This window comes from Parabacteroides acidifaciens (assembly GCF_003363715.1).
Classification (GTDB): Bacteria; Bacteroidota; Bacteroidia; order Bacteroidales; family Tannerellaceae; genus Parabacteroides; species Parabacteroides acidifaciens.
This window is the reverse complement of record NZ_QREV01000009.1, coordinates 1-57,671: the sequence shown is the minus strand read 5'-3', so window position 1 is coordinate 57,671 and position 57,671 is coordinate 1. Positions and strand designations below refer to the sequence as shown.

Annotated in this window: 38 protein-coding genes, 2 tRNA genes and 1 pseudogene (1 of these 41 running past the window's edge); 24 read left to right on the top strand and 17 right to left on the bottom strand. The window is 48.4% G+C overall.

All coding sequences use genetic code 11. The features are described 5' to 3' along the window. The 3 genes from DWU89_RS05850 to DWU89_RS05840 form a co-directional block, all read left to right on the top strand. A protein-coding gene (locus DWU89_RS05850; RefSeq protein WP_115498705.1) for a RagB/SusD family nutrient uptake outer membrane protein crosses the window boundary here: on the top strand, window positions 1-1,130 show its 3' portion. 439 nt of this gene lie to the left of the window's left edge; the window shows 1,130 of its 1,569 coding nt (coding positions 440-1,569); the start codon falls outside the window, past its left edge; its stop codon occupies window positions 1,128-1,130. 211 nt (window positions 1,131-1,341) lie between these two features. Next, entirely contained in the window at window positions 1,342-3,651 is a 2,310-nt protein-coding gene (locus DWU89_RS05845; RefSeq protein WP_115498704.1) for a GH92 family glycosyl hydrolase, read from the top strand. Window positions 3,652-3,654: 3 nt separating this feature from the next. Continuing rightward, entirely contained in the window at window positions 3,655-5,955 is a 2,301-nt protein-coding gene (locus DWU89_RS05840; protein WP_115498703.1) for a GH92 family glycosyl hydrolase, read from the top strand. Between the two features lie 695 nt (window positions 5,956-6,650). Here the strand turns inward: DWU89_RS05840 and DWU89_RS05835 are convergent. Then, window positions 6,651-8,747, bottom strand: a complete 2,097-nt coding sequence (locus DWU89_RS05835; protein WP_115498702.1) for a sensor histidine kinase — start codon at window positions 8,745-8,747, stop codon at window positions 6,651-6,653. Window positions 8,748-8,881: 134 nt separating this feature from the next. Between DWU89_RS05835 and DWU89_RS05830 the strand changes: the two genes are divergently transcribed. Next, on the top strand, window positions 8,882-9,376 hold the full coding sequence (locus DWU89_RS05830; protein WP_115498701.1) for a UpxY family transcription antiterminator: 495 nt from the start codon (window positions 8,882-8,884) through the stop codon (window positions 9,374-9,376). On the opposite strand, the gene DWU89_RS05825 is transcribed toward DWU89_RS05830, so the two are convergent. After that, window positions 9,368-10,903 carry a cobyric acid synthase gene (locus tag DWU89_RS05825; protein WP_115498700.1) on the bottom strand — a complete coding sequence of 512 codons (1,536 nt, stop codon included), beginning with the start codon at window positions 10,901-10,903 and terminating at the stop codon, window positions 9,368-9,370. The two genes, DWU89_RS05830 and DWU89_RS05825, sit on opposite strands and share 9 nt — an antisense overlap. A 303-nt stretch (window positions 10,904-11,206) precedes the next feature. Here DWU89_RS05825 and DWU89_RS05820 point away from each other — a divergent pair, with 303 nt between their 5' ends. Further along, complete coding sequence (locus tag DWU89_RS05820) at window positions 11,207-11,812, top strand: recombinase family protein (protein ID WP_115498699.1); 606 nt, start codon at window positions 11,207-11,209, stop codon at window positions 11,810-11,812. Here the strand turns inward: DWU89_RS05820 and corA are convergent. Genes corA through DWU89_RS05805 form a run of 3 tightly spaced genes read right to left on the bottom strand, consistent with a single transcriptional unit; the run spans window position 11,809 to window position 16,816 of the window. After that, window positions 11,809-12,891: a magnesium/cobalt transporter CorA gene (corA, locus tag DWU89_RS05815; protein WP_115498698.1), complete on the bottom strand. Its 1,083-nt coding sequence runs from the start codon at window positions 12,889-12,891 to the stop codon at window positions 11,809-11,811. The genes DWU89_RS05820 and corA overlap by 4 nt on opposite strands. Window positions 12,892-12,904: 13 nt before the next feature. Beyond that, entirely contained in the window at window positions 12,905-15,382 is a 2,478-nt protein-coding gene (locus DWU89_RS05810) for an endonuclease MutS2 (RefSeq protein WP_115498697.1), read from the bottom strand. A gap of 15 nt (window positions 15,383-15,397) precedes the next feature. Beyond that, complete coding sequence (locus DWU89_RS05805) at window positions 15,398-16,816, bottom strand: PDZ domain-containing protein (protein ID WP_115498696.1); 1,419 nt, start codon at window positions 16,814-16,816, stop codon at window positions 15,398-15,400. Between the two features lie 227 nt (window positions 16,817-17,043). Between DWU89_RS05805 and DWU89_RS05800 the strand changes: the two genes are divergently transcribed. From DWU89_RS05800 to rhaM, 3 genes are all read left to right on the top strand, one after another. Then, a complete protein-coding gene (locus DWU89_RS05800) occupies window positions 17,044-17,646 on the top strand; it encodes a nucleotide exchange factor GrpE (protein ID WP_115498695.1) in 603 nt (200 codons plus the stop codon). Window positions 17,647-17,688: 42 nt separating this feature from the next. Next, on the top strand, window positions 17,689-18,846 hold the full coding sequence (dnaJ, locus tag DWU89_RS05795; protein WP_115498694.1) for a molecular chaperone DnaJ: 1,158 nt from the start codon (window positions 17,689-17,691) through the stop codon (window positions 18,844-18,846). A gap of 165 nt (window positions 18,847-19,011) precedes the next feature. Beyond that, window positions 19,012-19,326 carry an L-rhamnose mutarotase gene (rhaM, locus tag DWU89_RS05790; protein ID WP_115498693.1) on the top strand — a complete coding sequence of 105 codons (315 nt, stop codon included), beginning with the start codon at window positions 19,012-19,014 and terminating at the stop codon, window positions 19,324-19,326. Window positions 19,327-19,387: 61 nt separating this feature from the next. Here rhaM and DWU89_RS05785 read toward each other — a convergent pair. The 4 genes and pseudogenes from DWU89_RS05785 to DWU89_RS05770 all read right to left on the bottom strand — a co-directional run bounded on the left by DWU89_RS05785 (window position 19,388) and on the right by DWU89_RS05770 (window position 20,756). Next, window positions 19,388-19,470 (bottom strand) — tRNA-Tyr (locus DWU89_RS05785). Between the two features lie 9 nt (window positions 19,471-19,479). Beyond that, a tRNA-Thr gene (locus DWU89_RS05780) sits at window positions 19,480-19,553 on the bottom strand. Between the two features lie 169 nt (window positions 19,554-19,722). Beyond that, window positions 19,723-20,082 (bottom strand): annotated as a pseudogene (gene trxA / locus DWU89_RS05775) (thioredoxin); the annotation flags it as partial. Between the two features lie 17 nt (window positions 20,083-20,099). After that, on the bottom strand, window positions 20,100-20,756 hold the full coding sequence (locus tag DWU89_RS05770; protein ID WP_115498692.1) for a superoxide dismutase: 657 nt from the start codon (window positions 20,754-20,756) through the stop codon (window positions 20,100-20,102). Between the two features lie 150 nt (window positions 20,757-20,906). On the opposite strand from DWU89_RS05770, the gene DWU89_RS05765 reads away from it, so the two are divergent. The 11 genes from DWU89_RS05765 (at window position 20,907) to DWU89_RS05705 (ending at window position 35,158) form a co-directional block, all read left to right on the top strand. Further along, on the top strand, window positions 20,907-21,257 hold the full coding sequence (locus tag DWU89_RS05765; RefSeq protein ID WP_115498691.1) for a hypothetical protein: 351 nt from the start codon (window positions 20,907-20,909) through the stop codon (window positions 21,255-21,257). A gap of 108 nt (window positions 21,258-21,365) precedes the next feature. After that, entirely contained in the window at window positions 21,366-23,036 is a 1,671-nt protein-coding gene (locus DWU89_RS05760) for an alanine/glycine:cation symporter family protein (protein WP_115498690.1), read from the top strand. 1,784 nt (window positions 23,037-24,820) lie between these two features. Then, window positions 24,821-25,462, top strand: a complete 642-nt coding sequence (locus DWU89_RS05745; RefSeq protein WP_147292096.1) for a DUF6624 domain-containing protein — start codon at window positions 24,821-24,823, stop codon at window positions 25,460-25,462. Between the two features lie 100 nt (window positions 25,463-25,562). Beyond that, a complete protein-coding gene (locus DWU89_RS05740) occupies window positions 25,563-26,924 on the top strand; it encodes a T9SS type B sorting domain-containing protein (RefSeq protein ID WP_115498686.1) in 1,362 nt (453 codons plus the stop codon). Further along, window positions 26,899-27,876: a lytic transglycosylase domain-containing protein gene (locus tag DWU89_RS05735; RefSeq protein WP_115498685.1), complete on the top strand. Its 978-nt coding sequence runs from the start codon at window positions 26,899-26,901 to the stop codon at window positions 27,874-27,876. The genes DWU89_RS05740 and DWU89_RS05735 overlap by 26 nt, the downstream gene beginning before the upstream one ends. Before the next feature lie 21 nt (window positions 27,877-27,897). Beyond that, window positions 27,898-30,741, top strand: coding sequence for an excinuclease ABC subunit UvrA (gene uvrA, locus DWU89_RS05730; RefSeq protein ID WP_115498684.1), 2,844 nt, complete (start codon window positions 27,898-27,900; stop codon window positions 30,739-30,741). A gap of 6 nt (window positions 30,742-30,747) precedes the next feature. Further along, window positions 30,748-30,966 carry a hypothetical protein gene (locus DWU89_RS05725; RefSeq protein ID WP_115498683.1) on the top strand — a complete coding sequence of 73 codons (219 nt, stop codon included), beginning with the start codon at window positions 30,748-30,750 and terminating at the stop codon, window positions 30,964-30,966. A gap of 3 nt (window positions 30,967-30,969) precedes the next feature. Beyond that, the gene (locus DWU89_RS05720) at window positions 30,970-31,569 is read left to right on the top strand and encodes an IMPACT family protein (RefSeq protein WP_115498682.1); all 600 of its coding nucleotides are present in this window, start codon (window positions 30,970-30,972) and stop codon (window positions 31,567-31,569) included. 84 nt (window positions 31,570-31,653) lie between these two features. Then, on the top strand, window positions 31,654-32,847 hold the full coding sequence (locus DWU89_RS05715; protein ID WP_115498681.1) for a cation:proton antiporter: 1,194 nt from the start codon (window positions 31,654-31,656) through the stop codon (window positions 32,845-32,847). Between the two features lie 72 nt (window positions 32,848-32,919). Next, the gene (nhaA, locus tag DWU89_RS05710; protein ID WP_115498680.1) at window positions 32,920-34,269 is read left to right on the top strand and encodes a Na+/H+ antiporter NhaA; all 1,350 of its coding nucleotides are present in this window, start codon (window positions 32,920-32,922) and stop codon (window positions 34,267-34,269) included. Between the two features lies 1 nt (window position 34,270). Further along, window positions 34,271-35,158 (top strand): aldo/keto reductase, encoded by an 888-nt coding sequence (locus DWU89_RS05705; protein WP_115498679.1) that lies wholly within the window; start codon window positions 34,271-34,273, stop codon window positions 35,156-35,158. Between the two features lie 3 nt (window positions 35,159-35,161). On the opposite strand, the gene DWU89_RS05700 is transcribed toward DWU89_RS05705, so the two are convergent. Next, on the bottom strand, window positions 35,162-36,523 hold the full coding sequence (locus DWU89_RS05700; protein WP_115498678.1) for an MATE family efflux transporter: 1,362 nt from the start codon (window positions 36,521-36,523) through the stop codon (window positions 35,162-35,164). Between the two features lie 156 nt (window positions 36,524-36,679). On the opposite strand from DWU89_RS05700, the gene DWU89_RS05695 reads away from it, so the two are divergent. Further along, window positions 36,680-42,214 carry an alpha-2-macroglobulin family protein gene (locus DWU89_RS05695; protein ID WP_115498677.1) on the top strand — a complete coding sequence of 1,845 codons (5,535 nt, stop codon included), beginning with the start codon at window positions 36,680-36,682 and terminating at the stop codon, window positions 42,212-42,214. Between the two features lie 955 nt (window positions 42,215-43,169). Further along, window positions 43,170-43,961, top strand: a complete 792-nt coding sequence (locus DWU89_RS05690; protein WP_115498676.1) for a DUF6261 family protein — start codon at window positions 43,170-43,172, stop codon at window positions 43,959-43,961. A gap of 200 nt (window positions 43,962-44,161) precedes the next feature. Here DWU89_RS05690 and DWU89_RS05685 read toward each other — a convergent pair whose 3' ends face one another. The 3 genes from DWU89_RS05685 to DWU89_RS05675 are packed head-to-tail and all read right to left on the bottom strand — an operon-like array spanning window position 44,162 to window position 49,837. After that, window positions 44,162-45,523 carry a TolC family protein gene (locus DWU89_RS05685; RefSeq protein ID WP_115498675.1) on the bottom strand — a complete coding sequence of 454 codons (1,362 nt, stop codon included), beginning with the start codon at window positions 45,521-45,523 and terminating at the stop codon, window positions 44,162-44,164. Beyond that, window positions 45,520-48,723 carry an efflux RND transporter permease subunit gene (locus tag DWU89_RS05680; protein ID WP_115498674.1) on the bottom strand — a complete coding sequence of 1,068 codons (3,204 nt, stop codon included), beginning with the start codon at window positions 48,721-48,723 and terminating at the stop codon, window positions 45,520-45,522. The genes DWU89_RS05685 and DWU89_RS05680 overlap by 4 nt, the downstream gene beginning before the upstream one ends. Window positions 48,724-48,733: 10 nt before the next feature. Then, window positions 48,734-49,837, bottom strand: coding sequence for an efflux RND transporter periplasmic adaptor subunit (locus tag DWU89_RS05675; protein ID WP_115498673.1), 1,104 nt, complete (start codon window positions 49,835-49,837; stop codon window positions 48,734-48,736). Between the two features lie 213 nt (window positions 49,838-50,050). On the opposite strand from DWU89_RS05675, the gene DWU89_RS05670 reads away from it, so the two are divergent. Beyond that, the gene (locus DWU89_RS05670) at window positions 50,051-50,962 is read left to right on the top strand and encodes a helix-turn-helix domain-containing protein (protein ID WP_115498747.1); all 912 of its coding nucleotides are present in this window, start codon (window positions 50,051-50,053) and stop codon (window positions 50,960-50,962) included. 69 nt (window positions 50,963-51,031) lie between these two features. Here the strand turns inward: DWU89_RS05670 and DWU89_RS05665 are convergent, their stop codons facing one another. The 4 genes from DWU89_RS05665 to DWU89_RS05650 all read right to left on the bottom strand — a co-directional run bounded on the left by DWU89_RS05665 (window position 51,032) and on the right by DWU89_RS05650 (window position 55,524). Then, a complete protein-coding gene (locus DWU89_RS05665; RefSeq protein WP_115498672.1) occupies window positions 51,032-52,726 on the bottom strand; it encodes an alkaline phosphatase in 1,695 nt (564 codons plus the stop codon). A gap of 12 nt (window positions 52,727-52,738) precedes the next feature. Beyond that, window positions 52,739-53,911 (bottom strand): M24 family metallopeptidase, encoded by a 1,173-nt coding sequence (locus tag DWU89_RS05660; protein WP_115498671.1) that lies wholly within the window; start codon window positions 53,909-53,911, stop codon window positions 52,739-52,741. A gap of 87 nt (window positions 53,912-53,998) precedes the next feature. Continuing rightward, window positions 53,999-54,964 carry a M48 family metallopeptidase gene (locus DWU89_RS05655; protein WP_115498670.1) on the bottom strand — a complete coding sequence of 322 codons (966 nt, stop codon included), beginning with the start codon at window positions 54,962-54,964 and terminating at the stop codon, window positions 53,999-54,001. Window positions 54,965-54,966: 2 nt separating this feature from the next. Then, window positions 54,967-55,524 (bottom strand): LemA family protein, encoded by a 558-nt coding sequence (locus DWU89_RS05650; protein WP_115498669.1) that lies wholly within the window; start codon window positions 55,522-55,524, stop codon window positions 54,967-54,969. Window positions 55,525-55,991: 467 nt separating this feature from the next. On the opposite strand from DWU89_RS05650, the gene DWU89_RS05645 reads away from it, so the two are divergent. Together DWU89_RS05645 and DWU89_RS05640 are read left to right on the top strand one after the other, a co-directional pair. After that, window positions 55,992-56,369 (top strand): hypothetical protein, encoded by a 378-nt coding sequence (locus DWU89_RS05645; protein WP_147292095.1) that lies wholly within the window; start codon window positions 55,992-55,994, stop codon window positions 56,367-56,369. Between the two features lie 21 nt (window positions 56,370-56,390). Next, window positions 56,391-57,467 (top strand): MORN repeat-containing protein, encoded by a 1,077-nt coding sequence (locus DWU89_RS05640; RefSeq protein WP_115498667.1) that lies wholly within the window; start codon window positions 56,391-56,393, stop codon window positions 57,465-57,467. Window positions 57,468-57,671 lie beyond the last annotated feature (204 nt).

The window sequence follows — 57,671 nt, the reverse complement described above, 5'->3', positions numbered from 1 at the left end:
CAGAAGCAAAATTCTTCCGCGCATTCAATTATTTTTACCTGGTGAAAATGTTAGGAGCAGTCCCGATGCCGACCGAACCGTATGAGTCGATCGAAAACCTGTATCTCGAACGTACTCCGGTTGAAACTGTTTATACATTGATCGAGGCGGATTTGAAAGAAGCCGTAGAGGTCCTTCCCGCTGCCAAGTTTGCAGATAACGCACATCGTATTACGAAATATGCGGCTGCCATGATGCTGGCCGATGTTTATTTGCAGCAAGGCAAGTATGCGGATGCCGCCACTTATGCCAAAATGGTTGTGGAATCTCCCCACAAACTGACGGCTAACGAGGATCTTGCCATGAATAGCGCCTTTAATAAACTTCGTACGACAGACGATTTGGATGAGGTGATCTATGCTGTCGAATATGATGCTTCTATTCATACCGGCGACTGGTGGCCTACTTATTCCTGCGATGCTTCTGCCGTGGCTACATTCGGAACCTATTCGATCATGGAACGTGTGTACGGTCCTACCAACCGCTTCCTGAATGTATATGACAAGGAAGACTTGCGTATCCAGCCGAATCAGTTCTTCCATTGGAAATACACGAACCCGAATACCGGAGCCGTATGGGAATCGAAATCGGCAGCCGGCTGTTGGTACTGGTTTGATGAAGATGCTTTGTTGACAACAGGACGCGGAACGAAAGACCAGAACTTCTTCCGTTATGCGGAAGCGTTGTTGGTTGCCGCCGAATCCATAGCACAAAGCACAGGTGTTACGGCTGAAGCTGCCAACTGCCTGGCGCAGGTGAAAGCCCGTGCCGACATGAATGGCAAGACCGTCGCACAATATGCAAGCGAGTTGCAGGCCCTGTCGAAAGATTTATTTATAAAAGAATGTTGGTTGGAACGTTTGCGCGAGTTCCCGTTGGAATTTAAGATTTGGGATGACTGTCTGCGTACCGGCAAATTCCCGGTAATCTCCGAGACGGAAGCGGGCAAAGTTGATTTCCAAGAGCTGGTTGGTGCTACAAATGCATCGGGAGCTACATTTAAGAAAACAGACCTGTTATGGCCGATTTCTATCAATGAAATCCAACGCAACCCGAGTCTGACCCAGAATGACGGCTATTCTCTTAAATAAATGACGGCGGTTTATCCGGAGGGATAAACCGGAAATCAAAATATAGACGGATTTATTGGAAGGGGAGACAGTTCTATTTGTCTCCCCTTTTTTTTTCAGCGCTTTTTTATTATTGGAATAATCATTATATTTGTATGAATTAGAGTCGTTTGAATAATAAACGCTATAAGATATTCATGGTTAAATTTTTAATATAAATAGTAACGATATTATGAAGAAAAAAAGTATATGGGCTTTTGCCCTTATTGCTATGCTAACCAGCTTAGGAAGGCCTGCCGTTGCGGCAGATGCGGCTTTCGACCCGGTGGAGTATGTGAATCCTTTGATGGGGACGCAGTCGACTTTTGAATTGTCGACCGGTAATACCTATCCTGCCATTGCGCGTCCCTGGGGGATGAACTTCTGGACACCGCAGACCGGAAAGATGGGCGACGGATGGGCATACGTTTATACGGCCAACAAAATACGCGGTTTCAAGCAAACCCACCAGCCGAGCCCCTGGATCAACGACTACGGACAGTTTGCCATCATGCCGGTTGTTGGCGCTCCGGAGTTCAACGAGGATAAACGCGCCAGTTGGTTTTCACATAAAAGCGAAATCGCCAAACCGTATTATTACGAAGTCTATCTGGCCGAGCACGATGTGAAGACCGAACTGACACCGACCGACCGTGCCGCCATGTTCCGCTTCACTTTCCCCGAAAACGAACATTCTTACATCGTAGTGGACGCACTCGATAAGGGATCTTACATAAAGGTGATCCCGGAAGAAAACAAGATCATCGGCTATACGACCAAGAATAGTGGCGGCGTTCCCGATAACTTCAAGAACTATTTCATCATCGAATTCGACAAACCGTTCACCTACGAAGCAACTTTTGCGGATGCAGCCCTGAAAGAAGGCGCACGCGAGCAGACTTCCGACCATGTCGGAGCGGTAATCGGTTTCAAGACGGCTAAAGGAGAAATCGTGCATGCAAAAGTCGCTTCCTCTTTTATCAGCTTCGACCAGGCAGCCGTCAACATGAAGGAACTGGGCAACGATAACTTCGATACACTGGTTCAGAAAGGCAAGGATGCCTGGAATAAGGAACTGGGCAAGATCGAAGTGGAAGGAGGGACGACGGACCAGTTCCGCACGTTCTATTCCTGTATGTACCGCTCGCTGCTGTTCCCGCGCAAGTTCTATGAAATCGACGCTGCCGGAAAAGTGGTGCACTACAGCCCGTACAACGGCGAGGTGCTGCCGGGTTATATGTTTACCGATACCGGTTTCTGGGATACATTCCGTTGCCTGTTCCCATTCCTGAACCTGATGTATCCGACGATGGCGAAGGAGATGCAGGAAGGCTTGATTAATACCTATAAAGAAAGCGGGTTCTTCCCCGAATGGGCAAGTCCTGGACATCGCGGTTGCATGGTCGGCAACAACTCTGCCTCCGTATTGGTCGATGCCTATATGAAAGGCATAAAGGTGGACGACCTGGAAACGCTCTATAAAGGCCTGATCCACGGAACGGAAAATGTACATCCGACCGTTTCCTCTACCGGCCGTCTCGGATATGAATACTACAACAAGCTGGGCTATGTGCCTTACGATGTAAAAATCAACGAGAATGCAGCCCGCACACTGGAATATGCCTATAACGACTGGTGCATCTACCAGATAGCCAAAGATCTGGGCCGTCCTAAAAAGGAACTGGACCTCTATGCAAAGCGGGCAATGAATTATAAGAACCTGTTCGACAAGGAAACCAAGCTGATGCGCGGTAAGAACCAGGACGGTACCTTTATGGCCCCCTTCTCTCCGCTGAAATGGGGCGATGCATTCACGGAAGGCAACAGCTGGCACTACACCTGGTCTGTCTTCCACGACCCGCAGGGACTGATCGACCTGATGGGCGGAAAAAAGGAGTTTGTGGCCATGCTGGATTCCGTATTTGCCGTGCCGCCTGTATTCGACGACAGTTATTACGGGCAGGTGATCCATGAAATCCGCGAAATGCAGATTATGAACATGGGTAACTATGCACACGGCAACCAGCCGATCCAGCACATGATCTATCTGTATAACTATGCAGGCGAACCCTGGAAAGCCCAATACTGGTTGCGCCAGGTGATGAACCGTATGTACTCGCCGACTCCTGACGGTTATTGCGGTGACGAGGATAACGGGCAGACTTCCGCCTGGTATGTCTTCTCCGCCCTCGGATTCTATCCGGTTGCTCCCGGAACGACACAGTACGTGCTCGGCGCTCCGCTGTTTAAGAAAGCCACACTGCATTTCGAGAACGGAAAGAACCTGGTGATCAATGCTCCCGCCAACAGCGACAAGAACATCTACATTGAATCGATGACATTCAATGGAAAAAACTATACGAAGAACTACCTGGAACACTTCGAACTGTTGAAAGGCGGTGTGCTGGACATCCAGATGGGCGACAAGCCGAATATGCAGAGAGGCGTGAACCCGGAAGATTTCCCGTATTCATTCTCAGTGAACGATAAACAAAAGAGATAAACGATGGAGCGATTACAAAAAATTGGTAAGTTTTTATTCGGCATCCTGGTAGGGGTTGCCTTGGTGTTGGTATTCAACAAGTATTATGTCAAAGGGAAACAAGCTGTGGCAGACGGCATGGAGAAAGGCCCGGTGGAATATGTCAATCCCTATATGGGAAACATCAGCCACTTGCTGGTCCCGACCTATCCGACTGTTCATCTGCCTAACAGCATGATGCGTGTCTATCCCGAACGGGGAGATTTTACGGGTGATAAATTGAGCGGACTGCCGCTTATCGTGACCAGCCACCGCGGAAGTTCGGCTTTCAACCTGAGCCCTTATCAGGGGACGGAGAACGGCTTGAAGCCGGTCATCGAATATAGCTACGACCAGGAAAAGATCGTGCCTTACCGCTATCAGGTCTACCTGGACGATGCTAATATCGATGTGGACTTTGCACCTTCCCACCAGAGTGCGGTTTACAGCCTCACATTCGAGAAAGACGCTCCGGCCTATTTGGTTTTCAATAGCCGCAACGGAGAGTTGAAATGGGAGGGAAATGCCGTCAGCGGTTTCCAGTATGTGGATAAGAAAACAAAGGTTTACCTGTATGCCGAAACAGATAAGACACCTGAGAAATGCGGTGTCCTGGCAGACGGAACAGTGAAGTACGGCGAATCTTCAGCCGAAGGCCGTAACGCAGCCCTGGTTCTGTCTTACGGTAAACAGAAAGAGGTTGGCGTTCGCTATGGCATCTCGTTCATCAGCGCCGAGCAGGCAAAAAAGAACCTGGCACGCGAGATCGCTTCTTATGATGTGAATGCGATTGCCGAGATCGGCCGTAACGACTGGAACGATGCGTTAGGTAAAATCCAGGTGACGGGAGGAACAGAGAACGACAAGACTGTCTTTTATACCTCTTTGTACCGTTGCTATGAACGTCCGGTCAACCTGAGCGAAGACGGAAAGTATTACAGCGCTTTCGACGGAAAGATACACGAAGACGGCGGCCATTCGTTTTATACCGACGACTGGATTTGGGATACTTACCGGGCGACTCATCCGCTCCGTATCCTGATCGACAACGAGCGTGAGACGGATATTATCAACTCATACCTGCTGATGGCCCAGCAGATGGGAACGAACTGGATGCCTACTTTCCCGGAAGTGACAGGCGATTCACGCCGCATGAACTCCAACCATGCCGTGGCAACTGTCATCGACGCCTGGCGGAAAGGCGTGCGCGGTTTCGATCTGGAAAAAGCGTATCAGGCTGCCAAAGCCGGTATCGAAGAAAAGACGCTGATCCCCTGGTCCGGCGCTCCGTCCGGCTGGTTGGACGAGTTCTACCGCGAACATGGTTATATCCCGGCTTTGAAACCCGGAGAAAAGGAAACAGTCGCAAATGTCTCTCCTTGGGAAAAACGTCAGCCGGTAGCCGTTACGTTGGGTACGGCCTACGATCAGTGGTGTCTGTCGCAGATCGCCGCCGAGTTGGGCAAGAAAGATGAGGCAGACTATTACCTCCGCCAGTCCTACAACTACCGGAACCTCTTTAACCCTGCCACCCGTTTCTTCCATCCGAAGGATAAAGACGGCAAGTTTATCGAAGGCGTGGACTATCGTTATTCCGGAGGCCTGGGTGCACGCGATTATTATGACGAAAATAACGGTTATGTCTATCGTTGGGACGTGCAGCATAACATCGGCGACCTGGTTTCGCTTGTCGGTGGCAACGAAGCCTTTACAGCCGATCTCGACTCGATGTTCGACACGCCGTTAGGTATGTCCAAATGGCAATTCTATTCCTTCCTGCCGGATCATACCGGTAATGTCGGCATGTTTTCAATGGCAAACGAGCCGAGCCTTCATATCCCGTATCTGTATAATTATGCCGGACAGCCCTGGAAGACACAGAAACGCATCCGCGTGTTGCTGGATCAATGGTTCCGCAACGACCTGATGGGTGTTCCGGGTGATGAAGACGGTGGCGGAATGTCTGCATTCGTCGTGTTCAGTATGATGGGATTCTATCCGGTTACTCCGGGATCGCCCACCTATAATGTCGGCAGCCCTGTCTTTACGAGCGTGAAGATCGACCTGGGTAACGGCAATGTATTCGAGATCGTAGCAGACGGTGCTTCCGGCAAAAACAAATATATACAGTCTGCCTCCTTGAACGGCGCAACGTTGAACCAGCCGTGGTTCGACCACAGCCAGATTGCATCCGGCGGTATCCTGAATGTGAAAATGGGTCCGAAAGCGAATAAGGAATGGGGCCTCGCAACCCCGCCGCCTTCAGCCGCCCCGATGCCTGAATAATAAGTAAAAAGATTATACAACCTGATAAGAAGCCTGGAGCCGCGCTTTTGCGACTTCAGGCTTTTATTTTATATGATAGGACTGTCCGAGTTATCCTCAAATTTGGCAAGTTTTGAACCTCCTGCGGCATGGGGCTTATTGTAAAAAACGTATTTTTCAGGGTAAAAAAACATCCGAAACAAAACAAACGTCAACCCACTTTTCAGCCGTCAAAAAGGGGCTTTTTCCTATGTTCCGGCACCTTATCGCCATGAAGAGGGACTTTATCGCTCTGACCCGGAACATTGTTGCTCTGAAGGTTGACTTCATATAGCACGAAGTCAACCTTCAGAGCGATGAAGCGTTACTTCAAGGCAATTTTCTGCGCACCTCATCGCAACAAGCCTCCAAAATTTCCTTGGGATATTTGGGACGCCGTCCACCTTCGTCCGCAAATATTCGATTCTCCGGGAGTTAAGGTTTATCACTTTGACGGCATTTATGCTTTCTGTCAATCAAAAAGAATGCTTTTCGAAACAGGCTGCGCACCTCGTTTTTCCTATTGTCAGAAAGGGGAGCTTGAACCGCAAAAAGAGTCAATCCAAAATCGATCAAGATTTCGGACGAAATAGAAAAATAGTCGAAACAGGGGGTTATTGTCTATTTTTAAAATTTGCAGGGCGGTTCGCGAACCGCCCCTACGAGGTCTGTTTGGTTCAAAAAGTAAGTGGCAAGCTGAACCAGAAAGTGGAGCCCGAGCCTTGAACCGAATCTACCCCGATTGTGCCTTGCAGATTTTCGATGATTGTTTTGCTGATTGTGAGGCCTAAGCCGGTTCCCTGTTTGAATTCGTTTATTTTAATGAAACGCTCGAATATGCGGGAGCGGTCTTTTTCGGAAATGCCGATACCTGTATCCTGTACGCTTACGCGCAGGTTGTTCCCCTCTTTTTTATAAGAGATTGTGATGCTTCCTTCTTCGGTGAATTTGATGGCGTTGTTGACGAAGTTCGACACAACCTGCATGATGCGCTGGGGATCGGTTTTCAAACGGATGGAAGGCAGGTCCTTATCGAATACCAACGTTACACCCGGTTTCATCTTCAGCGAGCTTGCTAAGAATACCTCCCCGCAGATTTCTTTGATATCCGTTTCGGTAATATGGTAGTCGAATGTGCCCGATTCTATTCTGGAAAAATCCAGGATATCGTCTATCAGGTGGAGAAGCAGATCGTTGTTCTTATGGATGATTTCCAAGTATTCTTTTCGTTCTTCTTCGTCCGATGTCTCTGCTACGATATCGGAAAAGCCGACAATGGCGTTCAGCGGTGTGCGGATCTCATGACTCATATTGGCAAGAAAAGCCGATTTCAGTTTGTCGGCTTCCTTGACGCGAATCAGTTCGTTTTCCTTTTCACGCTGTTCGGTGATGTTGGAGGTGTAGCTGATGATTTTGCTGGGTGTGCCGTCTTCATTAAATTTGTAGGAGCGGACATTGGAGTTGAACCAGAACTGTTTTCCGCCCAAGATACGTCGGTAGATGGCTATATAGTTGTCTATCTCTCCGTTCATCAAACGCTTGAGCTTCCGGTTGTAAATCTTGTCTACGTCGTCCGGATGAAGCGTGCTGATAAAATCTTCCAGGGTTCTGGGCTGATGCTTTTTCAGATAGGAAAGGGCTGGATTTTTGTCTATATTTTTATTCAGGCTTAAATCCACTGAAAAGGTTTGTTTGGCTGTGTCATATTCCCAGATGAAAGATTCGCCGGTGTCGACGGCAGTTCTCAGTTTTATCAGGTTGTATTCGATCTGTTCTGTTTTATGGTGGTCCTCCGAGTTGTCGAAAACGATATACAGGTATCCGAATATCTTGTTTTGGATGTCTTTTAAGGCGACACCTTTCACCAGCAGATGCTTGGTTTCATCTTCGATGGATGTGGAGTAATATCCCTCTTCTCTGACAATATGGAAGTTGTAGTCCAGCGTGAAGGTCACGTCTTCTCCCTTTTTCAGTTTCTGATTGACCCATTCCGGGATGTTCGGATTCCGGAACATATTGACGCCGATCACATTTTCGCGTGTCGTTCCGAATATCTCCAAATCGGCATCATTCAGGTCGAGCATGGTGCCGTCGGCATCATACAGTTCGACTCCCCAGGGCAACTTTTCGAAGATGATACGGAATTTGACTTCGCTCTTCAGCATCAGGTTTGCCGAGTGTTCCATGACATGCTTGTCGTGTTCCCGTTCAATGGCAATAGATACGATATCTGCCAATATTCGCAGGTTTTCAATGTCGAGGGCATTCCAGGTACGGTGCCGGCGGACAGAGTCCAGACCGATGAATCCACAGATTTTACCTGCGCTGGAAACCGGTAATGCCAAAAGGGAAAGAACTTCTTGCAGCTTCAACATATGTTGTTCGGTGGCCGCTTCTTCCGGCATTTTTGCCGTATCGAAAATTATGATATCTTTTCCTGTTTTAATTTGTTCGATCCACCAGGGAATATCCTCGTCGGTCAATTGCCGCAAAATATCTTCCCGCATGGAGATTATTCCGTCGGACGTGACTTCGTGGGTGAAGTCGACAACGGAACAGGTTTCGTCAAAAATACCGATATATACGCGCTCTACTTCAAAAAAACGTAGAATGGATAATAAGGCGTTGTCAATGGCTGCATTGTCATTGGCGCTAAGCAAAAGGGTAAGGACATCCGAGATCGTTCTCCGCAATGCGATTGTATTGACCAAGACTTTGCTGGAGCTGATGTTTTCTTCTATCAGATCTTCTCGTGTGTATTCGTATGTATTCATTTTGAAACAGACATATTCATTGATTAATGCAAATTTATAGATATTTATTGAGATTCAAGCGAATTTGGAGGATATATTCTTATGTCGGGGATTTATTGTATCTTTGTATATGGATCAAAGAGAAAAAAGAGTTCATGAAGGTTGCAGATAAGACTAATTGGTATGTTTTATATACATCTCCGCGTGCGGAAAAACAGGTGAAAGGACGGATCGATGCGTTGGGAGTGGAGTGCTGGCTTCCGCTTCATCGTGCACCCCGGGTCTGGTCGGACCGCGTCAAGATTGTGGAGGTCCCGTTATTCAATTCTTATTTGTTCGTACGTTGCACCGATCCGGAGTTAAGGAATTTGATCAGGGTGTACGGTGTTGCCCGTATTGTCTACTATAACGGGAAACCGGCCATCGTGCGCCAAAGGGAGATCGACGCCATAAAAGAGTTTCTCGAGCAAGCCTCCAACCATACGTTGTGTCCCGGCGAAGAGGTGGAAATCCTTTGCGGGGCGATGAAGCACGTGTCCGGTAAGGTGAAGAAGGTCAAGAAGAACCATCTGCTCCTTTACCTTGAACAGTTGGGGGCCACAGTCTGTGTGAAAATGGATGACGTGGCCCGGGTGGACCGTTTAAAGTAACTGCCGGTAGATATACTCCATATCGACATGTTCGCGTACTAAGGCAGCGAGCTTGTCGTATTGTTCTTCCTTGAAGGCGGCATAATCGAATGGTGCGCTTTCGGCTGTCTTGTCGAAACCTTCGGCCAGGTTGTCCAGTACTTCCGGATTGTCCAGTATTCCATGTATATAACTGCCCCAACAGCTATTGTCCAGATAGTAGCCATCCGTCCGTCCGTCGCTGAGGATTGCCACCGGGCTTTCGGGTGCGTCACCGAGCAGGGCGGTTCGTCCCATATGGATTTCATAGCCATGACAATGTTGTTGTAGAGACGCACGGCCGTGCGTCTCTACGTGGTGACCGTGTGTCTCTATATGTTTTCCGGGCAGGAATGCGAATGTGCTTTGCCGGGTTACTTTTTCTTGTTCGATGACCGTACATTGCGGCAATAACCCCAATCCGGGGACAGCCGGCAGAGAGCCTTCGATCCCGTCCGGGTCTTCCAGCCGTGCGCCCATCATCTGGTAGCCTCCACAGATTCCGATCACCTTTTTGCCTGCTTTATGAGCGCGTATGATTGCGTCGGCTATGCCGTTCGCCCGCAGGCTTTGCAGGTCGGAAAGCGTATTCTTGGAGCCGGGTAGCAGGATGATGTCGGCTTTTTCTATTTCGTCGATGTTGTTCGTGTAATAGGCGTTGAAACGAGGGTCCATATCGAGCACATCGAAATCAGTGAAATTGGACATCCGTTTTAACAGGATAATCGCCACGTTGATTTTTCCATCCCGGTATGTGTTGTGCTTCATGTCGAGGGCGACCGAATCTTCTTCTTCGATCTTGATATCGCGAAACCAGGGGATGACACCGACCACAGGGATGCCTGTCAGCTCTTCGATTATCCTTCTGCCGTCATCAAACAGAAAAGAGTCGCCCCGGAATTTGTTGATGATAATACCTTTCATCAAAGCTCGTTCCTCCGGTCTCAGCAGTTCGATTGTTCCATAGACTGAGCCGAAAACGCCGCCCCGGTCTATGTCGGCAACGAGGAAAGTGGCTGCTTCGGTCTGCATGGCCATCCGCATATTGGTGATGTCGCGGTCGCGTAGGTTCAGTTCGGAAATGCTTCCGGCGCCTTCCAGTACGATCGGGTTGTAGCGGCTTTCCAGGCGTTTGAAGGCTTTCACTGCTTCTTCGAACAGTTTCTCCTTCTGGCTTTTCATTCCGAAATAGTCCTTGGCCGACATATTCCCGACCGGACGTCCGTTCAGTACGACCTGCGAGTTCTTATCGTTCGTCGGTTTCAGCAGCACCGGATTCATATCCGTATGCGGGGCGATCCCCGAGGCTTCCGCCTGTACGACCTGGGCACGCCCCATTTCTCCGCCTTCGGGAGTGGAGTAGGAGTTCAGCGACATGTTCTGCGCCTTGAATGGAGCCGGATGATATCCGTCTTGTTTGAATATGCGGCAAAATGCTGCATTGATAACGCTTTTACCTGCATCGGAACAAGTTCCGACAAACATGATCGGTTTAAGGTGCTGCTTCATTTCTGAAAATTGTTATTTAACGGTTGAAACTGCAAAGCTAACGAAAAAATATGAATTTCATAGAAGTTGGAAAGATATTGAAAGGGTCATAAATCGCCGGTTATCCGGTATTTTGTCCGGGCTGTCATTTTTAGTGGAATAACTGTTCGCATACGACTCGATTTGTGGTGGAAAAGAGAGGGTTCCTAACATTTTCTTGAAATAAAATGGAAAGTTTAGCTATTGTACTATTATTACTTTTCGTATCTTCACCGAAAATTAAACATTGGTTCTATGTTTTTTAATTATTAAGTTTCTGGAAATATGATAATAGCTTATTTGAGAGTTGGAACATCTAACAAAGAACATCTTGAAATACAGAAAGATGAAATAAAACGCTTTGCGTCGGATCATCAGATGAATGTCGATAAGTGGGTTACGGATGTCACTATCGGTTTCGGTAAAGGAAAGGAAGACGAACGTAATATCGATATGGTTGTAGACCGTATGCAAAAAGGGGATACGCTGATATTTTTGGACATTTCCCGCCTTGGACGCACTTTGTCGGAGGTCATGGCAATCATGAGCCGCTGCATGGAAAAAGGAGTTCAGGTCTACAGCATAAAAGACCGGTATGCCTTGGATGGCGCCTTAAATCTTCCAGTTATGGGAAGTGTATTCAATCTGGTAACCGAGATCGAACATAGTTTGATGTCCACCCGGACAAAAGAGGCCTTGACCCACAAGAAGAACACGGGAGGTCCTTTAGGGCGTCCGAAAGGATCGGCCGCTAAACAATCTTTCTTGGATGCGCATAAAGAGGAGGTGATCAGTATGCTCGAACGCGGAGACACCGTGATTGAGATTTGCAAGCGTTTTAATGTCTCCAGAAATACGTATTATATGTTCAAACGGAACTACGGACTCTAAAACCAGTCCTTTTTCCGCATGTATAGCCAGGTTACAATTGCTGTGAGCAGCATAAGCGACCAGGCTATGCCATATCCGTATCTCCAGTCTAACTCCGGCATAATCTTGAAATTCATACCCCATATACCTGCCAGGAATGTGAGCGGAATGAAGAGTGTGGAAACGATAGTCAAACGTTTCATGATCGCATTCATGCGCAGGTCGTTATTGGATATATACAGGTCGACCAGAGAGGAGATAATTTCCCGGCAGCTCTCTGTTGTCTGGATAACAAATAGCAATTGGTCGGACAAATCGTTGTAGATCGGCAGGATGTCGGGGCTTATGAGCCCGTTTTCGGTACGTAGCAGTTTGGCAAACTGTTCTTTCAGCGGCTGACTGTTTTTCCTGATAATCATATATTCTTTCCGGTGTTGTTGGATCAACTGTCCCATGTTTCCCTGGTCGTTTTTGATGTCAAGCAGGGTTTCCTCGATGTCTTCAAGCATCTCTTCCACTTTGGAGGCCGCTTCCACCAGGTTGGCGATAATGGTGTTAAGCAGGAATGCCAACAGTAGCCCGCTACCTTTCTTCCGGATATTCAGCATATTGGATTCCAATGCTTTGTAGGCGTCTTCAAACACCGGATTATTGCTTTCCGTAAAACTGATCACGACATTTCCCGTAATCAACAGGCTGATATGTTCGGAGTTGAGTTCCATATTGGCATTGTAATAGGAAGAATTGAGTATGATAAGCGTGTGCTTGTCGTATTCTTCTATTTTGACCACGTGCTGGGGCGTCAGGATGTCTTTGGCATCCAGGTTATGCATCCCGAACTCGTTGACCATGCGGGTGATCGCTTCCGAATCGGTCAGGCCGCTCACTTGAAACCAGTTGATGCTGTTTGCATCGGCCAATTTGCGGAATGATGTTTCGTCTGTTCTGAGATTCCGTGTGTGCAGGTTGGTGGCGTTATATTGGGTGAGGCGAATGTTCGTGACTGTTTCATGTTCACCTGCATAATAATACCGTTCGGCCAGGTGCCGGTTTGAAATATGCTTGTGCCTGTGTAGGCGCACGGATTCTTTTCGCCTCATACCCTTATGTTTTTTATTCGAGTTCTACGACAGTTATGCCGGCACCTCCGAACTGGACATGTTCGTCGTGATACTGGCGGACGCCGGGCACGGAGTGCAGGTAGTCGCGTATCAACTGGCGCAAGATGCCTGTCCCTGTCCCGTGCAGGATGCGTATGCGGGCCGCACCGACCTGTATGGCGTCGTCGACAAAATAGGTCACCGCCTGCAATGCTTCGTCTCCCCTCATACCTCTAACATCGATCTCCTGCTTAAAGTTCAATTTCTTTTCGTGCATATCGTCGGCTGTCTGGACACTGACAAAGGTGCTTTTCTGGATTTCCTTCTTGATCTGGCCTTTGCTGACCTTTTCCAGTTGATCCAGTTTGACGGTGCTTTTGATCATGCCGAAGGCTACGACAGCCTGTTTGCCTTGCAGTTCCATAACTGTCCCGGCAGACATTTGTCCTTTGAGGCGGACATTGTCGCCCACTTCTATGACATCGCGGTTGAAGGTCTGCTTGGATGCCGGCGTGTTCTGCTTTTGCTTCTTACGCTCTTTGCGCTCTTGCAGTTTGGCCATTTTGCGGGCGATTTTGTCGTCTTCCTCTTCGGCGGCTATCACGGAAGCTTTGAACTCTTCCAGTGCTTTGCGGGCCAGCTTGGTCTGCTCTTTTTCCGCCTGGGCCTCTTTGATCTCGCGGATCGTATTTTCTATCTTGGCATTGGCTTCGGCGAGGATGCGCTGTGCTTCTTCCTTGGCAGTCCGCATGATCTCTTTCCGTTGTTTGCTTACGGCTTCGAGGTCCTGCTCGTAGCGGGCGGTGATATCTTCCAGTTTTTTCTCCTGTTGGCGGATGTTCTGCCGTTTGCTTTCCCAGTAGCGTTTGTCGCGCACGATATCCTGGAGGTATTTGTCCATATTGATATAGTCGGAACCTACATTGGCGGATGCGTCGGCAATGACATCTTCCGGCAGACCGATTTTCCGGGCTATTTCGACAGCGAAAGAACTGCCCGGGTTTCCGATGGACAGCTTGAACAGGGGCTGCATCAGGTGGCGGTCATAGAGCATGGCTCCATTGACGATCCCTTCCGTATCTTCCGCGAAATGCTTCAGATTCTGGTAATGGGTTGTGATGACGCCATAGCTGTGGTTCCGGTTGAAACGGTCCAGCAGGGCTTCGGCAATGGCTCCACCGATCTGCGGTTCCGTGCCGCTGCCGAACTCATCGATCAGGATCAGCGTCTTGCTGTTGCAGTTCTTCACGAAGAACTTCATGTTCGTCAGGTGGGAACTGTATGTGCTCAGGTCGTTTTCGATGCTTTGTTCGTCGCCGATATCGATAAACAGGTTGTCGAACAGGCCTGTTTTCGAACTTTCATATACCGGGATAAGCAGCCCGCATTGTAGCATGTATTGCAGCAGTCCGACTGTTTTCAGGCAGACTGATTTTCCGCCTGCGTTCGGACCGGAAATGATAAGCAGCCGCTTGTTCTCTTCCAGCATGATGTCCAGTGGGACGACCTGTTTGTTTTGTTTTTGCAGTGAGAGGTAGAGCAGGGGATGCGAGGCGCGGATCCAGTCTACTTGTTGCTTGTTTTCGACAACCGGCTTGATCCCGTTCACCTGTTCGGCAAACAAGGCTTTAGCACGGATAAAGTCGATCTCGGCTAAGAACTCGTACGATTGGAGGATGTCGGGCACTGACGGACGCACGAAATTGGTGAACTCCGTTAATATCTTCATGATCTCCCGGCGTTCGTCTCCTTCCAGTTCCCGGATACGGTTGTTTGCTTCCACCACGACTTCCGGTTCGATAAAGACTGTTTTTCCGCTGGCCGACTCGTCGTGTACGATCCCTTTGATTTTTCGCTTGAAGGCGGGGGCGACAGGGATCATCAGGCGGCCGTCGCGCATGGTCGGCGTTACATCTTTGTCGACAACCCCGTCTGACTGGGCGGCGCGCAGGATCGATTGCAAGCTGCGCGAGATACCGCTCATTGTGGCGGATATCTCTTTCCGTATTTGTGCCAGCGTGGGGGAGGCGTTGTCTTTTACACGCCCGAATTTATCGAGGATGGCATCTATCTTTCCGATCAGTTGCGGGAACACCATAATATCACCGGCGAGAGCTGTCAGGGCGGGATATTTGATCTCTTCTCCCTCTTCCATGGAGGGACGGAAGAAACGGATGATGTCGTTGATAGTCTGGAGTGACCGTTTCAGGTCGAACAGCTCCTTTTCGTCCAGCCAGGTTCCTTCCGGGCGTATTCGTTTCAGCGAATAACGCACATCGAAGAAGTAACTGGCGGGAAACTCGTCTTCTCCATGCAGGATGCGGACAAATTCGTCTGTCTGTTCCAGGCGTTCGGTTACGGTTTGAAAGTCGGCGGAGAATTCCATCTCCGCCACCCGCTCTTCTCCGAGCGGACTTAAACATTTTTCTGAAATTAAATGGCGGACTTTATCGAAGCCCGTTTTCTGTTCGAAGTTTTGTGGGTATATCACGTTCTTGTAAATGCTTTATTTTACTTCGACCGTCACAGACCGGCGAATGGTCGGACGGACGATGATTTCCATTTTGTTCTTCCCCCGCTTGATATCGAACGTGCAGGCGTTGTTGCCTGACGGGTTGATATAAGGGGCGTAATAATATAAGTAAGAATAGGCGGCTTTGTTTCCGGACTTCTGGATCGCATCGGCCACCTGCGAGTATTTGAATGTATCCCAGAACATACAGCGTTTAAATCCGTTGGCATCCGTAAACCGGGTTTTCGGATCGCGGTATTTCATCGTGTTGGTGATAAATCCTTTATAAGCGGCGGAGAACTCTTCCGTCGTGTTATCCATCTTGTGGTTGTTGATCTTTTCCACAACGTCGCGCGGGCGCAAGCCGGCAGCATAGGCCGGAGAGTTCTTGTCGACATCGGTAACCAGTTCCATACGGTCGATGTCATAGCTCAAACCTGTATAGTTGTATGTCTTCTGGTTGACTTTGAACGGCACATTGCGGCGGTACTTGGTGTACGGATATTGCATGCACATCAACGGTGCATGGATACGGGCATATTCGTCCAGGCGGTATGAATCTTCCAACAACTCGTTTGCTTCACACTCCCAAAGTATCCGGCCCGGCACATCCCGCTGGTCGATCAGGCGGAAACCGAACTGAAGCAGGTATTCCGCCTCTGTTTCTGCAGCTGTCGGATTCAGGAACGGGAATATTTCCATTTTGCTTTGGAGGAAGTTGTAACGATACACGGGCTCTTTTTCAATCAGTATTTTGTTTGCTCCCTTGTAGTTCGGATTCTTGTCAAAGAAATAGAATGTCTGTACCAGAATGTCGGGTCTGTCCACGTCGACTGTCATTCCTTTTTTAGTCAGTTCCTTTTCAATGCTTTCGTTGATAACTGTTTCCAGCTTACTGTTGTTCTCGTCTATGGCAGAGAATGCGAAAGTCTTGAATTTTCCGAAATCGACCGGATCGGCCGTGACTGTCGTCTTGAACGGGCAGACAAATTCGCGTTCGCTGGTTGTCTCCAGACTATACATGGAAAAAGCGGTCGCCAGTTGTTCTTCCGTGATGGCATTGCTTTTTTTGCATTCTTTTTTAACCATGACTTGCTTGGAAGGGTTCGACAGGTTGCCGATAGTGAGCAGCACCTCATTTTTTCCGGCCGGGTTCAACATCTCTTCTATTTCCTCGGGCGAGATATCCAACGTCTGGACGCCGTCGATGGCCATGATGATATCATTAGTCTTCACTCCGGCAAGTTCCGCCGGGGAATAAGGAATGATACTGGTAATAACAGGCCTGTTTTTACCCCAATGATCGCTTTGACTGATATCGTATGTGATGCCTAACCGACAGATATTCCGGTTTTGAGCAAAACCGGTAAGAAATGCAAATAGCAGTAAGACTGACAAAATCGCTCTCTTCATAATTAATTCCTATTGTTTTATTAATCTATATTGTATGTGACAATAAAATCATCATTTACTACACAAAGGTAAAGATATTTTCGTTCTGTAAGAACAGTTGGCAGCATATTTGATGTTATATTGGTGAATGATACCGACAAGAATAATGCCGGCATATATATGTATGGTGTGATATGTGTATGGTATCTTATTGACAATTAGATAGTAATGAAAATATATAATTGGTTATGAATAAGATGAATTTTAATAGTAAGAAAGAAACTGCTGACAAAAAAGAACGCCAGGGTGTTGATGATGCGACAAATTTGCAGGAAGAACAGGTAAATGCGGCAGACGAAAATGCTGCATCTGACAATGTGACGGACGAATGTGACGGACAGGGAGAATTGGAAGAACTCAAGAAGAAGTATAACGAGCTGAACGATTCTCATTTGCGCTTGATGGCTGAGTTTGACAACTATCGTAAACGTACATTGCGTGAAAAGTCCGAGCTGATTAAGAATGGCGGCGAAAGCGCACTGACTCATCTGCTCCCTGTTGTCGATGATTTTGAACGTGCCTTGCAGAACATCCGTACAGCTGAAGATATAAAGGCTGTTACCGAAGGCGTGGAACTTATCTATTCTAAATTCATGTCTTACCTGTCCCAGCAGAATGTAAAGCCGATCGAGACGGTTGGTGAGCCTTTTGATGCTGAGACATCTGAGGCTGTTGCCATGATCCCGGCTCCGGAACCTGATATGAAAGGAAAGGTGCTGGATTGCGTACAAACCGGTTACACCTTGAATGACAAAGTGATCCGTCATGCAAAAGTGGTTGTCGGGGAGTAAGATGGCAGGATAATAAGCAAATAACAACAGACAGATACAAAGATGGCTAAAAGAGATTATTATGAAGTGCTGGGCGTCGAGAAGAATGCCTCGACAGAAGAGATAAAGAAAGCCTACCGGAAAAAGGCTATTCAGTTCCATCCGGACAAGAACCCGGGTGATAAGCAGGCTGAGGAAAACTTTAAGGAAGCAGCCGAAGCGTATGATGTGCTGAGCGACCCACAAAAACGGCAGCGGTACGATCAGTTCGGCCATGCCGGAGTAGGAGGCGCTTCACAGGGCGGTGGCTTCGGAGGCGGAATGTCTATGGATGATATATTCTCCCAGTTTGGCGACATCTTTGGCGGACATTTCGGTGGCTTTGGCGGTTTCAGCGGCTTTGGCGGCGGTTCGCGTGGCGGGCGTCGTGTGAACCGGGGTTCCGATCTGCGTGTGAAAGTGAAGCTGAACCTGAAAGAAATAGCCGGTGGCGTGGAGAAGAAGATCAAGGTGAAGAAATATGTCACGTGTTCCAAATGCCATGGCAGTGGTGCGGAGGACGACCATAGTTCTAAAACTTGCGAGACTTGTCACGGTAGCGGCGTCGTCACGCGTATCGCCAATACGATCCTGGGACAGATGCAGACGCAGACAACATGTCCGACCTGTGGTGGTGAAGGCAAGATCATCACCAAGAAGTGTAGTGAATGTAATGGTGAGGGAATTGTTCGCGATGAAGAAGTGATCACGATCAATATTCCGGCCGGTGTCGCAGAAGGCATGCAACTTTCCATGAGTGGAAAAGGAAATGCAGCCCGTCACGGCGGTATCAATGGTGATTTGCTGATTTTGGTCGAAGAGGAGCCGCATCCTGAATTGATACGCGATGAAAACGACCTGTTGTATAACTTGCTGTTGAGTGTGCCCCAAGCTGCCCTGGGCGGCACGGTGGAGGTTCCTACTATCGACGGGAAGGCGAAAGTCAAGATCGAGCCGGGAACACAGCCGGGTAAGGTGCTTCGTTTGCGTAATAAGGGGCTTCCTTCCGTCAATAGCTATGGCACGGGTGACTTGCTTGTGAATGTGAGCGTTTATATCCCTGAGACATTGTCTCCTTCGGAAAAGGATATCATGAACGGTCTGGAAAACTCTCCAAACTTCCAGCCTAAGAAGTCTGTAAAGGAAAAGATTTTCGATAAATTCAGACATATGTTTGACTAAAGATTCTTTTTAGTTGGCAAGAGGCCATCTCCATGAACAGGGGATGGCTTTTTTTGTTGTTATCTGTATCAAATTTTTAAAGTATATGCACAATTATCCAGATTGTGTTCGTTTGAATATATCTACTTTTGCCTCATCAAAGAATAAGGACTAAAATGAAAGACAATGAAACGAGAAGCTTTTAAGATGTATTTGAAGCCGGGATGTGAGGAAGAATATCAAAGACGCCATATTGCCATCTGGCCGGAACTGAAAAAGATGCTTTCTGATAATGGAGTTTGTGACTATTCCATTTATTGGGATAAAGAGACCAATGTTTTGTTTGCTTGCCAAAAGGTAAAAGGGGAGGCGTCTTCCCAGGATATGGGGGATAATCTGATTGTGCAAAAATGGTGGGACTATATGTCCGATCTTTTGGATGTAAATCCGGATAACTCTCCGGTATCTATTTCCCTGCAGGAAATTTTCCATATGGATTAGGATAATCCGGGTGAAGTGAAAACAAAAAAGACCTGAAAGATATTCTTCCAAGTCTTTTTTGTGGGCAGTGATGGATTCGAACCACCGAAGTCGAAAGACAGCTGAGTTACAGTCAGCCCCATTTGGCCACTCTGGTAACTGCCCAAGATTTTGAGCCTCTTGTCGGATTCGAACCAACGACCCCGAGATTACAAATCACGTGCTCTGGCCAACTGAGCTAAAGAGGCATTCTTCTTTTAATAATCAATCTCTCTCGATTGCGGGTGCAAAGGTAGGCATTATTTTTAATTGTGCAATAGTTTGGAGGGATAATGTGAAATATTTTTCATAAAAAACTCTCCGAATCCTTGAATAGGCCTCGGAGAGTATCATTTATTCAGAGTAGGATATTGTCCTTTATTTCTTCAAAAGTAGCTCATCTATAGCTCTTTTGAAATCAGCTTTTCCCATTGCGCCTTTTGCCATCTGCGGCGTTTCGCCCATCGGGCAAAAAAGAAGGGAAGGAATGCTCCGGATGCCAAAAGAAGCGGCGAGCTCTTCCTCTTTTTCCGTATCGACTTTGTAGAAATCGATTTTTCCGGCATATTCGTCCGCTAACTCTTCCAGGATTGGGGCAACCATCTTACAGGGGCCGCACCAGGTGGCATAGAAATCCACGATACAGGGTTTGTCTCCCTCGTACACCCATTTGTCCGGGCTGGCTTCGTAGTTAGCTACTTTCTTCAGGAAATCCGCTTTTGTCAATTCTGTTACTTTCATTTTCTGTTCTCCTTTCAATATCTTTTGGCAACGGCGTCCCAATCGATGATTTTCCACAATGCGTTCAAATGGTCGGGACGGCGGTTCCGGTAATCCAGATAGTAAGCATGTTCCCAGACATCGAATCCTAAAATCGGTTTCAAGCCGTGGGCAACCGGATTGCTGCCGTTCGCCTCTTTGGTAATGGACAGTTTCCCGTCTTTATCTTTTGCCAGCCATACCCATCCGGAGCCGAACAAGCCTGTTCCGGCAGCGACGAATTCTTTCTGGAAATTCTCAAATGAACCCCATGTCTCGTCGATCGCTTTTGCGAGTGCGCCTGTCGGTCTGCCTCCGCCATAGGGAGAGAACTGGGTGAAATAGAGATTGTGATTGAGTGTCTGTCCGGCATTGTTAAAGATGGCACCGTCGGATTCTGCCACGATCTGTTCCAAAGTTTCATTCTCGAACTTGGTTCCTTCGATCAGGTTGTTCAGATTATTTACATAAGCCTGTAAATGCTTGCCATGATGAAACTCGATGGTTTCTTTACTTATAACCGGTTCCAGCGCGTCGGCTGCATAGGGTAACTGAATTAATTCAAATTTCATAACTTTATCTTTTTTATTTGTTATTAGACTATTACTATTATTTGTTGTCAACAATAATAAGCTGAGACAGAATGTTAGCATGTTCTATTTGTTTTATGTTGTTTCTACTATTCTAACATTCCCTGTCTGATATTTGTTCATGGAATGAAATGCATATTATTTATCGTGTGATAGAGGTTTTCTATGACCGGAATGTGCTATCTTCGCTAACAAATTAGAATAAGTACGATCATGACAAAAATTCAGGAAACACTGGCTGCATTGCCGGAAGAAAAGAAAGTGTTGTTCGCGCCTGTATTCGGGAATGTGGATAAGTTTTATACGGCGGTTTATCTGATAGCGCGCAATGAGCATGTGACGGATCAGGAGAAGCCGGACCGTTATGAAGACCGCCTGCAGGTGATCCGCCGGATTCGCAGTAAGGTGGAGAAACTGGTGGATTCTTTCGGGCTGGAAGGTTCGGAGATCGTGGCGGATATTGCCAGCGATTATTTTGAAGACTATGTGAACTACAAAGAACCGGATATCCAAATGACGAACGACGAGTTTATCGGCATCATCCAAAAGGTGTCGCAGGTATAAAGTGGATTATTTGTTTTGTCACCAAAAGCAACTTTTTGTTAACAGAAAGTTGCTTTTTGCGTATTAATCCGTATCTTGCAGACACTATACGATCTAATCAAATTTGTTATGCAGGAACTGAATAATATACTTTCCCTTATCGATTCCCACTTTGGCGGTTCGCAATGGTTTGTTTTTCTGCTGTTGGGAACCGGTCTGTTTTTTACGGTTTATCTGAGATTCCCGCAGGTCCGTTTTTTCCGGCATGCCCTAAAGGTTGTCAGCGGGAAATACGACAACAAGCACGATATAGGCGATACATCGCATTTCCAGGCCTTGTCGACCGCTTTGTCCGGTACGGTCGGGACCGGTAATATTGCAGGTGTCGCCCTGGCGATCCATCTGGGAGGCCCTTCGGCTTTGTTCTGGATGCTGATGACGGCTTTTTTAGGTATGACGACAAAGATGGTGGAAGTGACGCTTTCCCATAAATACAGGGAGCAAACGGAAGACGGGACGATTTCGGGAGGACCGATGTATTATATGAAGCATCGCCTGCATATGCCCTGGCTGGCAGCCTTGTTTGCCGTGGCTACGATTTTCTCTTCGTTCGGAACAGGATGCCTGCCCCAGATAAATAGTATTTCCAACGCGATGTTTTCCTCTTTTGGAATCCGGCATTATATTACGGGCGCTATTCTTGCTGTTTTGCTGGCATTGATCGTGATCGGAGGGATCAAGCGCATTGCGCTGGTTTCGGAAAGGCTGATTCCTTTTATGTCGGTTCTGTATATAATGGGAGCAGTCAGTGTGTTGGCTTATAATTATGATAATATTTTGCCTGCTTTTGGTGCTGTGTTTGGTAATATATTCAGTGGGACAGCCGCTTCCGGAGGCTTTTTGGGGGCTACGGTCGTCTGGGCTTTTAACCGGGGAGTAAACCGGGGATTGTTCTCCAACGAGGCGGGGCAGGGGTCGGCGCCTATCGCCCATGCAGCCGCCAAAGCCGAAGAACCTGTGTCGGAAGGAATGGTTGCCTTACTGGAGCCGTTTATCGATACGATCGTTATTTGTTTGATAACCGGATTAGTCCTGATTTCGTCGGGGGCCTGGATGGAGAAATATGATAACCAATTCCAGCAGGCGGATACTGTTGTCCTGTCCGGGACTTATCAGGAAAAGATACCGGAGCAGAAAGCGCTCGTCTCCGGACATATCCTCGGCAAACAACCGTTGCCGCTTTTCACCGGTACGTTACAAGTGGAAGACGGTAAGATTCTGACAACCGGAATCACGATTCTCCATGCCCGCTCTTTTGCCGAGGATGTGCGGGTGAAGTCCGGCAAAGAATCCTATACGGGAAGTTTAGCCGTGCAGAACGGAAATGTGGCGTTACCCGTACTGAAAGATAAGCAGGTGTACCTGACCGGAAAATCCCTGCTTCATTCGGCTCCTCTTTCTACAGAAGCCTTTAAGAAAGGTTTTTTTGGTGACTGGGGGCAATATATCATTCCTTTCTCCCTGCTATTGTTCGCTTTTACGACGGCTGTCGCCTGGTCTTATTATGGTGACCGGGCTGTCACGTATTTGTGGGGAAGTAAATATGTCCGTGCCTATCATATTATCTATGTGGCCGGCTTTTTCTTAGCCTCCTTTACCGATACGACTATCGTCTGGGCCTTTTCTGGTGTGACGGTTGCCCTGATGACACTGCCTAATCTGATCGGTATCCTGATCCTGCATAAGGAGGTGAAAAACTCTGTCGATTCGTATTGGAAGAGGGTCCGGGGAAAATTGTAGATGTGTTCAGTAGTAAGAAATAATGAACCAATATGCCAATGATAAGAAAAAGTGAACCTGTAAATGCAGATTTGCAGTGAGAGGATAACGGCATCGTAGGGGCGGGTTCCAAACCCACACGTGTCCACTAAAAAAATTAAGATTTAGCTGGGTGTCAATTTGGCACCCAACTTCTGTTTTTTCGAATAATTCTCTAAAAGGTTTCTTATCTAATAATCCAACACTCAGTATACGTAAAACATCGTAAGTAGAAATCTTCAGTTGTGATTCTTTTTCTGCAATGGCAACAACGCAATAAGTAATAATTGCAGAGTAAATCTGGGCTCACCCGATAATCATTGGGGATAAATAAATTCATTATTTGGCAAGATTGAATCATCATTTATGGTTCACTTTTTCTTAGAAGCGAAACTTCCCTGCGTTAATCGAGGCCCGTGGACGCTAAAATAATATATTCATTTTCAAATTATACTGTCATACTATCATTCGTCCCTCAATACGTAATGAATATCAATGCATACATCGAATGATAGTAGGTATGATAGCAGGATTTTCAACTATCATACTATCATAAATGCTATTATCTTTTTCCATGATGTATATCGCTGAATTTCAATAAAGTAACTACTCGTGTTTCTTGAGATCCGGGTCTCGGTACGGTCGGGACCCGGGTCTCAATACTTTCCGGATGCGGATGTAAATGGCGTCAAAACCGGCATTTCCGACAAAATGCATAACGACTTTCTGTTAAAAACAAAGGGGGATGATCCCTTATAACTTTCAACTTTCAACTCTTAACTTTCAACTATCTGGGGGGGCTTATTGTATAAAACGCTTTTTTCAGATCCAAAAGACATCCGAAACCAAACAAATGTTAACCCACTTTTCTGGCCTCAAAAAGGGACTTTTTCCTCTTTTCCGGCACCTTATCACCATGAAGAGGGACTTTATCGCTCTGATCCGGAACTTTGTTGCCCTGAAGTCGGACTTCATATAGCATGAAGTCAACCTTCAGAGCGATGAAGTGCCGGGTCAAGGCAATTTTCTGCGCACCTTACGGCAACCAGCCTCCTAAATATCCTTGGGATATTTGGAACACCGTCCGTTTTATTTTGAAATATTCGATTCTCCGGGAGTTAAGCTTTATCACTTTGGCGGCGTTTCTGGTTTTCGGTAATCAAATTGCACGCTTTTCGGAATGCCCCCGGCACCTCATTTCGTCCGGTGTCAATCGGGGAGGTTAAAACCATGAAAAGAGTCAAACCAAAATTGATTAAGATTTCGGACGAAATAGAAAAACGGCCGAAATGGGGGTTATTGTCTTTTTCTTTATTTGCAGGAGGTTCAAAACTTCTTATAAATGCCTGCTTTAACACTTTTGGCACCTTGTTTTTTCAATGAAATAGCACAAAATGATAGTTAAACGGGATATTAATGATGGTTAAATGATAGTTGAAACAAGAATTATTATGGCTATATATTATGATATTCAATGCTCATATGGAAAGCATGATAGTATGTCAGTCCTTTTTCAAAAAACTTTATGCAAAGATTCACTTGCTAAAAAAGGATATTCGCCTGGTGGATACGATTGCCTGGGAGCTGCACCAGGTTGTTTCTTTTGTGGCTTAGCCTTGTTATCAGCCTTCGGTTGTTTTCTTTATAGAAGACTGCGGCCCGGAGTTGTCGGGAAAGTCTAAAGTAAAATTGGAATATATATGGTAGATTGAAAAAAACGACTATCTTTAGAACTCTAAACATCAAGGGCTTTAAATCGAAAGAATATGAAACGCTGGACTTTATTTTTATTATTATGTGTGTCGTGCAGTTGTTTTGCACAGGAAAATCAATCATTGGACTCTTTGTTATGCGCGATCCACGATAAGGACCAGTCGGTAAGACAAAGGATTCAATCCGTCTTTTTATCCGGTAACCGGGATAGTATAATGGCTGCTTCTTTACAAATGAATGCGGTCGATCAGGAGAATCAGGCTGTCGTGTTCGGAATATTGGATAAGGAGGGCTGGCCTGCCGGTTTGTGCAGCCTGGCAAATTCGGCCATTTTCCTTGTGATTGACCATGCTGCGCTTCCTGCACAGGAAAAGTATTATCCGATGGTGAAAGAAAAGGCGGATGAGGGAATTATAGGTAAAGGCGATGCTGCGACTTTACAAGACCGTATCCTGATGCGTAAAGGTGAAAAGCAGATATACGGAACACAAACAGCCAGTGTACGAAAGGATGACGGGACGGTCTATTATCTTTGGCCGGTTGAGAATCCGGATAAGCTGGATGAATTGCGGAAAGAGGTCAATTTGCCGCCGATAGCTGATTATATTGCTATTTTCAAACAACAGGGAATGATGCTTGTCTGGGATAAGTCGTTATCTGTGGATGGCCTGAAGCAGATGATGGGGAAAAACTGATTATGGATTATTACGACCGGTTTTGTATCATAAAGTACAATAAAAACGCATATATCTCCGTATAAAATAGTAATTTTGGAAGCTAATTTAGGTTGGATATATGTTAAGAACGAAAATTAGAAAGCTGGGTGGATTGATCTGTTTCTTGTTTGCCGTGCTCGCCGTTCAGGCACAGCAGTATATGGTAACGGGGGGACAGGGAACGCCATTGATGGCAAAGGATGAGACCGGTGAGAAACTTGAAGTTTATCTGTTATACGGGATGGGGAATGCAGCGATAAGCTATACTTCATCATCTACTAATCATAAATGGTATCGGTATAAGTCGAGAGCATTGGAGGCAGAGTCTGTCCCTTGTGAACAAAATGGAAACACATCTACTATCCGGAATGTGGAAGAAGGATATGGCTATTTTGTACAAGAGTCCGATATCTTGTCCAGGTATGTCTGGATTATCGATTACAGCAAATATGCTTTTGAGGTGCAGAATATCACCGTAGAAGGTACTTGTGACAATTTCCTGCTAAAAGGAAGTCCGGAACCGGCGCGGATGCAATATAATCTGCCGAGCGGCCGGACGGTGGAGTTGAAACGGGAGTTCGAGGTTTCGTTCCAGACTTTATCCTGGTCGGATGATAACAGATTTTCCCTGACTCCGGTAACGGTTACGATGGAAGGGAATCCTTATTCCGGAAGCATTAAAAAGAAGGGGGAAAACAAAAATGTGATGCCGCCTTTGTGTGATACGGAAGTTACTTTGAAGGGGGACCAGTTTGCCCGGCATTTCGGAATAGAAAAGTCGATTACATCCGATACCTATCAGGCTGTGGCCGTTGAGTTGCATACCGATACGACTCTTATTATGGACAATGCCCCTAATATGACGTTGGGTGAGGGAGATTTGCTGTGTGCGCCGGCGGAAGTCACGTTCCGGGCGTATGCTAATGAGCCGGTAGCAAGCTTGTACACGTGGAGGATTTACAGGAGCGATGTGGAGAACGGCGCGGAAAATCCTTTGATCCTTTATCGTGGGGAAGAAGTGGATTATACCTTTGCGGAGAGGGGCGAATATATTGCGGAAGTGACTGTCAGTGACCGGACGGGGGAATGCGAAGCGGTGTCGGACCCTTTTGTGATTAAGATTACCGAGTCGCGTTTGGAAATCCCGAATGCATTCTCGCCGGGAACGACACCCGGCATTAACGACGAGTTTCGTGTAGCCTATCAGTCGCTGCTCAATTATAAATGCTGGATATTCAACCGTTGGGGGGTCGAAATGTATCATTCTACCAATCCGGCGGAAGGTTGGGACGGCAAAAAGGGAGGAAAATATGTAGCTCCGGGCGTCTATTTCTACGTGATAGAGGCAACCGGAACTGCCGGAGAGAAGTTTAGTAGGAAAGGATCGATTAATATTCTTAGACCAAAGAAGATAAATGATGAAATTATTGAACAACAATAGTATAGCAGGTTTTATAGCCGGTGGTGCGGTGTGTCTGACGGCATGCCTCTCTATCGGTTCGAGCGATTCGGAAAAAGTAAAGGAAGAGCGTCCTGTAGTCTCTTCGGTGACGACATCGCCGGATGTTCCCTTTTCCGCCTCTTTTTGCGGGAAAGAGATTGATTTGACGCGTTATAATATGCATGAAGGTATGGACCGGGAATTGAGTAGTTTTACTTATTTCCATTCTACCACCATGCTGTTGGTTAAGCGGGCCAACCGCTATTTTCCGGTTATCGAACCGATTCTGAAAGCTAACGGCATTCCCGACGATTTCAAATATCTGGCCGTGATCGAGAGCCATCTCGATCCCCGCGTCTCATCGCCTGCACGGGCAGTCGGAACCTGGCAGTTGTTGGAAGGTACGGCCAAGCAATACGGGTTGACCATTACGCCTACCGTGGATGAACGTTGCGATGTGGCGAAAGCGACCGAGGCGGCTTGCCGTTACCTGAAAGCCGCCTATGATAAATATGGTGATTGGGCGATCGTCGCCGCTTCTTATAATGCCGGTATGGGACGCATCTCCGGCGAACTGACCAAGCAGGAGGCGGACAGTTCGTTCGACCTGTGGTTAGTGGAGGAAACAACCCGTTACGTCTACCGTATCATGGCGATCAAACAGATATTCGAAGCTCCTTATAAATATGGATTTGTCTTGCGGGCGCAGGATTTGTACAAGCCGATTGCCTGTGAAAACGTGTCTGTCTCTACCGATATCCAGGATTTGTCCGCTTTTGCCCAAAAGAACGGGGCTACGTATGCGGACCTGAAACGCTTCAATCCCTGGCTGCGCGACCGTAAGTTGCTGACGTTGGGAAAGACCTATACGCTTCAGATCCCGAAGGAATCCGATATGTATTATAAGACGCCTAACACGTATGTGCATAATCCGGCCTGGGTGGTAAAATAGAAGGATAATAGAAAACAGAAAATGATGAACGATAAGAATGCATTGGAAGGCGGGCGTATTTCCGTTTTAGGCGCCCGTGTCCATAATTTGAAAAATATAGATATCGAGATACCGCGCAACAAGCTTTCCGTGATTACCGGGATGAGCGGCAGCGGTAAATCGTCCTTAGCTTTTGATACGATCTTTGCCGAAGGGCAACGGCGTTATGTGGAGACGTTCTCCGCATACGCCCGTAATTTCCTGGGGAATATGGAGCGGCCGGATGTGGATAAGATCACCGGTTTGAGTCCTGTTATCTCGATCGAACAGAAGACGACGAACAAGAATCCGCGTTCTACCGTCGGGACGACAACCGAGATTTACGACTTCTTCCGTTTGCTTTATGCAAGGGCGGGAGAGGCTTATTCTTACCTGAGCGGTGAGAAGATGGTGAAGTACACCGAGGAGCAAACGTTGGAGCTGATCCTGAATCAGTATAGGGGAAAGAAGACGTATCTGCTTGCTCCGCTGGTCCGTAACCGTAAAGGGCATTATAAGGAACTGTTCGAGCAGATGCGGAAGAAAGGGTATCTGAATGTCCGTGTGGACGGCGAGATGAAAGAGATTTTTCACGGTATGAAGCTCGACCGTTATAAGATGCACAGCATCGAGGTGGTGATCGACAAGCTGGTAGTCTCGGAATCGGACGAACGCCGTTTGAAGGAAAGCCTGCGTGTTGCCATGAAACAGGGCGACGGCCTTGTCCTCGTGTTGGATGCCGATACGGACGAAGTGCGCCATTACAGTCGCCGTCTGATGGACCCGGTAACGGGATTGTCTTACAGCGAGCCGGCTCCCCATAATTTTTCCTTTAACTCGCCCCAGGGCGCTTGCCCGAAGTGTAAAGGGTTAGGGCAGGTGAACCTGCTGGATATGAATAAGATTGTGCCTGATTCATCATTGAGCATTTACAGTGGCGGTATCGTGGCTTTGGGCAAATATAAAAACTCCCTGATTTTCTGGCAGATCGAAGCGATTTGTGAGAAATACGGCGTGACATTGAAAACACCGATCAAAGATATTCCCGAGGATGCGATCGACGAGATCATGAACGGGACGGACGAACGCTTGCAGATCAAGAATGATTCGCTGGGTTCTTCCAACTATTTCCTGTCGTACGAGGGTGTTGCCAAATATATCCTGATGCAACAGGAGAGCGAGGCTTCTGCTTCCGCACAGAAATGGGCGGGACAGTTTATACGGATGGCGGCTTGTCCGGAGTGCGGCGGGCAGCGTCTGAATAAGGAGGCCTTGAATTACCGGATTGCCGGAAAGAATATTGCCGAACTGTCGGCGATGGATATTTCCGAACTGTATGAATGGTTGGATGGTGTCGAAGATAAACTGAATGACAAACAGCGCCAGATCGCTGTCGAGATATTGAAGGAGATTCGTTCACGCCTGAAGTTTCTGTTGGATGTGGGATTGGATTATCTGTCCCTGAACCGTGCTTCTGCAACCTTGTCGGGTGGCGAGAGCCAGCGTATCCGTTTGGCTACGCAGATCGGCAGTCAGTTGGTGAATGTCTTGTATATCCTCGATGAGCCGAGTATCGGGTTGCACCAGCGGGATAATGTCCGGCTGATCAATTCGCTGAAGGAACTGCGCGATACGGGTAACTCTGTTGTCGTGGTGGAGCATGACAAGGATATGATGCTCAATGCGGATTATGTGGTCGATATGGGACCGAAGGCCGGCCGTTTAGGCGGTGAAGTGGTCTATGCCGGAACTCCGGAGGAGATGCTGAAAGCGGATACGCTGACTTCGGCTTACCTGAACGGAAAGATGGAGATCGCGGTTCCGAAAGAACGGCGCAAAGGAAACGGGCAGTTTATCACCATAAAAGGGGCAAGCGGGAATAACCTGAAGAATGTGGATGTCACCTTCCCGTTGGGGACGCTGATTTGTGTGACCGGCGTGTCGGGTAGCGGAAAGTCTACGTTGATTAATGCGACCTTGCAACCGATTCTCAGCCAGCATTTCTATCGCTCCCTGGAAGATCCGTTGCCTTATAAATCGATTGAAGGAATTGATAATATAGATAAGATCGTCAATGTGGACCAGTCGCCTATCGGACGTTCGCCGCGCAGTAATCCGGCCACTTATACCGGTGTCTTTTCGGATATCCGCAACCTTTTTGTGGAGCTTCCGGAATCGAAAGTGCGTGGTTATAAGCCGGGGCGTTTCTCTTTTAATGTCTCCGGCGGACGTTGTGAGACTTGCAAAGGGAACGGCTATAAGACGATTGAGATGAACTTTCTGCCCGACGTGCTTGTCCCCTGTGAGGAATGCCATGGCAAACGGTATAACCGGGAGACGCTGGAAGTTCGTTTTCGCGGTAAGTCCATTGCGGATGTGCTGGATATGACGATCAATATGGCTGTCGAGTTTTTCGAGAATGTCCCGTCTATCCTTTCCAAGGTGAAGGTTTTGCAGGATGTAGGCCTGGGGTATATCAAGCTGGGCCAGCCTTCGACAACGCTTTCAGGAGGCGAGAGCCAACGTGTCAAGTTAGCGACCGAATTGGCAAAGAAAGACACGGGCAAGACGCTTTACGTGTTGGATGAACCGACAACCGGTCTTCATTTTGAAGATATCCGCGTGTTGCTCGGCGTCCTGAACAAGCTGGTCGATAAAGGCAATACGATCATCGTCATCGAGCACAACCTCGACGTCATCAAATCAGCCGACTACCTGATCGACATGGGCCCCGAAGGAGGCCGCAACGGCGGTCAAATCCTTTTCACCGGTACCCCCGAAAAGATGATCAAGTCTAAAACAAAGAGCTATACGGCTCCGTTTTTGAAGGAAGAATTAAAAAAATAAAGAGATATGAAGAATCCGATTCAAATGATTAAACAGTGCGTGGAGAAAGAGGAGCCTTACTTTCTGCTGCGTGGACAGGATATATGTGCATTGAAGGCTATTGAAACCTATTACGAAGAGGTAAAGGGGCATGTAAAAGATCCGTATTTTATAGAAGAGATCGAAGAGATAATGAAAGACTTCCGGGCTTTCCGGGAGGAACAACAAACACACGTACCTGATTAAAGAATGGCGGACGACAGTTACAAAACCATAAAACAAGTAGCGGAAGGATATTATACGGAAAAGCGAAGCCGCTTTATCTCGTATGCCATCCCTGTGCGTACAGTGGAAGAGGTCAAGGAGCAACTGGATAAATACCGTAAGCAATATTACGACGCCCGCCATGTATGCTGGGCCTATATGTTAGGTCCCGAACGCCTGAACTTCCGTGCGAATGACGACGGGGAGCCGTCTTCAACAGCCGGCAAACCGATCCTGGGACAGATCAATTCGAACGAGTTGACGGACATCCTGATCGTTGTGATCCGCTACTTCGGCGGAATCGAATTGGGAACGAGCGGCCTGATAGTCGCATACCGGACAGCAGCGGCTGAAGCAATAGCAGCTGCCGAGATAGACGAACGTACCGTTGATGAAGATATCACCGTTGCATTCGAATATCCTTATCTGAATGGTATTATGCGCATTGTCAAGGAAGATAATCCGGCGGTCGTTTCCCAAAAGTTTGATATGGATTGCGAAATGACGCTCCGCATCCGGAAGGGGGATGCCGAACGGTTGAAAGCACGCCTGCTCAAGGTCGAAAGTGCTTATCTGAAGGATTAATTATCATTTGATGAAATCCCAGAACCGATTTTTTAAATTAATTGTTGTATTACTATAATTCTAAACAAAAACAGTTCATTAATAATGAAGAAGATTCTTTTGTTTTCTTTTTTCCTGATGTTGGGATTGGTTGTTTCTCAATTCCTGCCCGCGATGGTGGGTGAGAGTTATTTATCGGTAAAGACGGTTTCCAACACGTTGCTATATGTTTGTCTTGCCTTTATCATGATCAATGTAGGGCGGGAGTTTGAAATGGATAAAAGCCGTTGGCGGTCTTACACCGAAGACTATTTTATTGCAATGGCGACAGCTGCTTTCCCCTGGATATTGGTTGCTTTGTACTATATGTTTGTCCTGTTGCCCGATATTTACTGGAGTAGTGGGGAGGCATGGAAAGAAAATCTTTTGTTGAGCCGGTTCGCGGCGCCGACATCGGCAGGCATCCTCTTTACGATGCTTGCGGCAGCGGGGCTGAAATCATCCTGGGTATATAAGAAGGTGCAGGTATTGGCTATCTTCGACGACCTGGATACGATCTTGCTGATGATCCCCTTGCAGATCATGATGGTCGGACTGCGCTGGCAACTGGGTGTGATCATACTGATTGTCATGGTGCTGCTGGTTGTCGGATGGAAAAAGATGGGAAGCTATAATATGCGGCAGGATTGGAAAGCCATTCTTTTCTACGCCGTTGTCACCTGCGGGATTACGCAAGCGGTTTACCTGGCCTCTAAATACCTCTACGGAGAGGATGCGAGCATCCATATCGAAGTGTTATTACCCGCCTTTGTTTTAGGGATGGTGATGAGGCATAAGCATATCGACACGAAGATAGAGCACAATGTGGCGACCGCCGTCTCCTTCCTGTTCATGTTTCTGGTCGGGGTCAGCATGCCGGTATTTTTCGGTGTCGACTTCGCGGCGCAATCGGCTGAAGCGACGACGATAACAGGTGCCCAGCCGATGATGTCATGGCCGGTGATCATCCTGCATGTCGTGATCGTTTCGTTCCTGTCCAATATCGGAAAATTATTCCCCCTGTTTTTTTACCGGGAGAGACGGAAGCGCGAGCGTCTGGCCTTGTCGATCGGTATGTTCACGCGCGGAGAGGTGGGAGCCGGCATTATCTTTATCGCACTTGGCTACAATTTGGGAGGGCCCGCTTTGATGATTTCTGTGCTTACCATAGTGTTTAATTTAATTTTAACTGGTATATTTGTCGTGTGGGTAGAGAAATTGACCCGCAGTGCATACGAGCTGGAAAAAGCCGGCAAGTAAGAATTTATTGTTAGGAAAAAACTTGGTGGAAGCGGACAGCAAGCCGCTTCCCATAAAATATAAAATACCAGTATGGACAGAACCATTAACGTTATCCTTAAACCTTTGCGTCGCTTTGCCACGCAAAAAGCGAACGCGAGTGTTTTGTTATTCATGGCTACGATCCTTGCCATGATATTCGCCAATTCTCCTTGGGCAGAATCCTATCATCATATCCTGTCGCATCCGATCGATTTGAAGATCGGGCATTTTACTCCATTCATGCACCACGGCGAACCGATGCCTATGCTGGCATTCGTCAATGACGCCCTGATGGCTGTCTTCTTCTTTGTGATCGGTTTGGAAATCAAGCAGGAAATCCTGATTGGCGAGCTGAGTTCGATGCGGAAAGCCTTATTACCTATTATCGCCGCTTGTGGCGGAATGATCGTCCCGGTCGTTTTCTATTTTATCGTATGTCATTCGGCTCCGGAGGTGAGGGGAGTCGCTATTCCGATGGCGACCGATATCGCGTTTGCGCTTGCCGTCCTGGGTTTGTTAGGTAAACGGGTTCCGCTCAGTATGCGTATCTTCCTGACCGCCTTGGCTGTGGTGGACGATGTCGGCGGCATTATTATTATCGCCCTGTTTTATAGCGGTGACATCGCTTTCGAGCCGCTTCTGATCTCTCTCGCTTTGTTGGCATTGCTGTATGCCGGCGGGAAGATGCGGGTGAATAATATGTTCTTTTATTATGTAGTCGGGTTCTTTGTCTGGATGCTGTTCCTCGAATCCGGTATCCATCCGACGATTGCCGGCGTACTGGTTGCGTTTACCGTACCCGCCCGCCCGGTTGTCAAACTGGACGCTTTTACCGACGAGATGACCGGCTATCTGAGTATGCTCGATTATACGGAAGTGCGCCATTCCAGGAAAGCCGAAGTCCTTTCACCCACGCAGATCCAGGTACTCAATAATATCCATTCGTTGGCCGACAAGACGATCAGTCCGCTCCAAAGCATTGCCGACAAACTGCATCCGCTTGTCAATTACCTGATCTTGCCGCTCTTTGCATTTGTCAATGCAGGCGTAACCTTTGGCGACATACAGATATCATCTCTTCCCGGCGTACCGTTGGCCGTATTCCTCGGCCTGTTTCTCGGAAAATCGTTGGGAATATTCCTGTTTACCTACCTCTTCATCCGGTTGGGTTTTGCGGCTATGCCGGCAGGAGCCAGTAAATCGAAGTTGTTCGGCGTGTCGATGCTGGGAGGCATCGGCTTTACGGTCGCCCTCTTTATCGCAAACCTCTCTTTTGCCGGGATGCCCGGTATGGGGGATGATTTGTTGAACCAGGCGAAGTTAGGCGTATTCGCCGGCTCGTTTATTTCCGGTTTGTGCGGCTATTTGATCTTAAAGAAAGTATTACCTAAAACAGCATAAGATGGACAGACGCAAATTTATTCAGACAGGAGTAGCCGGAGTAGCGGGCCTTTCTCTATCCCATACCGGGTTAGCAAACATTCAAATGTCACTGCCTTCAGACGTATCGGTCGACAAGGTGAAGTTAGGAAAAACCGGATTGAAGGTCTCCCGTATCGCTATGGGTACCGGAACGAAAGGCTGGAACTTCCAATCCAACCAGACACGGGCAGGACAGGATCATTTCACCCGGATGGCCCGTCACGGTTACGAACGCGGCATCCGTTTCTTCGACATGGCCGACACCTACGGTTCCCAGCCCTTCGTCGGAAAAGCCATCGAAGGCCTGCCCCGCGAGAAACTCACCCTCATGAGCAAGATGTGGACCTACGACGAAGGCTCGGATAAGATAGAACCTGTCCGCAAAACCCTCGACCGCATGCGCAAGGAAGCCAACACCGAATATTTCGACATCCTCCTGATGCACTGCATGACAAAAGGTAATTGGGGCGAAACCCGCAAGTTCTACATGGATGGTTTCGCACAAGCCAAAGCAGACGGCATCGTGAAAGCTGTCGGCGTCTCCTGCCATAATTGGGACGCGATGGTGGAAGCCGTCAACAACCCCTGGTGTGACGTGATCCTCGCCCGCCTGAATCCCTTTGAAAGCCATATGGACGGCAGCCGCGACGACGTCAACCGCCTCCTCGGCCGTGCCCGCGAGAAGGGCAAGGGCATCATCGGCATGAAGATCTTCGGCGAAGGACAGCACGTGGCCGACGACGAACGCGAGCAATCCCTCCGTTATGCCATCACCGAAAGCAATCTCCACTGCATGACCCTCGGCATGGAATCCATCGCCCAGATGGATGACGCCATCGAACGGGTGATGCGTCTTGCCAAGCGATAGAGCCTACCGCACCGCATGCCGTACCTTGTGCCGCAACTGGTAATCCGCCGTCAACAGGATAAAGATGAGCAGTTCGGCGCAGGGAACAGCCAGCCACAACCCCTTTTCACCCAACAGGGGAGGGAGGATCAGGAAGCACGCCGTCATCCCGACAATCCCCCGCAAGGTCATAAAGAACATCGCCTTGCGTGCCAGTTCGATACTCTGGTAATACCCGATCCAGACGATGTTCAGGGCAAAGCAGACGAACCCCGCCGCAAAGTAGGGGATTCCCCCCGTCGCAATCTCATACGCCCTGCAACCAGGCTCCAGAAACATCGCCACGATATACGGACATAAAACATACATCACCGCAAACGCTAATAGCCCCGACACGAAAGCCGTCTTCAACGACAGCCGGAAGGTCGTGTGCACCCGCGCCGCATCGCCGGTCCCATAGTTGTAGCTGATGATCGGCTGTGCCGACTGCGCAATCGCATTAGCGATCATAAAGACGATCGGCAGGCAGTAGCACGCCACACTATAGGCTGCCACCCCGTCTTCATGAAGCACGCGGATGAACGCATAGTTCCCCACCAGCATCATGCAGGCGATCGCCAACTCGCCCAACATCGCCGAAGCCCCCAAGCGGACCATATAGCCCGTGTTCCGGCAAGTCAGCAGCAAACTTTTGATACTCATTTTGAGCTTATACAGACGCAGCGTCTTAGAGTATCCCAAAAGATAGCCCAACACCATCACACCCCCGGCCACCTGTGCCAACGCAGTCGCCAACGCCGCCCCCATCAGCCCCATCTGCATCGGAAAGACGAACACATAATCGAGCACCACATTCAACAGTGCCGGAACGACATTGCACAACATCGCGAACTTCGGCGAGCCATCCAGCCGGATGATAAACATCCCGATATTCGCTAACATGCTAAAGATAAAAAACGGCACGATCCAGTCCATATACTCTAACACAAGCGGAAGCAACTGCCCGGAACTGCCTAACAGATAAGCTGTCTGCTTATTAAAGATAAAAATTAGCGTCATCGACATCGCCATCAACAAAAGCGACACCAAGAGCGCCTGCGTAATATTGATATTAGCCGCCTTCACCCTTCCCTGCGATAGATGCACCGACGCCACGACCGACGCGCCGACGCCAAAAAGCAGCCCGACCCCCGTCGTCACCATAAAAAGCGGCGCGACGATGTTTACCGCCGCCAACGCATCGCTGCCGACACCGCGCCCGACGAATATACCATCCGCAATGGTGATACACGCCATGCAAACCATTCCTAACAAAGTCGGGAAAAAGATTTTCCGGAACAACACCGGAATATCCATACTGCCAAAATCAATGCGATCCCTCTGCATACTTCTCTCTTTTTTATACCGGGAGGCAAAAGTAGCCTTTTATAGCGGATGAAAAATTACCATTTGGTAATAAATGACCGGATAATCTTCATATAAAATACTTATATTCGCAAAAAAACTGTTTGTCAACTGTGTAACCGTTAAAATTCAGGAAATATGGCAAAGTATCTGTATTATGTTTATGCCTGCTGCCTTTTAATCTTAGTCAGCGGATGTAAGGAAACGCGAAGCGAGGAAGGCGAGGAGCTGCCTTTCAGCCCGTATGTGGAGGCCTTCACCTCCGGAACAATCTCCAGGTACACGCCTGTCTACCTGATCTTCAATCAGACGATACCCGCCGACCGCATCAAGCCGGACCACCTTCGCAAGCTAATCCGCATCAAGCCCGAGACAGCCGGCGAACTGACCTTCGAGAACAACCGGACGATTGTCTTCAAGCCCGCCAAAGGATTCGAGCGCGACACCCGCTACGAAGTCAGCGCCGACCTCTCCGAATGGTTCGACACCGAAGGCAAAGACGAACATTTCACCTTCAACTTCGCCACCCTGCCACTCGCCCTGCGCGGTAACCTCCAATCCATCGATATCAGTGAGAAGAATGAGAACGGCTACGACCTCGTCTGCACCCTTTTCACCCCCGACAAGGAAGCGCCCGACGTCGTAGAGCCGCTCGTCCGCTTCTCGGAGAAAGCCGATGCCGTCTGGGAGCATAGCCCCGACGGGAAGAAACACCAGCTTTCCATCGCCAACCTCCAGGCAGGGGCGGAGGGAGCACGCACCTTCACACTCTCCGTCGCACCGAACAAGCTGAAAGTGCCCGAAGAAGAACTCCTGTCGGTCGATATCCCCGCGATGAACGATTTCGGCGTCTATGACGTGCAATATGTCTCGGACCCCGAACGCTACATCGAAGTCACCTTCACGAAACTCCTCGACGCCACCCAGAATATGCAAGGACTCGCCTGGATCGACAAAAACAAGTCGGACGCCGTCAACGTAGACGGCAATAAACTCCGCCTCTATCCCGACGCCGGCACCAAAGGCGCACTGAACGTCCACCTGAATAAAAACATACGCAGCAAGAACGGCCTGACCCTCGGCGAAAGCATCGTCCGCCAGGTCGAAGTCAACCAGACCTTGCCCGACGTCCGCTTTATCGGCGACGGCGTGATCATCCCCCAGTCCACGCAGCTCAGCGTGCCCTTCCAGGCCGTCTACCTCCGCGGCGTGGTCGTGCGCGTCATCAAGATACTCGAACAAAACATCGGGCAGTTCCTCCAGGTGAACAACCTCGACGGTACAGGCGACCTCATGCGTGTCGGCCGCCTCGTCGCCCGTAAAACGATCTTCCTCGACGACGATCCGACACACGACCTCACCGAATGGAACACCTACGCCATCGACCTGAAATCGCTGATCGACCCCGAGCCGGGTGCCATCTACCGCATTGAGCTGTCGTTCAACCGCGATCTCTCCGCCTATCCCTGTCCGGACCTCGTGAAGGCAAGCAAAGAGCAGATTCTTGCTGAAGACGAAATCAAATTCAAGGAAGAAAGCAGCCGTTTCGACGAAGGCGGCTACTACTATTACAACGGCGACTTCAACTGGTCCGACTATAACTACTCGGAGCGCAACAATCCCTGCTCGAAGAGCTACTATTCCAACACGACGACCGGAAAGAACGTCCTCGCCACCAACCTCGGCCTCATGGCGATGAGCGGCGAAGACAACACGATGACCGTCCTCGTCCACAACCTCCTCAGCACCCATCCCGAACGCGGCGTGAAAGTCACCGCCTGCAACTACCAGCACCAGGAGCTTGCCCGAGGCACGACGGACGACAAAGGACAAGTCGTCCTGCCCCTCATGGCAGGCAAACCCTTCTACCTTGTCGCCTCGCTCGGCGCACAACGCTCGTACCTCCGCGTGGACGGCGGCTCGGCGCTCTCGTTAAGTTCGTTCGACGTCTCCGGTGAAGTCGTCCAGAAAGGCATCAAAGGATTCATCTACGGCGACCGCGGCGTCTGGCGTCCGGGTGACACGCTCCACCTCGGCTTTATGCTGAACGACCGCACCCGGAAGCTTCCCGCCAATCATCCCGTTATCATGGAACTCTATAACCCCCTCGGCCAGCTCTACCTCCGGCAGACACAGACGAAGGGAGTCTCCGGCCTCTACGCCTTCGACATGCCGACCGAGGCCGATGCCCCGACAGGCGCCTGGAACGTCAACGTGAGCGTCGGCGGCGTCACCTTCAGCAAGCGCCTCCGTATCGAGACGATCAAGCCGAACCGCCTGAAGATCTCCCTCGCGATGCCCAAAAAAAATTTGCTCCGCGGCAAACCCTTCGATGCCGCCATGCACGTCGAATGGCTGCAAGGCGCGACCGCCCGCAACCTCAAATACGACATCCAGGGTACTTTTATCTCGACCCCGACAACCTTCTTAGGCTATAAGAACTTCACGTTCGACGATCCCTCGAAAGTCTTTAACAGCGAAGAAAGCAAGCTCATCTCCGGCGTGACCGACGCGACAGGCAACGCCACCGTCACCGCCCGTTTCGAGATCGGCGCCTCGGCCCCCGGCATGCTGCTCGCCAACTTCGTGACCCGCGTCTATGAAGAATCCGGTGATTTCAGCATCGATGCCGACCGGGCGCTCTATTCCCCCTACACGCGCTACGCCGGCATCCAGTCGCCCCAGCAGGATAAGGAACAGTTGAACACCGGAACGAACTACACCTACACCGTTGCCTCCGTCGACTACACCGGCCAGGCTGCGGTAAACACCGAACTCGAGGTGAAGGTCTACAAAGTCTATTGGTACTGGTGGTGGAGCTCCGACAACAGCCAGTTGGCTAATTACGTCTCCGATTCCTACAACAAACCCGTTAAAACCTTCACCCTCCGGACAGGCGCCGACGGGACCGCCAACTTCCGCCTCTCCTTCGCCGACAACGAATGGGGAACCTACTTCATCTCGGTGAAAGACTCCGAAAGCAAGCACTCAACAGGCGTGATGAGCTATTTCGACTGGCCCTACGGCGAAGGGCGGCGCGATGCCGACGGCTCTTCATCCGCCACGATGTTGAGCTTCAAGACCGACAAAGAGACCTATGCGCCAGGCGAGAAGATGACCGTCACCTTCCCATCCGTGAAAGGCAGCCGCGCCATCGTCAGCATCGAGAACGGTACAAGACTGCTCTCCGTCAGCGAACACGACTGCACGGAAGGGCAGACCACCCTCCGCCTTGCCGTCACAGCGGAGATGCAGCCCAACGCGTACATATATATAACGCTCCTCCAGCCCCACGGCGTGACGAAGAACGATCTGCCGATCCGCATGTACGGTGTCGTCCCCTTCACCGTGACATCCCCCGAGAGCCACCTCGCGCCCATTATCCGGACGGCGGACGAGATCAAGCCCGAATCCTCCTACAGCGTCACTGTTTCGGAAAAGAACGGACGCCCGATGGCCTATACGTTGGCGATTGTCGACGAAGGGCTGCTCGACCTCACCCGCTTCCGCACGCCCGACCCCTGGCAGGCGTTCAACGCGCGCGAAGCATTGGGCGTCAGCACCTGGGACCTCTATAACTACGTCGTTGGCGCGTATGGCGGCCGCATCGAGCAGCTGTTCAGCATTGGCGGTGACGACGCGCTCAACAAAGGCCCGAAAGCCATCGTCAACCGCTTCAAGCCCGTCGTCCGGTTTGCCGGCCCGTTCGCCCTCGGAAAAGGGGAGAAGCGGCAGCACACGTTCCGGATGCCCAACTACAACGGCCGTGTCCGCATGATGGTAGTCGCCGGTGACGGGGAAGCATACGGAAATGCCGAAAAGAGCGTGATGGTGCGCAAGCCCGTGATGCTGCTCGGCACCCTTCCGCGCGTGATCGGCGTGGGAGAGGAGATGGCCGTTCCCGCCACCGTCTTTGCCACGGAGAAAGGCGTCGGCGACGTCCGTGTCACCATCTCCTGCTCCGGTAATATGGAGGTTGTCGGTGAAGCCGCCCGCACGCTGAACTTCACGGAGACGGGCGACAAGCTCGCGCAATTCCGCATCCGCGTGAAAGACCGTCCGGGAGCCGGACGGGTGACGATCACCGCCACGGGTAAGGGAGAAAAATCGGTTTACGAGACAGACCTCGAAATCCGCAGTGTCCGTCGCCCGCAAGTAAAAGTGACGCCCGTCACACTCGAAGCCGGAAAATCCTGGAAAGGAACCATCACGATGCCGGGCGTGACAGGAACGAACAGCCTCACGCTCGAAATGTCGGACGTGCAGCCGGTCAATCTGTCAGCGCGCCTCGGTTATCTGTTGGGCTATCCGCATGGATGTGTGGAGCAGATCACGTCGAAGGGGTTCCCGCAATTATATTTGAATGAATTTACCGCGTTGACCGCCGACGAAAAACAATCCGTCGAAAACGCCGTGAAAGAAGTCATCCGCCGCCTGCGTTCCTACCAGACGGTAGACGGCGCCTTCTCCTACTGGCCCGGCGGGACAAGCAGCAATGCTTGGGGAACGGTCTACGCCACGCATTTTCTGACAGAAGCCGCTGCAAGGGGCTACCTCGTGCCCGATGCCATGCGGCGAAGCGTCGTCGGTAACCTCGTGCGCACAGCTCGAGGCTGGAAACCGGTGACATCCTATTATGAACGTTCCGAAGAAATGACGCAGGCCTACCGCCTCTACGTCCTCGCCCTCGCCGGATCGGCCGAAGTGGGAGCGATGAACCGCTTAAAAGAGAGCAAGACGCTTCAGCCCATGAGCCGCTGGCTGTTGGCCTCCGCCTACGCCCTTGTCGGACGGGCGGACGTCGCACGCGAGCTGACCGCCAAGACAACGGAGCTGACGACCGCCTACACGGAGTACGACCAGACCTTCGGCAGCGACCTTCGCGACCGCTCCATCCGCCTGATGACGCTCTGCCTGCTCGACGAAAGCGCCCCGGCCGCCCGTCTGGCCGATGAAATCTCGAAGACGCTCGCCTCCGACGATTGGCTCAGCACACAGGAGACGGCCTTCAGCCTCATCGCCCTTTCCGGCTATATGAAGCGCTACAAGACGGCCGCCTCCATGGACTTCTCCTACACCTCCGCAGGCAAGACGGAGGATGTCTCGACGACAAAGAACGTCTGGACAAAGCCCCTGCTCGACAAGGCCTCCACTTCCGCTCCTTTGGAGATCCGGAACACCGGAAAGTCCACGCTCTTCGCCCGTCTCATCACCGAAGGCATCCCCGCCGAAGGCCGTGAGGAAGCCTACGCAAACGGCCTCTCCCTCGCCGTCAGCTATACGGATCAGGCAGGTAACCCCGTCGACGCCTCCGCACTGCCGCAGGGCACAAATTTTGTCGCCGTCGTCACCGTCCGCAACCCTTCGTCGCATGGCGTGAACAACTTAGTGCTCACCGAAGTGTTCCCCGCCGGATGGGAAATACTCAACACCCGCTTCCTGAGTGAGGATGCGACCGACGCGAAAACGCCCGGCATCAACTACCAGGATATCCGCGACGACCGTGCCTACAGCTACATCGACCACCTCCCCGCCGGACGGCAGGTGACAGTCAAAATCAACCTCTGCGCCGTCTACCCCGGCCGCTTCTACCTGCCGCCGGTCTACATCGAAGCGATGTATGACCATTTGATGCGTGCGAATACGGAAGGGAAGATGGTGACGGTGGAATAACAGGTAATATCCTGTATCATAAAGTCTCACCTCTGCCTTAGCCCTATAAGAGAAGCATCCCTTTAATCCAAGACGTAAGCCTTGGGTTAAAGGGATGCTTCTTTTTTCTTAGCTCTTACAGGGCTCGAAGACAAGAGGTATTGCTTTTTAAGGAGATGTGTCAAAAGTTCTATTTATAGCGTCTGTGTCCTGGCGGGCTTGACCCGCCATCTCATCCTAATCATTGTAAATCAGTTTAGTATGAGGTTGCGGGTCAAGCCCGCAATGACACGCTAAACATTAAAATTTACTTTTGACACATCCCCTTATGATCTGTCGATCTTACAGGGATTTTAGAAAGCTTTGAGATAATAATTGTCATTTTATAAGATTTTGAGGTAATCTCGAGGATGCTGTTTTTTACTCTTTTTGATAGATTAGTAAAAATAGTTGAAAATAGGATTTTCAGTCTTTTTTTAATTTTTCTGAAAATCAAAGGATATAATATTGACTTTCAAATAATTTTATTTGCAAAAAAGCTTGTTTTTCAAAAGTTATATCATACCTTTGCGAACAACTAAAAGAAAAAAAACGTTTTTTGTCATTTTAGGGTAAAATATCAATAAAAACAGAAACACATGAAACACTTCATATCAATCCAACATATTTGCGGCGGTAAAATACAATTTATACTTCCTTCGCTCATGTACGAAGGTACAAAAGTACGTCCGATAGCACCTTCGTACGCATACGAAGGTACAAAAGTACGTCCGATAACACCTTCGTACGCATACGAAGGTACAAAAGTATGTCCGATAACACCTTCGTACACGTACGAAGGTATAAAAGTATGTCAGATGACACCTTCGTACACATACGAAGGTATAAAAGTACGTCCGGTACTACCTTCGTACGCATACAATTACATAAAACTATTTTCTAAATCATATTAATACTAATTTAAAAAGAACTAAGTATGGCAAAGATTCAGAGTTTTGCAAAATCGAGACTCAAAATTAATGAACTTCTATCCTTTTGTCAGGCAGTTTATAATCAAATCTTAACTGCAAATGCAGATATGACGAAATTTCAACCACAATTGGATAAATTTAAGGAAGCTATAGCTGACCTTGATGCTTCAAGTATGAAAATCTTAAAAAGTTCGTGGACCGACGCTATGTATTCTACTAACAAAGTACGTAATCAAATCAGATCCAGTATTTTCTCAATAATCCGAGGATACAATGCAGAACCAGACGGGGAGAATAAAAAGGCAGCTGTTTTCTTGATGCCGATGGTCGATAGATATAAAGGTATATATAATCATTCATTTGACGACCAGACCGGGTATTACTTTAACCTGATCGAGGCATCCCGTTCGGATGAATTTAAAACCTATGTTGAACAATTAAAATTAGATGCTTCGTTTACAAAGCTGCAAACAGCTAATAACGAATGTGCTCACTGTTCGTCTAACAAGTCTATAGAATCGGCTAAACGAAACATGCCGCTTCGGACTTCCGTCTCACGTAAGAATTTAATCGTTGCATATGATAATCTTGTCTTTCGTCTAAATTCGTTGGCAGAAGCCAATGGCGATTCGGATTTTATTATCTTATTTTCATGGTGGAATGAGGAAATCGATAAATTCCGCGTTACCTTCAGTAATCGCTACGGCAAAGGCAAGGGCGGTAAGACGGCAGGAGGCGATATGAGCAAACATGATCCGAAAACGGGACTTCCGTATGAACGTCCGGGGATACTCTGATTAAGAGAAGGGTAACTATTGGGGATGTATCAAAACTGCCCTGTCCCCGCGCTTGACGCGGGGCCGCAAAAGAACGGGCCTTATCAATTAGTTGTTTATACGGTCAGTTTTAATGCGATCCCGCGTCAAGCGCGGGAACAGGGCAGTTTTGACACCTCCTTCTCCAATGGCTCAAAGTAGAAATATGGAAAGGGGCAGGTTTATTCCCTGCCTCCTCCCAATGCTTTATAGAGATTGATTACACTCTGTATCTCTGCAAAACGATTTGCTGTTTGTGACAGCTGTGCGCTTAATAAAGATTGGCGGGCGGTCAGTACTTCCAAATAAGTGGTCGTGCCGTGCTCCATCAATAAAGAAGTGCTTGTCAATGCCTTTTGCAGGGAAAGAATCTGCTTGTCGAACAAAAGCGTTTTCTCCTTGCTTGTCTGATAGGCGACTAAAGCATCGTTTACTTCACTTCCCGCATTCAAAAGCGTCTGCTGGAAAGCTAAGCTAATTTCTTCCTGCTGGGCTTTCGCGATACGGTATTGTGCCATGATTTGCCCTTTGTTGAACAACGGCTGCGTAAGTGATCCGACAGCCGAAGCCAAGAATTTACCCGGATTGACAATCATACTTCCTGCTGAGTTTGTCCAACCGGCGCTTCCGCTCAACACGATAGACGGATAGAAAGCGGAGCGGGCTTGGTTAGTCCCGTAGAAGGCCTGTTCCAACGAACGCTCGGCGGCACGGACATCCGGACGGTTTGAAAGCATCTGCATGGGGATACCGACAGCTAAGTCGTCGGGGAATTGCTGTCCTTCCAGGCTGCTGCGTTCATAGGCGCGGGGCGTCTCGGCAAGCAGCAAGGCAAGTCCGTTTTCCACCTTATTGATTTGTTCCTTCAGGTCAAGGACAGACATCTGGACGTTGTAGTAGGCGGCCTCCATCTGGGAGGTGGCGGCTTCGTTTGCCATGCCTGCATTCATCAGTGCACGGGTCGAGGCGACAGTCTCTTTCCAGGCTTCTGCTGTTTGCTCGGCGATGGCGAATTGTTCGTCTAACATCAGTAATGTATAATAGGTATTGGCTATTCCGGAAATCAACTGTGTCCGTACGGCCTGCTGATAGTCCTTGCTCTGGGCGTAGAGGGCTTTAGCTTGCTGTTTGGCATTGCGCAGACGACCGAAAATATCCAATTCCCAACTGGCGGTAATCGGCAATGAGTAGGTTTGCGTTGCCTTATGACCATCAAAACTACTTACTGCTCCCTGTGGGGATAAGGCGAATGACGGGAGGAAGGCGAGCTTTGCCGACATCAAGGCGGCATCTGCTTCTTCCACGCGCAATTGGGCCGATTGCAGATCGGTGTTGTTTTGCAATCCCTGTTCGATGAGGGTTTGTAACAGCGGGTCTGTAAAGAGTTCCCGCCAATCCATATTACCGAAGTTTACCGTGTCGTTTGCCATCACTTCTTCTCCGTAGAGATTGTCCGGAGTGGTGGTTGCCGGTTGATATTTATTGTATATGCCGCAACTGCTCAGTAAGGCAGTTGCGGTTGTTAACAGGATTATTTTCTTCATACTTCACTATTATTATCTTTATTAAACTCGCCGCGTTCACTCTGGCTCTTTTCTTTTTCCAGCGCTACTTGCATATCGGCTTTTTCTGTCATCGGTTTGCGTATCTTCTCCTGCAAGTATTCGAAGATGATATAGAATACCGGCACGACAAACAGCAGGGCTAATGTTCCAATTGCCATACCGCCGACGACGCCTGTTCCAAGAGAACTGTTACCATTGGCGCCTGCACCCGTGGAGAACATCAACGGAAGCATACCGAAGATCATCGTGAGCACGGTCATCAGGATCGGACGGAAACGGGCCTGTGCGGCAGAGTAGGCCGATTCGACGATGCCCATTCCTTTGCGGCGGCGCTCGATGGCGAACTCGGTAATCAGAATTGCGGTCTTTGCCAGAAGGCCGATCAACATGATTACACCTGTTTGCAGGTAGATGTTATTTTCCAATCCGAATATCTTGGCAAACAGGAAGCTGCCCATCAGTCCGAACGGCACCGAGAAGATGACGGCAAACGGCACAAGGAAGCTTTCATACAAGCAGGCCAGGATCAGGAAGATAAGCACGATACAAACGGCGTAGATGAAGAGTGTCTTCAATCCGCTGTTACCGGCTTCTTCACGTGCCATGCCGCCATATTCGTAACCGTATCCGGTTGGAAGGACTTGTGCGGCGACTTCTTCGATTGCGTTCTGCACTTCACCGGAAGAGTATCCGTCAGCCGGGTTTACGTTGGCTGTGATACTGCTATAGAGGTTGAAACGGTTGGCAACTTCCGCTCCCTGCACTTTCTTCAGGGTGACGAATTGGCTGATCGGCGCCATTTCCGCTCCGTTTCTGACGAACATATTATTCAGCGAGTGTTCATTCAGGCGGTATTCGGGCGAAGCTTGCATCATCACACGGTAGACTTTACCGAATTGGTTATAGTTGGAGATATAGGCGCCACCACAATAGCTTCCCAATGCATCGAGCACGGTTGCCGGCGAGATGCCTGCACGCTTACACTTGGCTGCATCCACATCGACTGTAACTTGCGGGAAGTTCATGGCATAGGAGGTGTAGGCCATTGCTACTTCCGGACGCTGGTTGAGGGCGCCGAGGAACTTCATGGTGTTTTCGTAGAAGACAGCCATATCGCCGCCGGTCTTGTCCTGAAGGTTCAACTCGATGGAGTTACCCATACCATAGCCCGGAATCATACCTGGCTGGAAACAGAAGATTTGGGCTTCCTTGATTCCGTGGAACTGTGCGTTGAGGCGTGACATCACTGCGTTGGCGGTGTGTTCGCTGCCTTTCCGGTCGTCCCAGTTCTTCAGACGGATGATGATCGTACCGTAGGAAGTACCTTGTCCGGCGATCAGTCCGTATCCGGTGATCTTGGCGTAGTGTTCCACTTCATCCGTCTGTTTAATGATGTCTTCGACCTTATTCATCACCTTCGTTGTTTCCTCCAATGTGCTACCGGGTGAAACGCTGACATTAATCATCATAACGCCCTGGTCTTCCTGTGGCACAAGTCCCGTCTTGGTCGTGTTCATGAAGTAGGCGAGCAAGACGATGGTGGCAACCAATGCCGTCCATACCATCCAACGGTGGTGGATGAAGAAGAGCACGCCTTTCTTATATTTGCCCAACATAGCATTGAACGAAGCGTTGTAGGCGGCACGTACCCGTCCATTCAGGCTTTTCTCGCTCTTTGTCCCGTCGGAAGGTTTCATCAACAGGGCGCATAAGGCCGGACAGAGTGTCAAGGCGCAGATACAGGACAACCCTACGGCCGTAGCCATCGTGACACCGAACTGCGTATAGAAGATACCGGAAGTACCGCCCATAAAGGTAACAGGCACGAATACGGCCATGAACACGCAGGTACAGGAGATAACCGCCATCGTTACATCGCTCATGGCGTCTTTCGTAGCCTGATAAGGTGATTTATAGCCGGCATCGAATTTCGCCTGCACGGCCTCCACCACGACGATGGCATCGTCCACCACCGTTCCGATCGCTAACACAAGGGCGAACATCGTCAGGATATTGATACTGAAGCCGGCAGCCATCAGGCAGGCAAAGGTTCCGATCAGCGAGACGATGATGGATATGGATGGGATCAATGTACTCTTGAAGTCTTGCAGGAAGAAGTACACGACGAGGATAACCAGGATGATGGCGATAAATAACGTTTCGACCACATTATGGATGGATGCGAACAGGAAGTCGTTCGAGCTCATCAGGGTAACAAACTCGGTCCCTTCCGGCAGCTTGTCAGACATTTCATTCAGCAGATTCGTTATCTTTTCATTGACGGTGGTCGCATTGGCGCCTGCCACCTGGAAAGCGATGAACGTCACGGCCGGTTTGCTGTCCATTTCTCCGTGAAAAGCATAGGAGAGGGCACCTAATTCCACATCGGCTATGTCTTGCAGACGCAGGACGGAACCGTCGGCGTGCGAACGGATGACTGTGTTCTTAAATTCATCCACGCTTTTCAATCTTCCGCGATATTTCATGGTGAACTGGAAGACGTTTTTCGAGTTCTCGCCCAACGAACCGGTAGGCGCTTCGATATTCTGTTCGCCCAAGACGGCTGTTACGTCCGACGGGATAAGGCTGTATTGCGCCATTAGTTCCGGTTTCAGCCAGATACGCATACTATAGGTATTACCTAACTCCAGCACATCGCCTACGCCTTCGATACGTTTGATCTCCGGGATGACGTTGATGTCGAGGTAGTTGGCAAGGAATGTCTCGTCGTACCGCCCGTCGTTGCAAACCAATGTATTGATCTGCAAGAAACTGGTCTGGCGTTTCTGTGTGGCCACACCGATTCTTGTTACTTCGGCAGGTAACAGGCCTTGGGCCTTCGAGACACGGTTCTGCACGTTGACTGCTGCCATGTCCGGATCTGTCCCCTGTTTGAAGTAGACCTGGATAACGGCTGATCCGGCATTACTTGCCGTGGAAGTAATGTACATCATGTTCTCCACACCGTTGATACTTTCTTCCAACGGCATGATGACACTGTTCATCACAGCTTCGGCATCAGCACCTGTATAATTGGCGGTTACATATACCGTAGGAGGTGCGATATCGGGATATTGCTCCACCGGCAGGGTAAAGAGCGAAATCAATCCGACAATCAAAATCAGCACGGAGATGGATATAGCCATTACCGGCCGCTTTATAAATATATTACCTTTCATATTCGATCATTTATTTAACTTGTGTTCCTTCACGCAATAGACCGGCGCCTTCGGATACGATCTCATCACCTGCTTTCAATCCGTCAAGCACAATGTATTCGCGTCCGTTATTCACTTCGGCAATCGTTATTAATGTGGAAACGGCTTTGCCATCCACTACCTTGTAGACAATTGTCTGGTCTTGCAGCCGCACGGTTGCCCCTTGCGGGATGACAAGGCTGTTCTTATAGGTGTTCGGGATAATCACATTGCCTGACGCTCCGCTATGAAGCAAACGCGATTCGTTAGGAAACACGGCGCGCACTCCGACTGTACCTGTCTGCCGGTCGATGACTCCGCTGATCGATTCGATTTTTCCTTTTATATCATAGATGGATTTGTCGTTAAGTTGGAGTTCCACTTCAGGCATGTTTGCTAATGCTTCGTCCATTGTTCCGTATTGCCGCGTCATGCTCAACAACTGATTTTCCGTCATCGAAAAGTAGACATACATCTCCGAATTGTCGGAAACCGTCGTCAACGGCTGGGGGATGGAAGGGCCGACCAATGCGCCTACACGATAGGGCAGCATGCCAATAACTCCGTCACTCGGGCTCTTGACTTCCGTGTATGACAAGTTGTTGCGGGCGCTGATCTCTTGCGCTTCGGCTTGTGATAACTGTGCTTTAGCTGTCAGATAGGTGTTCTGGCTTGTCTTCAGATTAAATTCTGAAACGACTTTTTGAGCGTACAATTCTTTCGCACTGTTATAGGTCAGTTCGGCTGTAGCCAATCCTGCTTTTGCGGCTTCCACGTTTGCGATGGCTGTCTTTAATGCCGCTTTATAAGGAACCTGGTCAATGATGAACAGCACTTGCCCGCGCCGGACCTTTTGTCCTTCCGATACGCAGAGCTTTTCGATCATTCCGGATACTTGCGGATAAATGTCGATGTCCTGACGTCCGCGAATTGTCGCCGAATAAGCAGTCGAAAGTTCCTTATCGGTAGGAGTTACTTTCATGATTGCATAATTAGGGTTCATCTGTACATCCGGTGTTTGCTTGCAGGATGTAAACCATAATACACAACTGATAATCCCTATCAGTTGAATCCATTTCTCACTTACTTTTGCCATTTCTTTACTATTTAAATGATGGGGGCGAAGGTAGGTGAAAGTAGAACAGTGACTATTATTTATTTTTCGCTAAAGATGTTCTATTTTCGCTAATTATAGTCTGATGTAGTACTATTTCTTATTTTAGGAGTAAAATAGAACATAAATGGCGGGAAATAAAACACTTTCCTTATGATCATATTTCACATCTTTGTCGTCATAAATAATATGAGTATGAAAAAAGGGACAGTTACGACAATCGGTATCGAAGATTTTAAGGCCAATAGTCATATAATTGATTATGTGGATGATGACTTCGTTGTTATAAACAGTTTGGAAGATATTCCAAACAGTAATGATACGGTAAGATTGAATTGTTTCCTTGTCGTATTTTGCATTGAAGGATGTGTGCAGTTGGAAATGAATACCAAGACTTATTTGCTTGAAGCTAATCATATGATGATTTGTTTACCTACTGCAGTTTTAAGTCATGCATTGATTAGTCCCAAACATAAAATAAGCATTATGGGATTCTCGACCCGCTTTCTTCAAAGGACAGTAAAGATGGACAAAGAAACATGGAATACTATTTCATATGTATATAATAATCCGGTTAAATATGTGGAAGAAAGCGAGAATTTGATTTTCAAATTATATACGGATTTAATTATAGAGAAGATTAATCAAGGACCCCAATTGTATTATGGAAAGGAGATCATGCAATATCTGTTTTCCGCCCTTTTTTGTGAGATGATAGCCGATCTGAAAATGAATGTCGATCATCCGGCAGAAGCGAAAAAAATAAAGGACGGGATGAAACAGGCGGATTATATCTTTAAGAGGTTTATGGAGAAATTGTCAATGGACAACGGATCTCACCGTTCCGTGCAGTATTATGCAAATGAACTTTTCTATACGCCTAAGTATCTATCCAAAGTGATTAAACAAGTATGCGGAAGGGGACCGCTGGATTTGATAAACGAACATACCATAGAGCTTATAAAATACCAGCTGAAGCATTCGGAGAAGTCGATCAAGGAGATCGCGGAAGAGTTTAATTTTTCCAATATATCTTTCCTTGGAAAATATGTGAAAGCTCATTTGGGTATGTCTCCGTCGAACTACAGGAATTCGGGGGAAAATTGAACAATATTGGACTAAACAAAAAAAAGAGACAACGCTAAGCGTGTCTCTTTTTTTTGTTTGGCTCTATGTTTATTGGAGATATTCGACCAGTTTAGCCGGCAGGTAGAATGTATTGTTTTTGTCAACATATACGACTACCGAGTTCAGGCGAACTTCTTCCTGGCCTTTCTTGCCGAGTATCACGATGTTGCTGAACGGGGTAATATTGACTTGTTTCTTTTTGTTCTTTACCACCAGCGAAGGAGAGCCTTTTTCGTCTTTTGCCGGGATAATTTCGCATTTGAAATCTTTGAAAACTTCTGTGTGGGGAACGAAGTTTTGGGCGGTCAAATCTTCTAATGTGCCGTGTGTCATGCCGAACAAGGCGCAGAGATAGTGATTCAACTCGATGTTGGTGTGCATACCGACCGGCAGGCTTTCGCGATCCGGATGATAAGCGGCCAGGAACACATCTTCTCCGGTATGACCGCCAGTCGTAAACCCGAAGCATGTTTTGGAAGTGAGCAGTTTGGACATGAAGGAGGTCAGGGAACCGCTGTAAAGCGAACCTTTACCGTCTGTCGAACGTTCGCTTGCCGGGATCGGGCTGTTCTTGTAGTCTTTGCAGTGGTTCAAGGCATCCAACTCTTCGGGTGTCAGCTCAAAGCCGGCATATTCGCGGAAGATATTCTGTACTTCGGAATTTGGCAGGCTGTTTACTTTTTTGGCAAATCCTTCGGCTGTCAGCTTATAGAGAGAGAACTGGTGGAACAACTGGTCTTTGGACAGTTTGTCGTAGCCTGTACAGTCGCGACGGCCGATGCTGATGCCGCTGTTGCCATGGTCGGGAACCATGATAACGGCTGTTTCACCATTCTGGCGGGCAAATTCCAAAGCGGCACCGCAAGCGCGGTCGTAAGCTAAGAAATCAGTTGCCATACCGACCGGATCGTTGGCATGTGCAGCCCAGTCTACCTTGCTGCCTTCTACCATCAGGAAGAAGCCGTTCGGGTTCTGGGACAGCTTTTCAATCGCTTTGCGTGTCATCTCTTCGAGTGAAGGCTGTTCGGCCGGGTTACGGTCGATGTCGTAGGCCATTTCTTTGTCGCCGAATAAAGCCCACATATTATTGCCTTTATAACTGCGCATGCCGTTGATGTCGTTTTTGAAGACGCCGTAGCCGTTTCCTTTCAGGTAAGCTTCGCTTTCTTCGGGGAGCAGGGAAACACCGCCGCCGATTACGACGTTGAGGTCGTTGTGAGCCATCTGCGGAGCGATCCATTCATACTTGCCGCGATTGTAGCTGTGGGCTGAACAGTCGGCCGGCGTCGCATGCGGAAATTCGCAGGTGAAAACCAGACCGGTTGATCTGCCCTGGAGCATCTTGGCTGCCTCGAGGACGGTTGTCAGCGGCTGGAAAGCGCGTGCCGGATCGGTCGGGTAGATGTCGTTGTCTCCGTCGTTTTCCGGATAGGTGGAGACATAACCTGTACGGCTTGGCTGTCCGGTCATGTAGCAGGACGTCGTAGGAGCGGAGTCGCCGATCGGAGCATTGGAGGAATGCGTGCGGACCGTTCCGCACAGATACGGGTCGATGTTGAGTTTCGGCTGATCGGGGTTGTTGTACCATTGCAGCCAGCGCGCCATAGAGACTGTTGCCAACGATGTTCCGTCCGGTATCAGCAGAATGACATTCTTCACCGGTTTGACGTTTTCTACATCCTGGGCTTTTGCCGGCATGAAGATGACGGCCAGCAGCAGGAAAAGTGTAATTGTTCTTTTCATGTTCTTGTGATTTTATAGTTGTATGATATCCTCTTTAAACTGCGTAATCTTTTCCAGTCCGGTTTCCGTAACCAGGAAGCTGTTCTCGATGCCGACCGCACCGACGCCCGGTATCACGTATTTCGGTTCGAGCGCGAATACCATGTTCAGCTCGAGCAGTTCTTTCGAACGGGGCGTCAGGACCGGAAGTTCGTTTATCTGGATTCCGATGCCGTGGCCTACGAACTTCGCCTGCTGCAGGGTTCCCATGAAATAGGCGCCGAGACCTTCGTTTTCAGTGATCTTGGCGGCGATATTATAGAGCTCGGCACAAGGTGTTCCCGGACGGGCGATGTTTTCGATTTCGCTTTGGATGAGCAAGGCTGTCTGGTGTGCCTTATAAGCCAGGTCGGTCAGGCGGCCGACGGAGAAGACGCGTGTCATATCCGTCATGTAAGCCGTATAGTTTCCTGCCATATCTACCATAATGGCTGTCCCGTCTTTCAGAACCGTCCCGTTTGCACCTAACGGGCAGGACGCATCCATTCCGCCGCCACCTAAGGCGAAGTCGAAAGGAGAGGGGCTTTCGGCGTTATCTCCCGCCAGAATGCTTCCCATAAAGATGTCCATATTGGCACCGAAGGCGCGGAATATTCCGATGGAGCCGTTCTTGCGCATCCGTCTTTCTATCTCGTACTGGAACTCGAGGTCTGTCATTCCCGGACGGAAACATTCGGGGATTTCGGCGTATGTCTTGGCGTGACGTTCGGCTGAGATGCGGAACATTTCGATCTCGTGCGGTGTCTTTATCTGACGCAGGTTGCGCATCAGTGCAGTGGCGTTTGCCGTCTCTTTCGGGTTAAAGATCGCTTGCAGGCGCATATAGTCGTTGTAGGTCAGCTCGTCTGCTTCGAGCAGGAGCTTTTCCGGCATTTTCAATCCGTGAGCGGCAAACAGTTCGGCCATTTGTTCCGGCTTGCGGATATATTCCACCTGGTCGCCGGTCAGACCGTTCGGACGTTTCACGAAGAACCAGGGAGCGCCTTCTGCCGGGAGGTAGAAGTATCCGCTATAGATACGTCCGGTTGTATAATACAGGTTTACATCTACGGTGAGCAGGCATCCGTCAGCGTTCATCTTTTGCATCGCCTGCTGTATGCGATCCCATTTCAGTTTGAAATCGCCAATCAATTCTTTTTGTATCATTTCCAACACTTAATTTTTATCCGGCACCAAAGATATTAAATTAATGCCGGGATTGGAATGATTCTTCGGGTTAAATCTCCGTTAAATTTAGAATTGTTCGAGCACTTGTATCCGCTTTTCGATTGGTGGATGGGTGGCGAAAAGACCGCTCAGTCCGCTTAGTGCGCTTTTGGCTTGCTTGCCTGGGTGCTGGATAAAAAGTTGTGCGACATCTTCGCGGTGGACTGCTTCGATGTCCGGGTCGGCCGATATTTTGCGGAGTGCACTGGCCAGGGCGAGCGGATTTTTAGTCATCTCGGCCGAGCCGGCGTCGGCTAAGTATTCCCGTTTACGGGAGATGGCAAAGCGCATCAACATAGAAAAGAAGTAACCGACGGCGGCGACAATAAGAATCAGGATCATGAGGAGTGCCGCTCCGTTTTTATCATCCCTTTTTCTACTCATCGAAGAATAATAGGCGGAACGCATGGCTACCTGCGCTAACATGGCGAAGATGCCGACAAAGACGATGGAGATGATAAGCAGGCGTACGTCGTGATTGCGGATATGCGACAGTTCATGCGCGATGACGGCTTCCAGCTCGGGATCGTCGAGCTTCTCGATAATCCCTCGTGAAAGGCTGATCGTGTAGGTGCGTTCATTAATCCCGCTGGCAAAAGCGTTGAGGGAGTCGTCGTTGATGATATTGATCTGGGGCATCTTCATCCCCTGGCTCATGCAAAGGTTTTCGACGAGGTTATACACCCGTTTGTTCTCTTTTCGCGACAGCGGTTGCGAGCCGGTTGCCGAATTGATAATGCTGGTATTGGCAAAATAGGCGATGATGAACCAAATCAGTACGCCGCCCAAGACATAAGGGGCGATCTGTACGAATACGCTCATCGCTAATTGTGTAAGTGTAACGTCCGGCTGGTTACTTGCTTCGGATACCATAACAAACAAGTAACAGAACATCAGCGTCAACACGCATACTAATATCGGGAAAAGACAAAGCAGGAGCAGGGAACGTAAGTTGTTCCTGCTCTGCTGGGTTTGTATACCTACGTATTGCATTCTTAGAATTTGATTTTAGGTGCTTCTTCGAGTGTTGCGCGCTGTTCGCCCAAGTCAAACATGATTTCTTTCTTGAAACCGAACATACCGGCGATCAGGTTCGACGGGAATGTCTCGACTGCGTTATTCAGTTCTTTCGTAGCCGAATTGAAATAGCGGCGTACGGCTGCCAGTTTGTTTTCCAGATCGGAGATTTCTTCCTGCAACTGAAGGAAGTTCTGGTTTGCCTTCAGGTCGGGATAGGCTTCGAGCGTGATCTTCAATCCGGCAAGTGCGGAAGAGAGCGCATTTTCAGCCACGATCTTGTCGTCGATCGTCTTGGCACCGATTGCTCCGTTACGGGCGTTGATCACGCGTTCGAGAGTCTCTTTCTCATGCGCGGCATAACCTTTGACCGTCTCGACCAATTGAGGGACCAGGTCATGGCGCTGTTTAAGCTGCACGTCGATATCGGCAAATGCATTTTCACGATTGTTCCGGAGTTTCACTAACGAGTTATACAAAGAAGCGATCCAGATTCCTAAGATCACGATAACCGCTATTAGAATGATTGCTGTCATAAGTCTTTATTGTTTATGTTATGGGTGCAAACATACGAAATTATTTTATATATGTTTCAATGAACGACTATGCGGATAATATCTTAGGCATATAAAAACAACCGGATAACCCTTAAAAATAACCGGATGTATGATTATTCTACCGCTTGATGGCAGTGAGTTTTAACCACGTGCCTTTTTGAAATATAAAATAGCTTTATTTGTGCAAATAATAAACTTATAATTAGGTTATGTATATGAAAAAGCTATTATTCTTTTCCCTTTTGTTTCTGCTCCCCTTTTCACTTGGGGCTGAACGGATAAATATTGAAAAGGCATACTGTAGTTCATTTATAAATCAAATAATAAACAAATAAAAGTTGCGCCCGACACGTATTAGGGATATCATCATGTTCTCAAAGAAAATGTTTTTTATTTGCTTGATCCTTAGTTGTCTTTCTTTCTCTATGGTTTCGGCAAAAAGTATTGTGTATGTTTTTGCAGTAGAAGCATGGGTTCCGATTCCTGTTAAGATTAACAGCCAGGAAGCCTTTGAAATGAAAGGAACACCTAAAGGGAAAGATCTGACGGCCCGTTTTTCGGCTTGTAAAAAGAAATGCATTCTGAATTCGGAGGGCAAGGTTATTTTTTCTTTTGAATTTTCCCGTACCAACCAGGCGACAGGAACAGTCTATAATTATGCTGATGAGATTCAATTAAATTTATCGGAAGGTTCTGTTCATTATATTCAGATAAAGCCTAAAGGTTTTAATGATTATACATTTAAGGAACTTAGCGAAAAAGAGGCCAATAAATTATTGAATAATAAGAAGTGTCTCTTGTTGCCTGAGTATGCCCAACAGTAAAGTTTTTTAATAATAGAAAATATGAGAATCATTTTATTTGTTTTCTTTGTCGCTTGTTTGGCTCAATCATCACTATCCCAAAATATAATAGAAGATATTTTTAGCAAATCATTAGAAGTAGTCAGTGACAAGGGGCGAAAAGAGCTTTATAAAGGGCAGATCATAAAGAAAAAGCGTACTGGAATGGGACTTTTGAAGATGAAAGACGGTGCTTTGTATATCGGTGATTTTTCAAAAGGCGAAATGACAGGATATGGAATGTTATTGGTTCCCGAAGGCAATTCTGTGTCCAATTGCGATAACTGTGCCGTCTATGTCGGGAACTGGCAGGATGGGGAAAAAACAGGTTCAGGTGTTTGTTATGCTAAAAACGGTGATGTTCTTTATTCCGGGAAGTTCAAAGATGATCGTCCTATAAACGCATATGGTTCTACCGATGATAGCCCGCTGCGTTATTTCTCTCTGTTTGAAAATAGCGATGGCAATATGTTTCTGGGCGAAGTGAATGATGGAAACTTCAATGGTTTTGGTGTTATTGTGTTCAATGACGGAGACTTGTGGTTTGGTAATTTTCGGAATGGTCTGAAACAGGGAGTTGGCCTTTACCTTATGTATGACGGTGAATGGGAAACTCTTAATTTTAAGGATGACAGTTACGATGTGATCAGTTCTTCAGCTAACTATAGGGATGTGGAGCACTCCAGAAGTTTAGCTAATAAACAATCATTTGGATTTATCATGGATAATTTTGCGGCGGCCGCTACGGCTACTGCCGGAGCGGTAAATAGTGCACGTGCTATACGGCAGAGTGATGGTAATTCATCCGGTTTAGCGGCAAGTGATAATAGCGGCTCTTCCGGTAATAGCAAAAACGGTTCTAAGCAAGGTAATAAAAAAGCGTCAAATTGCGGTTCGTCATGGAGCATCGACAGTAACACCTATTCTAATTATGAGACACAGTTGATAAAAATGCGTACATATCCGGAGAAGTATGATAATTATACGGCTGATTATGCAAGCATTCAATCTAAAATGAGACAAATCAGAACAAAATGGGAGGTTCGTGGATGTTCGATTACAAAATCGCAGTATGAATAATAGACTTCATCATTATTAATTATTATTTGAAATAGATTTTTTGAAGAGGCTGTCTCAAAATAAAAAGATGAGATAGCCTCTTCTTTTCACAGTAGTCTTTTCTCAATTCGGCATCAAGGAAGAGCTGGGGCTCACCCGATAATCATTGGGGATAAATAAATTCATTATTTGGCAAAAGAGAGCCTGCGGCAGAGGGGGCTTATT

Excerpts from the sequence above, each read along its gene's own strand:
- DWU89_RS05740 (WP_115498686.1), top strand. The coding sequence starts at position 25,563 with ATGTTAAGAACGAAAATTAGAAAGCTGGGTGGATTGATCTGTTTCTTG.
- DWU89_RS05705 (WP_115498679.1), top strand. The coding sequence starts at position 34,271 with ATGGACAGACGCAAATTTATTCAGACAGGAGTAGCCGGAGTAGCGGGC.
- DWU89_RS05690 (WP_115498676.1), top strand. The coding sequence starts at position 43,170 with ATGGCAAAGATTCAGAGTTTTGCAAAATCGAGACTCAAAATTAATGAA.
- DWU89_RS05820 (WP_115498699.1), top strand. The coding sequence starts at position 11,207 with ATGATAATAGCTTATTTGAGAGTTGGAACATCTAACAAAGAACATCTT.
- dnaJ (WP_115498694.1), top strand. The coding sequence starts at position 17,689 with ATGGCTAAAAGAGATTATTATGAAGTGCTGGGCGTCGAGAAGAATGCC.
- DWU89_RS05725 (WP_115498683.1), top strand. The coding sequence starts at position 30,748 with ATGAAGAATCCGATTCAAATGATTAAACAGTGCGTGGAGAAAGAGGAG.
- DWU89_RS05695 (WP_115498677.1), top strand. The coding sequence starts at position 36,680 with ATGGCAAAGTATCTGTATTATGTTTATGCCTGCTGCCTTTTAATCTTA.
- DWU89_RS05715 (WP_115498681.1), top strand. The coding sequence starts at position 31,654 with ATGAAGAAGATTCTTTTGTTTTCTTTTTTCCTGATGTTGGGATTGGTT.
- DWU89_RS05825 (WP_115498700.1), bottom strand. The coding sequence starts at position 10,903 with ATGAAGCAGCACCTTAAACCGATCATGTTTGTCGGAACTTGTTCCGAT.
- corA (WP_115498698.1), bottom strand. The coding sequence starts at position 12,891 with ATGAGGCGAAAAGAATCCGTGCGCCTACACAGGCACAAGCATATTTCA.
- DWU89_RS05655 (WP_115498670.1), bottom strand. The coding sequence starts at position 54,964 with ATGCAATACGTAGGTATACAAACCCAGCAGAGCAGGAACAACTTACGT.
- DWU89_RS05735 (WP_115498685.1), top strand. The coding sequence starts at position 26,899 with ATGATGAAATTATTGAACAACAATAGTATAGCAGGTTTTATAGCCGGT.
- DWU89_RS05700 (WP_115498678.1), bottom strand. The coding sequence starts at position 36,523 with ATGCAGAGGGATCGCATTGATTTTGGCAGTATGGATATTCCGGTGTTG.
- DWU89_RS05640 (WP_115498667.1), top strand. The coding sequence starts at position 56,391 with ATGAGAATCATTTTATTTGTTTTCTTTGTCGCTTGTTTGGCTCAATCA.
- DWU89_RS05685 (WP_115498675.1), bottom strand. The coding sequence starts at position 45,523 with ATGAAGAAAATAATCCTGTTAACAACCGCAACTGCCTTACTGAGCAGT.
- DWU89_RS05830 (WP_115498701.1), top strand. The coding sequence starts at position 8,882 with ATGAAGGTTGCAGATAAGACTAATTGGTATGTTTTATATACATCTCCG.
- DWU89_RS05840 (WP_115498703.1), top strand. The coding sequence starts at position 3,655 with ATGGAGCGATTACAAAAAATTGGTAAGTTTTTATTCGGCATCCTGGTA.
- DWU89_RS05770 (WP_115498692.1), bottom strand. The coding sequence starts at position 20,756 with ATGCTAACATTCTGTCTCAGCTTATTATTGTTGACAACAAATAATAGT.
- DWU89_RS05845 (WP_115498704.1), top strand. The coding sequence starts at position 1,342 with ATGAAGAAAAAAAGTATATGGGCTTTTGCCCTTATTGCTATGCTAACC.
- DWU89_RS05805 (WP_115498696.1), bottom strand. The coding sequence starts at position 16,816 with ATGAAGAGAGCGATTTTGTCAGTCTTACTGCTATTTGCATTTCTTACC.
- DWU89_RS05650 (WP_115498669.1), bottom strand. The coding sequence starts at position 55,524 with ATGACAGCAATCATTCTAATAGCGGTTATCGTGATCTTAGGAATCTGG.
- DWU89_RS05835 (WP_115498702.1), bottom strand. The coding sequence starts at position 8,747 with ATGAATACATACGAATACACACGAGAAGATCTGATAGAAGAAAACATC.
- DWU89_RS05800 (WP_115498695.1), top strand. The coding sequence starts at position 17,044 with ATGAATAAGATGAATTTTAATAGTAAGAAAGAAACTGCTGACAAAAAA.
- rhaM (WP_115498693.1), top strand. The coding sequence starts at position 19,012 with ATGAAACGAGAAGCTTTTAAGATGTATTTGAAGCCGGGATGTGAGGAA.
- uvrA (WP_115498684.1), top strand. The coding sequence starts at position 27,898 with ATGATGAACGATAAGAATGCATTGGAAGGCGGGCGTATTTCCGTTTTA.
- DWU89_RS05680 (WP_115498674.1), bottom strand. The coding sequence starts at position 48,723 with ATGAAAGGTAATATATTTATAAAGCGGCCGGTAATGGCTATATCCATC.
- DWU89_RS05765 (WP_115498691.1), top strand. The coding sequence starts at position 20,907 with ATGACAAAAATTCAGGAAACACTGGCTGCATTGCCGGAAGAAAAGAAA.
- DWU89_RS05720 (WP_115498682.1), top strand. The coding sequence starts at position 30,970 with ATGGCGGACGACAGTTACAAAACCATAAAACAAGTAGCGGAAGGATAT.
- DWU89_RS05760 (WP_115498690.1), top strand. The coding sequence starts at position 21,366 with ATGCAGGAACTGAATAATATACTTTCCCTTATCGATTCCCACTTTGGC.
- DWU89_RS05745 (WP_147292096.1), top strand. The coding sequence starts at position 24,821 with ATGAAACGCTGGACTTTATTTTTATTATTATGTGTGTCGTGCAGTTGT.
- DWU89_RS05670 (WP_115498747.1), top strand. The coding sequence starts at position 50,051 with ATGAAAAAAGGGACAGTTACGACAATCGGTATCGAAGATTTTAAGGCC.
- DWU89_RS05665 (WP_115498672.1), bottom strand. The coding sequence starts at position 52,726 with ATGAAAAGAACAATTACACTTTTCCTGCTGCTGGCCGTCATCTTCATG.
- DWU89_RS05675 (WP_115498673.1), bottom strand. The coding sequence starts at position 49,837 with ATGGCAAAAGTAAGTGAGAAATGGATTCAACTGATAGGGATTATCAGT.
- DWU89_RS05660 (WP_115498671.1), bottom strand. The coding sequence starts at position 53,911 with ATGATACAAAAAGAATTGATTGGCGATTTCAAACTGAAATGGGATCGC.
- nhaA (WP_115498680.1), top strand. The coding sequence starts at position 32,920 with ATGGACAGAACCATTAACGTTATCCTTAAACCTTTGCGTCGCTTTGCC.